Genomic DNA, 57,671 nt, shown 5'->3' on the forward strand with positions numbered 1-57,671 from the left:
CTGAAAGATAAAATCGCCCGGGAGCTGGCCGTCATCGTGCGCCAGCTCATGCAGACGTTCAGCGACCCGATGACCGCGCGCACACTGCTCCAGTCGCAGCAGAACTCCGACGAGGCACTCAGCATCAAGCGCGACGCTGACCCGACATTCGATTTTTGTGGCTATCTGGAGGCGCTGCCCGAGCCTGACGGTATGTACATGGGGAATGCGAATATCATCCCGCGACAGCCGCGCCTGTACCTGTATCACGCCTATCTGGTCTACATGGAGGCGCACGGCTACAAGAACACACTCAGCCTGACCATGTTCGGCAAAGGGCTGTCATCGATGCTGAAAGAGTACGGGCTGAATTACGCCAGGCGGCGAACAAATCAGGGGATGCAGACGAACCTTGCGCTCAGGGAGGAAAGCAACGCCGACTGGCTGCCCCGGTGCAACGAAACCACCGCGACATAACCTACCCGGACCGGCATCAGCCGGTCTTTTTTTATCTGAAATCCCGGAAAGTGAACAGTAAAGTGTTCACTGTTCACGGACTGTTCACTGCATATCGCATTGAAATTAAAGACAAATAATGGCGAGTGAACAGTGTGAACAGTTTTCCGTAAAAAAAGTTTTTTTTAGGTCCTTCATTCTTCCGGTTTGGATCCGTAGCACGGATCCAAACCGGAGATTATGTTTTGAAGTTATTAATCTTTCTTATCAATGTGTTGTCGTTTGAAGGGGGTTAAAAAATGATGGGGGCACAAATGGGGGCACTTTAATGAGATGTGGTAAATAAATTCTTTATATTTAACATGTTAAGTTGTGATTTGAGTCCGGCCTTCGCACTCACCCTCTAAACACCTCCTTCCTGTGCCACTCCACAAAACCTTCTTTTGGATAATTCTCGCGCATCATCGGTAGAGCAATCTCCTTCCCGTCGAAATCCCAGAATAGTCTGCCCACCATGCCGCTGCCATTTACTGCGGGTGACACCTGAACTCGCATACTCTCATCCAGCCCAATCGAACCTTTATCAAATGCTTTATGGTGGATTGCACACAGCGCCAGGCCGTTTGAAATCTCGCACGGGCCGCCGTGCTGTTTCCATTTAATATGGGCGGCCTCTAGGGCAACCGAAGTGCTGTCGTGGCGCATATTGAAGCCACAAATGGCGCATTCATAGTTATAGGCACGCAGAACCTGCTGGCGGAACAATGGGTCCCGCTGTTTGCGGATTTGCAGGATATCAAACCCCAGTTCATCCGCGATCTCTTCCTGGATGCTTTCGGTGAAGTGAGCCTCGAGAATTTGCTGTGCCAGGGTGTTAATGAGGTTGTTGCTCTTTTTCAGCAGGGCAAAATGTTGTTCATCAAAGCCTCCGGCAACGTTATGCGCCACCAGTTCTCCGGCAGGGGGCTGTTTGCTGCTGCCGGATGTTGAGCAATGCTCGGAGTTTTGTAGCTCCCAGAACCCATCTCCCTGTAAGCGCCAGAAGGGCATATCGGGGCGGTACTGCGCGCGCTGTGGCCCAAATCGCTCCAGCAGGCTATGCAACGGGTCGCGAACTTCCGACCCGTAGTCAAACAGGCGACCGTGACCCTGCTGATACCCCGCCAGCACATGAAGCAGCAGCAGAGGCTTGTGCGGAGCACGCTGCTCGCCTTTACGCCAGATGGTGATGTCGGCAATTGCCCGTTGCAGGGATTTACTGGAAGTCATTGATTTCATTTTCGGGTAAATAATTGCGATGATGCTCGCAAAATATCACTTAATCAAGCGTTGCTGTGTCTATTTCGGCCAACACTAAAAACAATATTCATTATCGAATTCGCAGATTAAATAAAACACTTTTTTCGCCATATTATTTTTAAGTTATTCATGCTTATTCATAGGGGGTGGTATAAAAATAAACCTTGCTTTAGTAAGTGTTATTTTTCTAACTATACGAAAAGAAAAGGTTATTTCCTGGGGTGTTATGCTGGTTTCTGCTTATTAATAAAAGCAATATCGGTAATTTGAAGTGTTGGGTTTATCATATTTTAAACATGCATTACATTCCCTTTATATTTTTGAATGTTTGGCAGAAATAGGACGCTCGGTTCCCAATACACAGAGCGAAATAGATATGGGTGAAGATAAAAATTATTCCCTTTGACGAAACGGTCTACGGATACACCACATCAAAAAAGGCGCCAGTGGGCGCCTTTATACCTGACCATCACCCCTCAGGCTTTGCGAGATGGATAAGCGTGTCGACACGCGCGGGGGAGAGCGGTTCGCGGGGCTGCGGCAGCGGCCAGCCGTACAGCCAGCGGGCGCTGGTGGCGCAGACTTTCCCCTGACAGGCCCCCATTCCACAGCGTGAGGCGAGCTTTGCCGCCTGCCAGCTTTCGGCGTTTTGCACGTCGCCACAACGAATATCCTCACAACGGCAGAGCAGCGTATCCGCGGTGGTCGCGGCTTTAAGCGACTCCGGCAGCGCAAACGTCGTATGCAACGCCTGGGCAAAACGCTGCCAGCGGGCGCGCGCGGAGATGGCGCTTTGGGCCTTTTGCGGACAATTTGCGGCGGCATAGCCGGCAATTTCTCCCTCGGCTAACGCCAGCTCGCTGCCGCCAAAGCCCGTGCATTCTCCTGCCGCATAGATATCCTGCACGCTGGTGCGTTGATCCGCATCGACCCAAATAGCCTGATTTTCTCTTTTGCAGCCAAAGATTGCGCCAGGTTCTATATTCGGTACCAGCCCATAGCCAATGGCCAGCCTGTCGCAGGCGATCTCCCGGGTTTGCCCCTGGTGGCGCACGGTCACTGACTGCAGACAGGTATCACCCTGCGCTTGGATGACCTGGCTTGCCGGATGATATCGGGCTGGAAAGAGCTCGCCGAACTGACGCAATTTTTCAGGCCAGCGCCATAGCCCGGTTGCGAAACGGGCCAGTGCGGTCATCGGGGCCTGTTCGATAATGGCGACAATATTCCCGCCAGCGCGTTTCACCGTACTGGCGACCGCCAGCAGAAGAGGACCGCTGCCTGCAATGACCACGCGTTCCCCCTTGAGTTGCAGGCCATGTTTTATCTGCGCCTGCAGGCCTCCGGCCCCCGTCACATTGGGTAGTGTCCAGCCGGGAAAAGGCAGCGAGAGTTCTCTGGCGCCGCAGCATAAAATCAGCCGCTGCCAGCGGATTTCGCCGCAGTCGTCTGCGGTTTCGAAGACTACGGAATGTGGGGTGGGGCGGGCAATTAGCCGGGCACCGCTCAGCAGCGTGATGTTGGAATGTTCAGCTACCGCCTGACGAAGCCGCCTGGCGTCCCGGGGGAGCGAGACCTGCGGCCCGTCGCGCCAGATTTGCCCGCCGGGGCGAGGATTGTCATCAAGGATTATCACTGATTTTCCACAGCGTGCGGCAGCCAGTGCCGCCGACAATCCGGCTGGCCCTGCGCCAAGGATCAGGATCTCACAGTCAACGCTTTGCATGATGGCTCCTTTCAATCACCATTTCGGGCTGGCATTCCGTCTGGCAGGCCGGCACCCGGTGTCCGTTCACCGTGACGCGGCACTCCTGGCACACCCCCATTCCGCAGAAGGGCGCGCGCAGTTGACCACTCACCGAACGACGGGTCACGCCGTTGCCCACCAGGGCCAGTGCTGCGGCAATACTCATTCCGACGGGAACCTCACAGGTCTGGCCGTCGATAATTATGTTCAGGGTCGTCATGCGATGGCCTCCTGCTTGTGCAGGCGAGCGGGAAGCCAGGCATCCGGGGACACCGCCGGGCGCTCGCCAAGGATCTGGGCGCAAAGTAACTCGGCGGTTGCTGGCGCGGTTGTGACGCCGAGTCCTTCATGTCCCAGCGCCAGCCAGATACCCGGACGCGCAGGATGTGGGCCAATCAGCGGGTTACCGTCAGCCGATGCCGCGCGAAAACCGCTCCAGCAACGGATGATATTTAGCGTCTCCAGAGAGGGTAAAAAATGGCGCGCGCGCGCCAGCATCTGTGCCAACAGGGGGAGATCAACCTCGCGGTCGGTGTTATCAAACTGGCGGGAGGAGCCAATCAGCAACTGTCCGGTGGGGCGTGGCTGAATGTTAAATGCCACTGAGGTGCCGCCTGCATGGGCGCTGGCACCGTATCCCAACTCTACCAGCTGGTGGCTGAGCAAGGGGCCGTAGCGGTCGGTGATCGCCAACTGACCTTTTTTGGGTCTGAGCCAGTTTTCACCCAGCAGCGTGTTGGCCCCCAGACCGCTGGCGATGACGATGGCGCGTGCGCGCAGTCGTTTGCCGCTGTGTAGAGTGACGTAAGGGGCATCAACAGAGAGGGCGCTATCCCGAAGGTGCGTTAAATCGGCATCGTTAATAAACCAGCGGGCGACGTTTGGGGCGTAAACTATCCCGTCGCCGGGGACCCACAGCCCGCCAGTGAGTCCGGCGGTGAGCAGCGGTTCGCGCGCGGCAAGCCGATCGCGGGTCTGCATTTCGCTGACAACCTGGTATTGTGCCATCCGTTGTTTCTTTTCTTCTGCCAGCGCAAGCTCTTGCGGCGTTTCCGCCAGCCACAGCGTGCCGCATCCGCGCCAGGCACAGCTTTCCGGCATCCGGGGCGTCAGTTTGCGCCAGTACGCCAGAGACCATGCAGAGAGTGCGAGCTCCGCAGGATCGTCATCCATGCACACCAGGTGACCCATACCCGCCGCCGTCGCGCCCGCATTGCCGTCATCGACCAGCGTGACTCGCTGCCCGCGAGCGGCCAGTTGCCAGGCGCAGGCGGCCCCAATAATCCCGGCACCGATGACGATGACGTCACTTTCGATCACAGCGAGATCCCCCAGCAGAACGGATCTTCAGGATTGAGGATCAGTCGGTTGTCACCACAGACCCATGCCTCCCCGCGGATTGTTGGGACGATCTTGTCGCCATGCGGCACGAAATGCGCCGTAAATTCGCTGCCGATGATGCTCGCCTGTCGCCATGATTCTCCGGATTTGAGTTTTCCGTCCTCTGCCAGACAGGCCAGCTTAGCGCTGGTGCCGGTGCCGCAGGGCGATCGATCCCAGGCTTTACCGGGGCAGAGTACAAAGCTGCGGCTGTCCGCGCGATCATCTTCTGCAAACAGTTCGATGTGATCGATAATGCCGTCATGTTCGCCACGGATGCCTGCACGATCTAACCCTTCACGGATTGCCCATGCGTACTCCGTCAATTCAGGGATCTTTTCCGGCGAGACCGCGAACGGATGATCGTTGACAAGGAAGAACCAGTTGCCGCCCCAGGCGATATCACCCGTTACCGTACCGTGGATGGTTTCAACCTGTACCTGCTTACGCCAGCGGTAGGCCGGCACGTTTTCGACCGAGACGCTGCCGTCTTCGTGCAGCGTGGCGGTCACATCGCCCACCGGCGTTTCAATAAGATGTTTACCGGGCTGAATGCGCCCAAGCCATGCCAGCGAGGCAATCAGCCCGATGGTGCCGTGACCGCACATGTTCAAAAAGCCGCAGTTGTTAAAGAAGATGACTCCCGCCGTGGCCTGTGGCGAAACTGGCTCACAGAGCAATGCACCGACCAGAACGTCGTTACCGCGCGGCTCAAGAATAATGGCTTTACGCCAGTCGTCGTAGTCGCGGGAAAAACGCTCCCGACGCTCGCTCATGTTCCCCATTCCCAGATCCGGAAAGCCGTCGATGACCAGGCGAGTGGGTTCACCGCCGGTGTGAGAATCAATCACTCTCAGTTCACTGTACTGTGCTGTCATAGGATCTCCGGGAAGTTAATATTTTGTTGCTAAATGCTGGCGCAAGCTTTGCGTCCCGGCTTGATCGCTTTCGTCACTGTAAATGACGAAATCAGCATAATGGCCGCTGTCATCGTTAAGGCGATATCATATTTATTTGTTATTAATCATTTTGTTAGTGGTGTGGTAAACCAAAAAAGGCAACCGCGCCAGTGGCTGGAAAAGGGGAAATTATAAATCTACGGCAGGATCGCAAAACGCAGTAAGGATGCTTGCTGAGTTAACAAAAAGTTAATAAATATTCAGATCACTAATCGGGAGGAAGCGTGATGTCCTGTGTGATTAATGATGTGCGGGCCCCGTCGCCGGTGCCTGAAGTGGCTGAACTTAGCCAGATATGTGAGGGGTTGGCGCGTCAGCGTCCGGACAATATCCAGACGTTGCTCCATGCGATGGCATTGATTGCGCCGCTGCTCAATGCCATTCCGAATGTGGTTTTTTTTATCAAAGATGTGCAGGCCCGCTATTTAATGGTCAATATGACCCTGGCACGACGCTGCGGGTTTAAGACGGTCGTTTCTCTGCTGGGTAAAACCTCTGCTGATGTTTTCCCTTCAGCGCTTGGGCTGGGCTATACCGAGCAGGATATGCGGGTGCTGCGCGAAGGGGTAACGCTGCGCGATCAGTTGGAAATGCATCTCTACAACGGTCGTGAACGCGGCTGGTGTTTGACCCAGAAGCTGGCGCTGCGGGATGCGCAGGGCCAGGTCATCGGTATGGCGGGGATTTCACACGATCTGCAGGAAGCGCAGGCGCGTCACCCGGCGTGGCAGCGGCTGGCGATCGTCGACGATCATATCCGCAACCATTATCACCGTCCCATCGCGATGGAGGAGTTAACCGCCCTGAGCGGCATGTCGGTGGCGCAAATTGAGCGCTACTGTAAGCGTATTTTTCATCTCACGCCGCGCCAGATGATCCACAAAGTTCGGCTGGAAAAAGCCACCGAACTGCTGGCGGGCGATACGCCGATTACCGATATTGCGTTGCAGTGCGGTTATACCGATCACAGCGCGTTTAGCCGCCAGTTTAAGGCGATGACGGGCTCTACGCCGCGTGATTTTCGCATTACGCTTGCCGGGTAAGACACACTCACTGTGCTAATTTCGTCATCAAAGAGGAAGAAAACCACCAAGCAGTCGGTCGCCTGAAACGTCAATCTGTCAGTGAATATTCACCATTCATTCACTTTAAATTAACAAATTGACGACAAGGAACCGAACATGAGCAAGAAAGCCATTCACTGGAGCGGTGTATTCCCGGCAGTCAGCACCCAGTTTCGTAGCGATTATTCCCTGGATCTGGATGCCACCCATACGGTGATGAAAAACCTGGTCAAGGATGGTGTTTCTGGCCTGGTGGTGTGCGGCAGCGTGGGGGAGAACACCTCTCTGACCACGCAGGAAAAGCTACAGATCATCGAAGTAGCGAAAGATGCTGCGGGCGGTCAGATCCCGGTTATTGCGGGGGTGGCCGAATTCACCACCGCGTTTGCACAGAAGATGGCGAAAGAGGCAGAGCGCGTGGGCGTCGACGGTATTATGGTGATGCCTGCGCTGGTGTATTCCTCAAAACCGCATGAAACAGCGGCCCACTTCCGCAGTGTGGCTACGGCTACCGACCTGCCTATCATGGTGTACAACAACCCGCCGATTTACAAAAACGACGTGACGCCGGACATCCTGGCGACGCTTGCCGACTGCGACAACATCGTCTGTTTCAAAGACTCCTCCGGCGATACCCGCCGTTTTATCGACCTGCGCAACTCCGTTGGCGACCGCTTTGTGCTGTTCGCTGGGCTGGATGATGTGGTGGTCGAGAGCATTGCCGTTGGGGCGGAAGGCTGGATCTCCGGAATGTCGAACGCCTTCCCGCGTGAAGGGGAGACGTTGTTCCGCCTGGCGAAACAACAGCGTTATGAGGAAGCGATGGCGCTTTACCGCTGGTTTATGCCGTTGCTGCATCTGGATGCGCGCCCGGATCTGGTGCAGTGCATCAAGCTCTGTGAAGAATTGCTGGGGCGTGGCAGCGCCATTACCCGTCCACCGCGTCTGGCGCTGGAAGGGGATACCCGTGCGCAAGTGGTGGCGATTGTTGAGAAGGCGCTGGCGACCCGTCCACAGCTGCCGGATGTTGGCCTTTAAGTAAAGGAGTGATGATGACGCTACCTCTCTCTGTTTCGGGTCAGCAGTTTATCGCCGGACGCCGCGTGGCAAGCGGTGAGGCGACGCTGCCAAGCCTGCGTGCCGCTGACGGCAAGCTGACCGGATACCATTTTTACCCGGCCTCTCGTGAGGAGGCCGCCGCCGCGGCGGAGGCGGCTGACCAGGCGTTTCCTGTCTATTCACAGACAGCGCCGGACGTGCGTGCCCGCTTTCTCGACACCCTTGCCGACGAGCTGGATTTGCTCGGCGAGGATTTTTTCGCCATAGCCCACCAGGAAACGGCACTGCCGCTGGCGCGGTTACAGGGAGAGCGCACCCGTACCAGTAATCAGCTGCGCATGTTTGCCGGGGTGCTACGTCGGGGCGATGCCTTTGGCGTACGTATTGATACCGCACTCCCTGACCGCCAGCCGCTGCCACGCCCGGACCTGCGTCAGTATCTGACCGCGCTTGGCCCGGTGGCGGTGTTCGGGGCCAGCAATTTTCCGCTGGCCTTTTCTACGGCAGGAGGCGATACCGCATCCGCGCTGGCGGCGGGTTGTCCGGTGGTGGTGAAAGCTCATCCCGGACATATGGCGACGGCGGAATTGACTGCCCAGGCGATTGTGCGTGCGGTCACGGCATCTGGCCTGCCTGCGGGCGTTTTTAACATGATTTTCGGCACCGATATTGGCGCGGATCTGGTTCGCCATCCGGCGATTCAGGCGGTGGGTTTTACCGGTTCGCTGCGCGGTGGCAAGGCGCTCTGGCAGCTGGCGCAGCAGCGTCCGCAGCCGATCCCCGTCTTTGCGGAAATGTCGGCTATTAACCCGCTGATTATTCTGCCGCAGGCTGTCGCCACGCGGGCAGAAACGCTGGCCAATGAGCTGGTGTCCTCTTTCACTTTGGGATGTGGACAGTTTTGTACCAAGCCGGGGCTGATCCTTGTCTTACGCGGCGAGGGTATGTCCCGTTTCACGCAGGCGCTGAAGGTCGCGGTTGACCAGGCACCGGCACAGATCATGCTGAATGCCCCGACGCTTGCCCATTATGAAGAGGGTGTCAGCGCGCTTGAGGCACATCCTCATATTCAGCGTTTGGCAGGGTCTGATGAATCGGTTATCGGCCGCGCGCAGGCCCGGTTGTATCAGGCTCCGGCTTCGCTGCTGCTGGAACAGGATCCACTGCTACAGCAGGAGGTGTTTGGCCCGCTGGCAGTGTTGGTCGAGGTGGACGATGAGGCGGAGTTGCAGTCCATTTTGCGCGTGATTCCGGGCCAACTGACGGCTACTGTGCACGCCGAATCTGATGATGGGCCGCTGGCACAGCGCCTGCTGCCAGCCCTCACTGAAAAAGCGGGACGCGTTTTGTTTAACGGTTATCCGACCGGGGTCGAGGTCTGTGATGCCATGGTGCACGGCGGTCCGTGGCCTGCCACCACCGATGCTCGCGGTACCTCGGTAGGGACGCAATCCATCGACCGTTTTTTACGCCCGGTATGCCTGCAAAATGTGCCTGCCGCGCTGCTTCCGCCTGCTGTCCAGGATGACAACCCTCTGAACCTGCTGCGCCTGATTAACGGGCAGTGGACCCGGGAAGCCATTTCCCCCTCTGTTGACTGAAGGGCATGACCATGACGATTCACTCTACGCACCAAACACAGGCCCGCGTTGCTGAGGTGGGTAAATTTAAAAAGCAGCTAACGCTGACCGACCTGACGTTTATTGGGCTTGGGGCTATCTTCGGTTCCGGCTGGCTGTTTGCCGCAAGCCATGTGGCATCGATTGCCGGACCTGCGGGCATTGCCTCGTGGGTCATCGGTGGGATTGCCGTTTTGCTGTTGGGGATTGTCTATTGTGAGCTGGGCGCGGCACTGCCTCGTGCCGGGGGGATTATCCGTTATCCGGTCTTTTCCCACGGTGAGTTGATGGGGTATCTGCTTGGATTTATTACGCTGATTGCGTTTTCAAGCCTCATCTCCATAGAGATTGTTGCCGCGCGGCAGTATGCGGCAGCATGGTTCCCGATGCTGACTCAAACTGGCTCAAGCGACCCAACGTTGCTGGGATGGATAGTGCAGTTTTTGCTGCTGTGTTTGTTCTTCGGGCTGAATTACTACAGTGTAAAAACGTTTGCCCGTTCCAATAACATCATCAGTATTCTGAAATTTTTGGTGCCGTTGGCGGTCGTTGTGACGCTCTTTACCTTTTTCAAACCTGAGAACCTGCACGTTCAGGGAATTGCACCCTTTGGTATGTCGGGCGTTGAGGCTGCGATTAGCGCCGGTGGGATCATCTTCGCCTACCTGGGGTTGACGCCAATTATTTCGGTGGCGAGTGAAGTAAAGAATCCGCAGCGTACCATCCCGGTGGCGCTGATTTTATCCGTGGTGCTGTCGACGATTATTTACGTGCTGTTGCAGTTGGCATTTCTTGGCAGTATTCCTACCGAAATGCTGGGTGGCGGCTGGGCGGAGATCAGCAAGCAATTTTCGCTGCCGTACCGGGATATCGCCATTACGCTCGGTATGGGCTGGCTGGCGTTTATGGTGGTGTGCGACGCGATTGTCTCCCCAAGTGGTACCGGCAATATCTACATGAACGCCACGCCGCGCGTGATTTATGGTTGGGCGAAAGCAGGCACCTTCTTTAAGACGTTTACCCACATCGATAAAGAGTCTGGCATTCCGCGTCCGGCGCTGTGGCTGACCTTTGCATTGTCTATCTTCTGGACATTACCGTTCCCGTCATGGGAACAGCTGATAAGCGTGGTGTCGGCGGCGCTGGTACTGAGCTACGCCATTGCCCCGGTCACGGCGGCGGGGCTACGTCGTAATGCACCGGATTTGCCGCGCCCATTCCGCGTGCGTGCCTTCGGGATTATCGGTCCGGTGTCGTTTGTGATTTCGGCGCTGATTGTATTCTGGTCTGGCTGGGGCACGCTGTCATGGCTGTTGGGACTGCAGATTGTGATGTTTGTCGTCTATGTGCTTTGCAAATCAAAAGTGCCGGTACACACCGTGAGTCTGGCGCAGCAGGTGAAATCGTCTCTGTGGCTTATCGCCTTCTACGCGCTGATTATGCTCTTCTCCTGGCTGGGCAGTTTTGGGGGCACAGGGGTGATTGGTCATCCGTGGGATACGGTGGTGGTAGCGGTGATGTCGCTGGGAATTTACTACTGGGGTGAGCGAACCTGTCTGCCGCGGGCTAACTTTACCGGTGATGAAGAAGAGTAAAGGAGTCGGTCATGGAGATGGTAAACCTCTCGTTAACAGAGGCTTATGCGCTGGCATATAAGGTGCTGCGCGGGAACGGATTCAGTGAAGCGCATGCCGTGGCGATCGCGACAAACGTGACCCACGGTGAGCGTGATGGCTGTGCCTCGCATGGTTTGTGGCGGTTGCTGGGGATTGTGGAGACGCGACGTAAAGGAAAGGTGTCACCTGACGCTGAGCCGGTTATCACCGATACCGCGCCGGCCATTGTGAAGGTGGACGCCGGTGGGGCATTTTCCCTGCTGGCATTCGAGCGCGCGCTTCCACTGCTGATAGAAAAGGCGCGCCACAGCGGTATTGCAGCCCTGGCGATTAACCGCTGTGTGCACTTTTCGGCGCTGTTTGCCGATGTTGAGCCGCTCACGGAGGCGGGGCTGGTGGCGCTGGCGACGACGCCCAGCCATGCGTGGGTTGCTCCCGCAGGCGGGACGCAGCCGCTTTTTGGCACTAACCCGATAGCATTTGGCTGGCCGCGTGAAGAAAAACCCCCGTTTATCTTCGACATGGCCACCAGTGCGGCGGCACGGGGAGAGATCCAACTCCATCAACGGGCGGGAAAAGCGGTGCCGGAAGGGTGGGGGATTGACGGTGACGGTCAGGCCACCACCGACGCGCAGGCGATCCTCGACGGTGCGATGTTGACGTTTGGCGGGCATAAAGGGTCTGCACTGGCGGCAATGGTGGAACTGCTTGCCGGACCGCTCATCGGCGATATGACCAGCGCGGAATCGCTGGCGTGGGATAAAGGGGCGGGCGGGTTGCCCTATGGTGGCGAGCTGATTCTGGCCCTGGACCCGGCCCGCTTTCTGGGACGGGAGGCTCCGCAGCATCTGGCACGTGCCGAGAGACTCTTTGCCGATATGCAGCGGCAAGGAGCGCGTTTGCCGGGCGAGCGTCGCTATCATTCCCGTATGCGTACAACTCGTGACGGTGTAGAAATAACCCATTCGCTGTTCAAGGATATATCCGCGTTAGTGAAATAATTATCGCGAGAACAGGAGGGATGATGTCCCTCCTGTTATACGTTTATATAAATAGTTACTGTGATTAGCGATGCGCAGGTGTTGGCGCACCTTCGTATCGCGCTAATAAAACCCCTGTAAATTCCCCCAGTGATCTTCGGTAAGTCCAGATGTAAATAAGATGAAATAAGCGCGAATTGCACGCTTTCGGAATAAATAGAAAACGCCTTCACCCCAATAAATCCGGTATTATTCATCGCATTTATTCATTATCTTTCACGCGCCTGAATATCCCCATGCTCCAGAAAACAACGCCTGTCGGCATCAGGCCAAAAATGCGATCTAACTCACTGAAGCAAATAGCAAACTCTGAAACAACGCTTAATTGTACACTTTGCTTTACACTTTTAGTGATGTGAATCACAAATATAAACCCGTGAAGTGATCCGACTCTCACAAATTGGGGTGTACTCATTGAGCAATACATTATGAGCACAGCCTGGAAAGTTAAGTTTTCAGTATTTTCCCTCTCCAGTGACATGCAACGGTGAAGGGCAAATCAACACGCAAAAAAAACTCGTTGAATATGAACGGGTAAAAAAATGACGTGTGATTTGCATCACTCATATTTACAGCTTTTTAAATTATTGCCAGTGATTAATGTTGACCGGGCTATTTCCATAATCAATCAAATCTTGCATAGTGCCTCCACATTATTTCTCCCCCTGGCTCAGGAGGCGAATAGTTATATTTCATCAGACTTTATTGATGAACCAGGTATGATTTACTTCACATTAATACGTACATGACCACTGTTACTGGAGAAACAAAATGAATTATCCGGCAGAACCCTTCCGTATTAAAAGCGTTGAAACTGTATCTATGATCCCGCGTGATGAGCGCCTTAAGAAAATGCAGGAAGCGGGTTACAATACTTTCCTGTTAAATTCGAAAGATATTTATATTGACCTGCTGACCGACAGTGGTACCAACGCAATGAGCGACAAGCAGTGGGCCGGAATGATGATGGGTGATGAAGCGTACGCGGGCAGCGAAAACTTCTATCATCTGGAAAGAACCGTGCAGGAACTGTTCGGCTTTAAACATATTGTTCCGACTCACCAGGGCCGCGGCGCAGAAAACTTATTATCACAACTGGCTATTAAACCAGGGCAATATGTTGCCGGGAATATGTATTTCACTACCACTCGTTATCACCAGGAAAAAAATGGTGCGGTGTTTGTCGATATCGTTCGTGACGAAGCGCACGATGCCGGTCTGAATATTGCGTTTAAAGGTGATATCGATCTTCAAAAATTACAAAAACTGATTGATGAAAAAGGCGCAGAGAATATTGCGTATATCTGCCTGGCGGTGACGGTTAACCTCGCGGGCGGGCAGCCGGTCTCGATGGCGAACATGCGTGCGGTGCGTGAACTGACGGCAGCGCACGGCATTAAAGTGTTCTACGACGCTACCCGCTGCGTAGAAAACGCCTACTTTATCAAAGAGCAAGAGCAGGGCTTTGAGAACAAGAGCATCGCCGAGATCGTGCATGAGATGTTCAGCTACGCCGACGGTTGTACCATGAGTGGTAAAAAAGACTGTCTGGTGAACATCGGCGGCTTCCTGTGCATGAACGATGACGAAATGTTCTCTTCTGCCAAAGAGTTAGTCGTGGTCTACGAAGGTATGCCATCTTACGGCGGCCTGGCCGGACGCGACATGGAAGCCATGGCGATTGGCCTGCGCGAAGCCATGCAGTATGAGTACATCGAGCACCGCGTGAAGCAGGTTCGCTACCTGGGTGATAAGCTGAAAGCTGCTGGTGTACCGATTGTTGAACCGGTGGGTGGTCACGCGGTATTCCTCGATGCGCGTCGCTTCTGCGAGCATCTGACGCAGGACGAGTTCCCGGCACAAAGTCTGGCCGCCAGCATCTATGTGGAAACCGGCGTACGTAGTATGGAGCGCGGAATTATCTCTGCGGGCCGTAATAACGTGACCGGTGAACACCACAGACCGAAACTGGAAACCGTGCGTCTGACTATTCCACGCCGTGTTTATACCTATGCACATATGGATGTCGTGGCTGACGGTATTATTAAACTTTACCAGCACAAAGAAGATATTCGCGGGCTGAAGTTTATTTACGAGCCGAAGCAGTTGCGTTTCTTTACTGCACGCTTTGATTACATCTAAAAAATAGTTATGGCCCCATCACGTGATGGGGCTTTTTTGTATTCCTTTTCCATGAACAGGAAGCCTTTGCGGTGCCCGTTACCGTGACATAATTAAAAAAAGTAAACCCTGACTCCGACATTTTTATTATCCGCATGATGTACAAATGACAGCTGTAATTATAACGAATAGTCTACAGGAACATTTATCATGGATATTAATGCCATTGAGCGACAGAGTAGTACCCCCGGACTGATTAGCGGAACCATGTTGGTTATCGCGACCGTAGTGGGTGGCGGGATGTTCTCCCTGCCGATTGCGATGGCCGGCGTATGGTTCCCCGGTGCGTCTGTTATTCTTCTGTTTATCGCCATCATGATGTTATTAACCGGTCTGATGCTGGTTGAAGTCAACCTGCATTATGGCGCCGGTGCCAGTTTTAATACCTTTACTCAGGATTTATTAGGCCGTAAGTGGAATATCGTTGTCGGTATCGCTTTCGGCTTTGTGCTGTATATTCTGACTTATGCCTATATTTCCGGATCGTCAGCGGTGATGGCGCAAACCGTGTTCAAATACAGCGGCGTGCGTTTTCCGGCGAATATCTCGGTGGTGATCGTCAGTATGCTGGTCGGCGCGATTGCCTGGTACAGCTCCTTGCTGGTCGGACGCATCACTACCGTGTTGATTATCGGTAAGTTTATCGCGTTCTTTGCTACTTTCTCCGGGCTGGTTGGTCATATTGAAGTGGCGAAACTTGTCGACAGCGTGGCGGTGGCGCTGCCCAACTCACAGTACCTGCCTTACATTCTGATGACGCTGCCGTTCTGTATTATCTCGTTTGGTTTTCACGGTAACGTGCCGAGCCTGGTCAAGCTGTATGGCAAGAGTGGGGTCTCGAATATCACGCGTTCGATTATCATCGGTACGCTGTTTGCCTTGCTGCTGTACATCTTCTGGCTGGGCGTCACGATGGGTAACATCAGCCGTTCCGCGTTCCCGCCAATTATCGCCAAAGGCGGCAATATCGACGTGTTTGTTGAAGCCATCAGCGAGCTGTTCACCAGCCGGTATATGGATCTGATCCTGACCTTCTTCGGCAACTTCGCAGTAGCCAGTTCTCTGCTGGCGGCGACGCTTGGCTTGTTCGATTACATCGCCGACCTGTTTCACTTCCCGGATGACGGCATGGGCCGACTGAAAACCGCGCTGGTGACCTACTTCCCGCCAGCCGCCGTGTGCTTCTTCTTCCCGAACGGTTTTGTGCACGCGATTGGCTATGCCGGTCTGGCCTTTACCATCTGGAGCGTGATCCTGCCGCCGTTCCTGGTGAAAGCCGCGCGGAAACGTTTTCCGACCGCCAGCTATACCGCGCCCTGTAATAACACCGTGCTTAACCTGGTGATTGTCTGTGGGGCGGTTGTCTATCTGACGGTTGTTCTGGACGTATTTGGTCTGCTGCCAACGTTTCGTTAGACGGAGTCAAAATGAAAAACGTGTTGTCTGTTCAGTCGTCAGTCGTTTATGGCTATGCCGGAAATAAAGCCGCTGTGTTGCCGATGCAGCTTTCGGGGATCGATGTCTGGCCGTTTTACACCGTACAGTTTTCCAACCACACCCAGTACGGGATGTGGCAGGGCATGGCGATGCCGCACGGCGAGCTGAGCGCCATCATCAGCGGGCTGGATGACCTGCAAAAGCTGGCGCAATGCGACGCCGTGCTGTCCGGGTATCTCGGGGATAAACGTCATTGTGAAGAGGTGAAGCACGCGGTCACCACCATTCGTCAGCGTAATCCGCAGGCGCTCTATTTTTGCGATCCGGTGATGGGCGATCCGCAAAAAGGCTGCATTGTCGCGCAGGGCGTAGAGTCCTTTTTTGTCGATGATGCCATTCAACTGGCCGACATCATGGGACCGAATCTCTATGAGCTGGGCGTGCTGACGGGCAGACAACTGCGTGGTTTTGACGAGGTGGTGGAAGCTGCGCAGCAGCTGGTGTCGTGGGGTGTGAAGAAGGTGCTGGTGAAGCATCTCGGCGACTGTTCGCGGGACAAACAGGCGTTTGAAATGCTGCTGGTGACGCCGGAACAGACGTTACACATTGCCCGGCCGCTGTATACCTTTGCCAAAATGCCGGTGGGCGTTGGGGATCTGATTTGCAGCGTGATGCTGGCCTCACTGCTCAATGGTTATGAGGACAAGCAGGCGCTGGAGCGGACCACCAGTGTCGTCGATGCGGTGATGCGACTGACGAAAGAGCATGATTCGTATGAACTGCGACTGATAGATGCGCGTCACCAGATAATGGATCCGCAAATTCGCTATCGGGCAGCGGTACTGTAGCGCCACGAGGGGGCTCTATGTTTCTGACATTGCTGCGGCTTCAGCATCCTCTGGTCTACCGTTTCGCGTGGCTTCGTCTGTGGGTGGCGGTGTTAAGAGCATGCGGTCTGCGTAAGAGGAAGGGGTGAGTATTTTACGCTGCTGTTGCTGCCGGATGCGGCTCGCGCCTTATCCGGCCTACAAATGAGCGTGAAACGCAGGCCTACAAATGAGTGTGAAATGTAGGCCTGATAAGCGAAGCGCCATCAGGCATAAGTGCCTGGTATTACACGCGGAAGTAGCGTGGTGGAATCAACGCGGAAAAGGCGTCGAACTTCTTCACCATCTTTTTCCAGAACAACATAACAACAATCCTCGATTTGAAACATCGGCGCTATTTTAGTCAGCGCCGACAAATCGTAAAGCCTGTCGCCTTGTTCCGTTCCTGGGACGGTGTAAACCTTTTTGGTCACTGTGTCGTCAAATACGATTGCCGCGAATTTGACGGGGTTGACAATGGCTTACGCCATAAACCAGTAATAAAAGAGACCGACTTTCAGGCCGAGGATCACAATGTAGGCGCAGCAGTATTTCATGGTGCCAGACATAATCTGGTTGGCCTGACCGTCCATTTTGGTGGCAGAAACCGCGATGGCGATGCTTTGCGGCGAAATCATTTTCCCCCCCGTAGCGCCAGAGGTATTGGCCGCCGCCAGCCAGTTAGGATCGATATGCAACTTGCTGGCAGCAATGGTTTGCAGCTTGCCGAACAGAATGTTCGAGTTAGTATCGCTGCCGGTAACGAACGTGCCCAGCGCGCCAATCACCGGGGCGAGGAAGACGTACGAACTGCCGGTCAGATCGACAATCGACTGCGCCAGCGTGGAGATAATCCCGCTGAGGTCCATCACCGTGGCCAGCGCGACGATCGCCATAATTGCGACGATAGAGTTTTTAAGCTGGAAAATGGTTTTGATAAATACTTCCAGCATCCCGCGTGCGGACGCCCCCTGAATAAAACCGCCGATAATGGTCGCAAAGATGATCAGCATCCCTGGTGTGGTCACCCATTCAACTTTCAGTGCCATCGTTTTACCGTCAGCCAACGTGAAATGCAGCACCGAAGCCAGTTGGGACGCCGCGCCTTTTATTGTCGGGAACAGCGGCGAACACAGCAGGATAAACACAAAAATAAACAGATAGATAGAGCCAACCCGGAACAGCACTTTTGCCGAGCGCGGCGTGGTTTCGCGGGTATGGCTGACCTCAATGCGCCACTCTGGATCGGTTTTCCCTTTGCGCAGGCGACTGACCATCGCCACGGCAAACAGGCTGACCAGGCTACCGGCAAAAGCGGGTAATTCCGCGCCAAGATGGATGGCGACAAAATATTGCGGAACCAGCGTGGAAATGCCGCAAATCAACGTGATCAAAAATACGCCACGAATGGCTTTCAGGCCGCCGCCAATAATGCAGACAATCACAAACGGCAGCAGAATATTAAACAGCGCAAGCTGCAAAATAATGGTTCCGCCTAAGGTATAAACCGGCAGATTCACCTGTTCTGCCAGAATAGAAACCGGGATCCCGACTGCGCCGAATGCGGTGGGAACGGTATTCGCCACGAGAGAAGCAATCGCTGCTTTCAGCGGGTTGAATCCCAGCGCAATAAGAATGCCGATCGGAATAGCGACCGCCGTGCCATAGCCCGCTGCGGCTTCAAGAAATCCACCAAAGCACCATGAAATCAGCAACACCTGAATACGCTTATCTTCGCTAATGCTGGCGAGAATATCGCGCAAAATATTCAGCGCTTTGGTCGCCTGCATGACGTTATAACTGAAGATAGCGCCGAGGATCACAATCACAATCGGCCATAACCCCTTCAGTGCGCCATAGCCTATCGCGGCTTTCAGATTTTGTACGGGCATTTCCCAGAATATTGCCGATAATGCAGCGGTGAATACCAAAGAAATCAGTACGGAATAATGGATGGGCATTTTTAATTTCAGTATTAAAAATACCATAAGTAGTAAAGGAGAGAGTGCCAGGGCAAACATAAAATATTCGTTCATTGCTATTCCTGATTGGTTCATTAAACCTGATTTATATTTATGGCGGGAAGACTACATTGCCGTGCAAATAAAATATGTAAACTGAATCGCTTCAGTGAATAAAGTAATTATGATTTATGGTTTTGTAACTATTGTAATCTTTTAATTAAAATTCAATGCCAGATAAATATACTTAAGAGCAAGGTAAATACCCATAAGTGGTTATTTAATAACATTTTTAATAATGGTAGTGACGAAGGTAGTAATCATTCGAAACTATTTTATAAGGTGTTAATAACACTGTTGTTTTCAATATAAAAATGTGAGCAAGTCCGAAATAAATAAACATGGGTATTGCATATGCATGTTGATTAGGGGATTATTCGGTTTTGTCATACAAATGAAAATACAGACATTTGCGATTGTCCTGATATAAGAAGAGGAGAGTCGCTATCAAAGGAAAACGATCCGTGCATCATAATGAACCCAGACATTAGTAAAACAAGCAAATACAAAAACTGGGCGTGAAATACAGCTGAATCTTTGCTTGATATCGCGATATCAAGCGCAATAAACAGAAATGAAGCAATGGAGTAGTTATTGTGAATGTAAATTTCTTTGTTACCTGCATTGGTGACGCACTGAAATCACGGATGGCACGAGACTCCGTATTGCTGCTGGAAAAACTGGGTTGTCGCGTGAATTTCCCCGAGAAGCAAGGGTGTTGCGGTCAGCCAGCCATCAACAGCGGATACATCAAAGAGGCGATCCCCGGGATGAAAAACCTGATCGCCGCGCTGGAAGACAACGACGATCCGATTATCTCCCCGGCAGGCTCCTGCACCTACGCGGTAAAAAGCTACCCGACGTATCTGGCCGATGAACCGGAATGGGCGCTGCGTGCTGAAAAAGTTTCCGCGCGTATGCAGGATCTCACCTCCTTTATCGTCAACAAACTGGGTGTGGTGGACGTTGGTGCCAGCCTGCAGGGCCGTGCTGTGTATCATCCTTCCTGTAGCTTGACCCGCAAACTGGGAGTGAAGGAAGAGCCGCTTACGCTGCTGAAAAACGTGCGCGGACTGGAGCTGTTGACGTTTGCCGATCAGGATACCTGTTGCGGCTTTGGCGGGACGTTCTCGGTCAAGATGGCCGAGATATCCGGTGAGATGGTGAAAGAGAAAGTCTTACATCTGATGGATGCAAAGCCGGAATATTTGATTGGCGCAGACGTTAGCTGCCTGCTGAACATTGGCGGCCGACTGCAACGGGAAGGCCAGCCGGTCAAAGTGATGCATATTGCTGAAGTGCTGATGAGCCGCTGAGGGGAAAGAGATGTCGATAAAAACCAGCGATGTAGAATTTAAACTGCGTATTCGTCAGCAGATAGAAGATCCGATCATGCGCAAAGCCGTGGCTAATGCGCAGGAGCGTATCGGCGCGAATCGGCAAAAAATGGTCGATGAGTTAGGCCACTGGGAAGACTGGCGCGATCGTGCCAGCCAGATCCGCGATCACGTTCTGAGCAACCTCGACGCTTACCTGTACCAACTCTCCGAGAAAGTGACGGAAAACGGCGGACACGTCTATTTCGCCAAAACCAAAGAAGACGCCACTCGCTACATTTTGCAGGTCGCGCAGAGTAAAAATGCGAAGAAGGTGGTGAAGTCCAAGTCGATGGTGACCGAAGAAATCGGCGTCAACCACGTGCTGCAGGATGCCGGAATCCAGGTGATCGAAACCGATCTCGGGGAATATATTCTGCAGTTGGATCAGGATCCGCCTTCGCACGTCGTGGTCCCGGCGATTCATAAAGATCGCTACCAGATCCGCCGCGTGCTGAACGAACGTCTGGGATACGACGGCCCGGAAACCCCGGAAGCTATGACCTTGTTCATTCGTCAGAAGATCCGCGAGGATTTCCTCAGTGCCGAAATCGGTATTACTGGCTGTAACTTTGCCGTGGCGGAAACCGGCTCGGTGTGTCTGGTGACCAACGAAGGCAACGCGCGCATGTGCACCACGCTGCCGAAAACGCACATTGCGGTGATGGGCATGGAGCGTATCGCGCCGACCTTTGCCGAGGTGGATGTGCTGATCACCATGCTGGCGCGCAGCGCCGTGGGCGCACGTCTGACGGGCTACAACACCTGGCTGACCGGCCCGCGTGAGGCGGACAACGTTGACGGACCGGAAGAGTTCCATCTGGTGATTGTCGATAACGGTCGCTCGCAGGTGCTGGGTTCAGAGTTTCGCGATGTGCTGCGCTGCATCCGCTGCGGAGCCTGTATGAACACCTGTCCGGCGTACCGCCATATCGGTGGACACGGCTATGGCTCTATCTATCCTGGACCTATTGGCGCGGTGATTTCTCCGCTGCTCGGCGGCTATAAAGATTTTAAAGACCTGCCGTACGCCTGTTCTTTATGCTCGGCCTGTGACAGCGTCTGCCCGGTGCGTATTCCGCTTTCAAAACTGATCCTGCGTCATCGCCGGGTGATGGCCGAGGAGGGCATTACGCCGAAAGCCGAGCGACGGGCGATCAAAATGTTCGCCTATGCCAATAGCCATCCGGGGCTGTGGAAAGTCGGGATGATGGCGGGCGCGCATGCGGCGAGCTGGTTTATCAATGGCGGCAAAACCCCGCTCAAGGTTGGCGCGATTGGTGACTGGATGGAGGCGCGCGATCTGCCTGATGCTGACGGCGAGAGCTTCCGTAGCTGGTTTAAGAAACATCAGGCGCAGGAGAAAAAGAATGGATAACCGTACCGCGTTTTTAAACACCATCACCCAGGCGCTGGGTCGCCCGCTGCGCTTCGAGCCGCAAGCAGATGCCGCGCCGGTTAACAACTATGCCAACGAGCGCCTGACCGAGCTTAGCCCCGAGCAGCGCTGCTCTGCGTTTATCCAGTTTGCCAGCGAAGTGATGCTGGCCCGCTGCGAACTGACCAACGAGGACCAGGCCGCAGGCGCGGCGCTGCGCCTGTGCGAAGAATTGGGTCAGCAGCCGGTGGTGCTGAGCGGCGACAGCCGGCTGGTGGAGCTGGGCATCACCGAACGCTTGCAGCAGGAATGCCACGCCGTGGTCTGGGATCCGGCGCGTGGTAGCGAAAATATTACCCAGGCCGAGCAGGCGAAAGTGGGCGTGGTGTATGCCGAGTATGGCCTGACCGAGTCCGGCGGCGTGGTACTGTTTTCCGCACCAGAGCGCGGGCGCTCCCTGAGCCTGTTGCCGGAGTCCTCTATTTTCGTGCTGCGTAAAAGCACCATCCTGCCGCGCGTGGCGCAGCTGGCAGAAAAACTGCATCAGAAAGCACAGGCCGGTGAGCGTATGCCATCGTGCATTAATATCATCAGTGGACCCAGCTCGACGGCGGATATTGAGCTTATCAAGGTGGTTGGGGTGCATGGCCCGGTGAAAGCGGTGTATCTGATTATTGAGGATTGTTGAGGCAGGATGGAAAACCGCTCTGGCGCTATAGGCCAGAGCGGTATCGACGTTATGCAATCATGCTGATGATCAACACGATAATCAGGCCAACCACGGAGTTTACCAGCTCCAGCAGACCCCAGGTTTTCAGCGTATCCTTCACCGACAGGTCAAAGTAGCCTTTGAACAGCCAGAACGAAGCATCGTTGATATGGGTCAGGGTGTTGGAGCCGGCCGCTGTTGCCAGCACCAGCAACGCCGGGTCGACGCCCACCAGTTGACCGGTTGCCGGGTCGAGGATCGCTGCGCTAATAATCCCCGCCGCCGTCATGGCTGAGACCACGCCCTGACCCGTTGCCAGACGAATCAGCACGGTTATCAACCACGCCATGATGTAGGGAGAAATATTGCCGTGCGACATCAGCATGCCGATGGTATCGCCGATGCCGGTATCGATAATGGTTTGCTTCAGTACGCCGCCCGCGCCGATGATCAGGATCACCATGGCGATGCTTTTCACCGCGTTTTCAAAGGCGTTCATTACCCACTGCATGTCGTGACCGCGCGCGGTACCAAACAGCACGAAGGCGACAACCATGGCGATAAACATTGCAATCGGCGAGGAGCCTAAGAAGTTGACCACTTCCCACGCCTGCGTCCCTTTCACCAGCCAGATGTTGGCGATGGTGGTGGAGATCATGATGATCGCCGGGATCAGCGGCACCAGAATAGACACGCCGAAGGACGGCAGGTTGTTCTGGTCAACCGGTACGTCGGCCTTCATGAATGAAGGCGTTGGACGATCGAGGTTGCCGAGGAATTTCGGCAGGATAAGTCCGGCGCAGATCACGCTCGGAATGGTCACCAGGATACCGTAGATGTAAACCATGCCCATGTCAGCGCCGTAGGCGTTAACCAGCGCGACCGGACCTGGCTGCGGTGGGAACAGTGAGTGAGCGGTGGTGGCGGCGGCAACCGCAGGAATCGCCAACTTAAGGAACGGGATCTTCGCTTCCGCGGCAATGACGATCACCAGCGGTGCCAGCATAATAAACGCCACTTCATAGAACATCGCCAGGCCGAAGATCAGACCAATAATGATCACCGACAGCTGCACGTAACGTAGACCGAGTCGCGCCAGCAGCGTATGGGCAATCTGATGCGCCGCCCCGGAATCAACCATCAGCTTACCGATGACGGCCCCGAATACCACGATAATCGCCAGCTCACCCAGCGTGCTGCCAAAACCGGATTTCATGGTATGCAGCAGTTCCATTAAATCCATTCCCGCCAGCATACCGACCGAGAGTGCCGCCAGCAGCAGAGCGACCATCGAGTTTATTTTGAATCTTAAATTGAGCACCAGCATCAGGCCGATGCCGAATACAACCCACAGAATATTGAGAACGTGCATATAACGTCTACCTTACTTTGGTTGAACTATTATGATTTTGGTTGAGATGTTACATATATTGGTCAACCTATGATGCGATGGATGTCACATTGCGTTACATGTTTACATTAATACTGGGTTGTATGGCCGTTAATTAGCGGTATGGTCAGCAGATATCGTGATTTGGTTAACCAATTTATCGCTTCAGGTTGACATGTAATACCAAAAGGAGGAATTTATGTGCCATATCGTCGAGTCCATAACGTAAACGAGGAATAAAACATGGAACAGACATGGCGCTGGTATGGTCCTAACGATCCGGTCACCTTAGCGGATGTGCGTCAGGCGGGTGCAACGGGCGTTGTCACTGCCTTGCACCATATCCCGAACGGGGAAGTGTGGACGGTTGATGAGATCCTAAAACGCAAAGCCATTATTGAGCAGGCGGGCCTGGTATGGTCGGTCGTCGAAAGCGTACCGATCCACGAAGACATTAAAACCCGTTCCGGCAACTATCAGCAGTGGATTGCCAACTACCAGCAAAGCCTGCGTAACCTGGCCGAGTGCGGCATTCGTACCGTGTGCTACAACTTTATGCCGGTTCTCGACTGGACCCGTACCGATCTGGAATACGTCCTGCCGGACGGCTCTAAAGCGCTGCGTTTCGATCAAATTGAATTTGCCGCCTTTGAGCTGCATATCCTCAAACGCCCGGGCGCGGAAGCGGACTACACCGCCGAAGAGATTGCGCAGGCGCATGAACGCTTCACCACCATGAGCGAAGAAGACAAAGCACGTCTGACCCGCAATATCATCGCCGGTTTGCCGGGCGCGGAAGAGGGCTACACGCTCGACCAGTTCCGCCAGCATCTTGAGCGCTATAAGGATATCGATAAAGCTGCGCTGCGTGAGAATTTTGCCGTCTTCCTGAAGGCGATTATTCCGGTAGCAGAAGAGGTCGGTGTGCGCATGGCGGTACACCCGGACGATCCGCCGCGCCCAATCCTTGGCCTGCCACGCATTGTTTCCACCGTGGAAGACATGCAGTGGATGGTCGATACGGTCAACAGCATGGCGAACGGTTTCACCATGTGTACCGGCTCCTACGGCGTTCGTGCGGATAACGACCTGGTCGACATGATCAAACAGTTTGGCCCGCGCATCTACTTCACCCATTTGCGCTCCACGCTGCGTGAAGATAACCCGAAAACCTTCCATGAAGCGGCGCATCTAAATGGCGACGTTGACATGTACGAAGTGGTGAAAGCGATCGTTGAGGAAGAACAGCGCCGTAAAGCCGAGGGCAAAGAGGATCTGATCCCTATGCGCCCGGACCACGGTCACCAGATGCTTGACGACCTGAAAAAGAAAACCAACCCAGGTTACTCCGCGATTGGTCGCCTGAAAGGCCTGGCGGAAGTGCGTGGCGTTGAGATGGCTATCCAGCGCGCTTTCTTTAGCCGCTAAAGCAGTGTTGCCGGTCGCCTGTCTGGCCGGCTTTTTTCTTTTCTCTCCGTTGGTCTTTCCGACGGGATCTGGAGTTCACAATGACAACGACAATTGCCAATAGCAACCTGCCGGTTGCACGCCCTGCATGGGACAGCTCTCGTCTGCAATCCCGCATTGTTCACCTGGGATGCGGCGCTTTTCACCGCGCGCATCAGGCGCTGTACACCCACCATCTGCTGGAAACCACCGACAGCGACTGGGGTATCTGTGAAGTTAACCTGATGCCGGGTAATGACTGCATACTGATTGAAAACCTGCGCAAGCAGCAATTGCTGTATACCGTGGCGGAAAAAGGCGCGGACAACACCGTGCTGAAAGTGATCGGCTCGATGAAAGAAGCGCTGCACCCAGAGCTTGACGGCTGTGATGGTATTTTACAGGCAATGGCACGCCCGCAGACGGCAATTGTCTCGCTGACGGTCACGGAAAAAGGCTACTGCACCGATGCTGCCAGCGGCCAGTTAGATCTCAATAACCCGCTGATTAAACACGATCTGGCAAATCCAGCCGCGCCGAAATCGGCGATTGGTTACATCGTACAGGCGCTGCATCTGCGTCGTGAGCAGGGGCTGGCGGCCTTTACCGTGATGTCCTGCGATAACGTGCGTGAAAATGGGCATGTGGCGAAAGTCGCGGTGCTGGGCCTGGCGCAGGCGCGTGACCCGCAGCTGGCGCAGTGGATTGAAGCAAACGCCACTTTCCCGTGCACCATGGTAGACCGCATTGTTCCGGCGGCAACGCCAGAAACGTTGCAGGAGATTGCCGACCAGTTGGGCGTTTACGATCCGTGCGCTATCGCCTGCGAACCGTTCCGCCAGTGGGTGATTGAAGACAACTTTGTTAACGGTCGCCCTGACTGGGACAAAGTCGGCGCACAGTTTGTTGCCGACGTAGTACCGTTTGAAATGATGAAACTGCGCATGCTCAACGGCAGCCACTCTTTCCTCGCTTATCTGGGCTATCTCGGCGGTTATGAAACCATCGCTGACACCATGACCAATCCAGCATACCGCAAAGCGGCGTTTGCGCTGATGATGCAGGAGCAAGCGCCGACGCTTTCGATGCCGGAAGGTACCGATCTCAACGCCTACGCGACGCTGCTGATCGAGCGTTTCAGCAACCCGTCTCTGCGCCACCGTACCTGGCAGATTGCGATGGACGGCAGCCAGAAGCTGCCGCAGCGCCTGCTGGATCCGGTGCGTCTGCATCTGCAAAACGGCAGCGGCTGGCGTCATCTGGCACTGGGCATCGCGGGCTGGATGCGCTACACCCACGGTGTGGATGAACAGGGGCAGGTCATTGATGTTGTCGACCCAATGCAGGCCGAATTCCAGCGCATTAACCAACAGTTCCAGGGAGCCGAACGCGTGACGGCGCTGCTGGGGTTGAGCGGCATTTTTGGTCATGATCTGGCGGAAAACGCCGACTTTGTTGCGACGGTTACCGCGGCGTATCAACAGCTGTGTGAACACGGCGCACGCGAGTGCGTTGCAGCGTTAAGCGCTGACGCATAACCTCCCAGGTATGACGGGTCAATCAAAATACTAATTTGGTTGACCCGTTTTCTGTTTTTGGCTTCCCGCAAATGCTATAGTTCAGGCGAAAAAACGTTATTGGTAGGCCGGATAAGGTGTGCGCAGTCATCCAGCCTCCGGATTCTGAATTGACGCATCTGACGGACATAACACGATGAAATCAAACACTTCTCAGCAAAGACCCTACCAGGAAGTGGGTGCAATGATCCGCGATCTGATTGTCCAGACGCCGTACCAGCCTGGTGAGCGCTTGCCGCCGGAGCGTGAAATCGCCGAGAGACTCAATGTCACTCGCACGGTGGTGCGCGAAGCGTTAATCATGCTGGAAATTAAAGGTCTGGTGGACGTGCGTCGTGGCGCCGGGATCTACGTGCTCGACAATGCAGAAGCTCAGACCATCGACAGTTCGGATGTGAATCATTGCAATGATGCAGGCCCGTTTGAGCTGCTCCAGGCGCGACAGCTGCTGGAAAGCAACATCGCCGAATTTGCCGCGCTGCAGGCCACCCGCGAAGATATCGTCAAAATGCGCCAGGCGTTGCAGCTGGAAGAGCGGGAGCTGGCCTCCAGCGAACCGAACGGTTCTGAAAGCGGTGACATGCAGTTCCATCTCGCTATCGCCGAGGCCACGCATAACAGCATGCTGGTGGAGCTGTTTCGCCAGTCATGGCAGTGGCGCGAGAACAACCCGATGTGGATCCAGCTTCATAGCCATCTCGATGATACCCACTATCGTAAAGAGTGGATGGGCGACCATAAACAGATCCTGGCGGCGTTAATCAAAAAGGATGCCCGCGCGGCCAAGCTGGCGATGTGGCAGCATCTGGAAAACGTCAAACAGCGCCTGCTGGAGTTTTCAAATGTTGATGACATCGACTTCGATGGCTATCTGTTTGACTCCTGGCCGCTGGATAAAGTTAACGCTTGATTTTACCACCTCTCATGCGGGCTGTTCCGGCCCGCTCGGCATTGCATAGCAACCTTTCTTTTCACGTCTTAAACCTCATGTAAAAAATGGTTTCCATAGTCTTCAGTGATCATTTTTTTCGCCGCCCTGTGTGATGTAAATTGATTTTCATCAATTAAAAACAACTTATTTTTGCTTGCGAAAAAATGCGCTATTTACCTTATTTTTACCTTTTCGTGCGTATTTTTAGACAAAACTGGTCTGTATTAAGTGAGAATCAAAGTGATTTCCGCTGCGGTTAGGGCAGGGCCGCCTGGCATAGCAGCGCATAAAAACACGTGGTTTGCGTAAAAGTAGACATTAATAACGATATGTAACCTATTGGCAGCAATGATGTTTTGAATTCATGCCATTTTACATGTGAATGATTCATGCCTTTTTAATCAAATGAATAAAAACGAATATGTGTAAAGCTAACATTACACATTATTCTATAATCAAGTTATCTTTCATTTGAAATAGTGTTCCAGTTTTTCTTTGTTTATTAACAGTTTCATTACTATTGTGACTGTATTTTGCCGTTGACATGTTTTTACACTGACTGCATATTTCATCGCCATAAGCGTGTTTGCGTTCAGGAGATGACTATGCCCTCTCGAGATTACCCTGATATCCGAAAAGCCAGGGGAACCCGATCAAAAGATATGGTTCTATTAAGTGCCCGTGTCGATACTTCTCTATGGGAATATGTTCGGACGCTGGCATTTGAAACCCGTAAAAGTAAACAAGACATTATTGCCGAGGCATTAATGTTGCATCGCTCTATTAATGAGAGCACAAGCGAAGAATCTAAGTAATTACTCTCTGTTCGGGTTTTATTTAAAACCCAAAATTGAAATAGGTCTTGCCACTTCATTATTGCCTTTATTGGTATATTTTTTCGGTGTGTTATTGGTGTTTCCCCTTATCTGGAGGGGACTTTTTTATGTGGGCATTCCGCCTTCATAACAAAGTTGATAGCAAAATTCACAATTAAAAGTGAGTAATAACATGAAAAAGTCAGTAGTGGCATTAGCTGTAATAGCATTAGGGGTAACCTCCGTTCATGCAGCGGAAATTTATAATAAAGATGGCAACAAACTGGATCTGTACGGCAAAGTCAAAGCGGTCCATTCCTGGAGTGACGGCACTAATGCCGATGGTACCTACGCGCGTCTGGGTTTTCGCGGTGAGACACAAATCAACGATCAACTGACCGGTTATGGCCAATTTGAGAGTCAGTTTGATGCCTCTAAAGCAGAAGGTTCTCAGAATGGCGTTAACACACGTCTGGCGTTTGCTGGCCTGGATTACGGCCATGACGTTAGCTTTGACTACGGTCGTAACTACGGTATCGCTTACGACGTGGGAGCTTACACTGACACTCTCTCAGAGTTCGGCGGTGACTCCTTTGAAAATACTGACCGCTTCCTTACTACACGCACTTCTGGCGTTGCAACACTCCGCACCAAAAATCTGTTTGGTGCCGTTGATGGCTTGAGCCTGGGCGCGCAATATCAGGGTCAGGATGATTCCGATAAGGATCCGACGAAACAGCACGGCAATGGCTACGGTTTCTCCCTGGGCTACGACAATATCGCTGATTCCGGCGTATCTGCCATTGCAGCCTACACCAACAGTTCTGTGACTGCTCAGCAGAAACAAAATGGTTGGGATGGCGAAAACGCAGAATTCTGGGGTGCTGGCCTGAAATATGATGCAAACGCTATCTACGTTGCGACCATGTACGGCGAATCCCACAACCTGATTCAGGATGCGGACAAAGCGCAGCACTTTGAAGCGATGGCGGCCTATGTGTTTGATTTTGGTCTGCGTCCGAACGTGGCTTACGTTCATGCGCGTGATAACAACAACACTGATCTGACCGAATACGTTGCGCTGGGCACAGACTACTACTTCAACAAAAACATGGTTGCTGATGTGGGTTACAAAATTAACCTGCTCGATGGCAAAGACGGCGACAATCAGGTTGTTGCGGGTCTGACCTATCAGTTCTAAGTAGTTATACTAGTACGAAAAAGGCGTCTTGGTTAAGACGCCTTTTTTACATCTGTTGGAGTTTAAACCGGCTGACTTTCTTTCATCTGTACACCGCTAAACAGCCATTGCCAGATGCCCACTTTTACCCATGCGACCACGCAGAGGATCAGATAAAAAAGCGGATTATGGGTAATGGTAACGCGCATGACTTCCATTAAATCCACATGCAAATTTCCGGCAATTGCCATATTGATAACAAAAATAGAGGCTACCGCGCTGGCCAGTAAAATAAGTATGGCATGTAACTTTGTTATCTCTGGTAACTTGCCAGAGGCCCATTGCCATAAGAATGTTGTTGATAACAGGAAGATAATAAACAATCCCAGTGCGCCAAACAGGCCAAAGTCTTTATAATCCTTTAGCGTGCCAATTAAACCCGCCAAAATAATTAACCCCAGTAGTATTTTTTTAAACCACGACATGTGCCTTTCCCGAAGATGGTGTTGATGTTGAATTAATATGTCCATTTTTACGCATTTTAAATTGAGTTTATAAATGAACAGCCGGGAATTATAAATTGTCTGGCGGGTAATTGCCGATTATTTGCGATTTATTAAATGCTGACATTTAATTGCGGACTAATCCGAATATATCTTCTTTAGACGTTAGCCGGTTATACCCTTTTTGGCGAGGCGAAACGCTGTTTGTATAATTGCGTGAGGCTGATAAGTGCCGCAATAAACAACGCGACCGCGCCGCACACCGTGGCGTTAACGATCGCCTGTGCGCCGCTTCCCAGCAGGCTGGTTAATAGCGGACCAAGTATTTGCCCAATGCCGTAAGTCAGAGTGACCAGGCCCAGCAGATTAATATTGCGCGGTACGCTTAGTTGACGGGCAAGCGGCATCACCAGTGAGGTGGTTCCCATAAACGTTGCGCCGAACCCCATGCTGCTTATCACCAGCAGCGGCAAGGAGCCGCTGGCGAGCGTCATGACCACGCAGGCGCTTTGAATCAGCAAATTCGCCGTCAGGCATTGCAATACTCCCCAGCGTCGGGCGGCCCACAGCCAGGCGAAACACCCCGGAATTATCGATATGCCGACCAGCGACCAGAGATGGGCAGTCAACAGCGGCGAACCGGCACTTTTCGCCATTAGCGGCAGGTAGGTGGCGACAATGATGTAGCCAAATCCGGCCAGCCCGTACAGTAGAGCCAGCAGCCACCAGGACATAGGCTGATGCTCTGTTTTTACCGGGGCCGCAGCGGGGAGCACGTGATCGCGAGATGGCAGGAGTATAACCAGTAGCACAAAGAACAGAGCCGAGGCTGCCGCTGCGCCCAGCCAGAGCGTGTGCGATGAAAGCGCAAAATGCAGACCGCTAATGACATATTCATTGCCCAGCAAAATACCTGCACCAACGCCGGAGAACAACGCCGCGATCACGAAGGGATGCCGGGTATGATGCAGAACGATCATTGAGCCAAAGATCATCATACCGGCACTGGCGACGCCCGCCAGAAAGCGGATCAGCATCACCAGCGCGGGCTGCGTAAAGCTGGCCATCGCCAGTATCAGTCCTGCGGTAGCGAGCGCGGACGTTAGCAACATCGGGCGTAAGCGAGAGGGAAGATGGAAGAGCCCGAAGGAGAAGAGCAGGCTTCCCGCCAGATACCCGGCGTAGTTGGCGCTGGCAATCCAGGAGAGTTGGTCAAATGTAAATTGACCTTCCGACAGCAGCACCGGCAGCATTGGCGTATACAGAAAGCGCCCAATTCCCATACCCAGTGTTAAGACCAGCATGCCAAAAAGCGCGACGCTGATGGCATGACGATTTGAATCTGGGCTTCCCTGGGACATACGGACTCTCATTTCGCGCTGTTAGCTGATAATTGTTATATTACATGTGTAAATGATAATGAAAAGTAAAATAAAAATAAGTCCCCTGGCACGTTCAGGAAGGAGGAAAAGTGGCAAGGCAGCGCCAGTCTCCGTTTTCAAGATGGTAGATAGATTCGGTATGACCCGGAATTATCCACTCATCCTCCTTGCCAGCAACACAGTCGATGTAAATGCACAGCCCGCAGCCACCGCGTAGCTCGCGGGGAATATCTGCCACCCGAAAGCACATACCCGCAGCCTGTAGCGCTTTACGCGTTTTGATGACGCCGAGGGTAGTATGAAACAAGAACAGTGTTTCCTTCACTCACGTTTCCCCTGACGCTGACCAATTAACGCGGCCCCAATCGCCCCAGCAAACTGCGCGTCGGGATGCGTGTGTACGGGAATACCAATGTGGCCTTCAAGCATACGAGCAAAGGCGTGACAGTGGCTTACTCCCCCGGTAAATAACAGTGGAGCCTGCCCTGAAAGCCGTCCGATGAAATTCGCGCTGCGTCGGGCCATCGCGTTGATCACACCCGCTAAAATGGTCTCCGGCGCGACACCCGCAGAGCGCAGGCTGATAACCTCTGACTCGGCAAAAACCGTGCACATGCTGGTGATGGCATGTGGTTCGACGCCAGCGGTAATCGCATCTAACTGCTCTACGCTGGCGCCGAGCGTGCGTGAGATGACTTCCAGAAATCGTCCGGTCCCAGCCGCACATTTGTCGTTCATCAAGAAATCGCTGAGGTTACCATCATCATCTAGCTGGATGACTTTACTGTCCTGACCGCCGATATCAATCACTGTGCGGGTACCGGGAGCCAGCAAGCGTGCCCCCAGTCCGTGGCAGGAAATTTCAGTGACCTGTTTGTCAGCATAATCCACGAGCTGCCGTCCGTAGCCAGTGAGGGTTAAAAATGGTCTAACGTCCAGCCCCGCCTGCAGCGTTTCCCATGCCTGCGCGATTGCTTCGGCAGGGCGAAAAGGTGTTGGGCAGAGAAAGCGACGTCTGATGACGTTACTTTCCAGCAAAATACCTTTAGTCGCTGTGGAGCCGGAATCTATCCCTATTGAGTATGTCATCCCTGTTCCTCACAACATTTCAATGAACGCGGCGACACGAGTGCTAAGCTGGCCGATATCCGCGCTGGAGTAGTCAGTTTCAATGGCGATGTAGGGAATGTTGTGCTGTTGGCGGACGTGGCGTTTGATGGCGAGTGATTCAACGGCGTAAGTGTGGCAAGCCTGTAAAATGACATCGACGACGCCGTCAGCCTGGTACTCTTCAACCATTTGGCTGAGCATTTTCAGACGTTGATCGTTAGGGGAAATACATGAGCAGCCGATGGCGAGGTATTTATCGGTCAGCGCGTCGTAGACGTCGCCAGTTTCCTCCACGCACTGTTCAGTGGCTTTCGCCCCGGTGCAGTTTTCATAGCCCACCACCCAACCGCCGTTTTCTTCAATGGCACGAACCACTTTTTCTGCCGCGCCGCCGATGGGGCAGCCGGTTATCAGTATGCGTGGACGCGACGCCAGACGTTTCCCGGCCTGCCATTCCTGATGTACCCGCTCGGCCATGCTATTAAGCTCGTCGATCAGTGCTGCTTTATCAAAGCGGAAGGTTGCACCGTAGACGACTTGCAGAATGTCACTGCCGCTGAGTGCGGGTGGGTTGAGCTGACCAACGCGGTAGAAGTTTGCCAGTGCACGACGTTCCTGGTTTTTTAGAATAACAGCTTCACGTAGCGCAGTTTCGGTAATCGGGGTGCCAAAACGGGCTTCGATAACCTGCTGCAAACGCAGGATCTCGGCTTTCCACAGCGCCCGTGAAGCCGCATCACTGGTGCTGTTGGGCAGTTGCATCACATGTACCGCTTTAAATTCAGCCATGTACTCGTACATCTTCTTTTTACCATCGCAGGTCGTTTCGCCCACCACCAGGTCAGAGAAGTAGAAGTACGGACATTTATCCGTTTTACCAAACCCGTAGCTGCTTTTGATCAGCGGACACAGGTTACGTGGCAGATCTTTTTCGGCCTCTTCAATGGTTTCATCAGAGGTTGAGCATAGCGAAACGACGACCGCACCTGCCGCCATCGCTATCTCCTGTGGCATAAAGGTGCAATAGGTTCCAACGAGCGGGATACCCTGCTCTTTAAGATCCATTACGGTGAGAAAACCTTTCTGACGGGCGTCGGAGAATTGATTAAAAATGGCGGGTAAATCGGTGATTAGCGACATGATTTTCCTTCCCCGTAACACGGGAGACAGTAAAAAGACGTCGCATTATAACCCTGCAATTTATCTGGCTTTATTGATGTACAACAATTGCGCGCTTACAGATTACGGCTGTAGACCCGTGAGACTTCCCCCCACGGATGATAGCCCGGCCCGTCAAAGTAAAACCCCGCTTTCTCGTATAAACCTTCCAGGTCAGTACACAAATGAAGCTGCATAAAGCCTAACTGTCTGGCCTGCTGCGCAATATGTTCAATCAGGCGAAACGCCAGACCGTGACCACGATAGCGAGGATCGATATAGAGTGCGCATAGCCACGGCCACAGTTCGCCGCGACTGATAAAATCATTAGTGATCAATCCGGCGCAGCCAACAATGCTGTCGCCGTCCTGCATCCAGTACCACTGCGGTAGCGGGTTCTTTGCGCCAATACAACGATGCAGTGCATCCTCGTAAACTCTCATGGAGTCTTCTGAGGCCCATTGTTGCTGAAAGTAAGCGGTGACCTCGTGCAGTTTTTCCGGTGTTTCGCGCAGGGAAAAAATGCGGATGTTCATCGTCATTGAATTTTTCTCCTTAAAAATTCGCCAGCGTCAGCAGGGAAGGAATTTGCGACAACAGATATAACACCAGCCCAATAGAACCGCCAACCAACGTGCCGTTGACGCGGATAAACTGCAAATCTTTACCGATGTTCAGCTCGATTTGCTGCGACATATCGCGTGCATCCCAGCTTTTCACCGTGTCGCTAATGTGGCGCGTCAGGAAGGTGGCGAACTCTGGCGCTACTTTATGTGCGGCCTGCTCCAGATGCCCATTCAGTGAGGCGCGCAGGGCGCTGTCGGCTACCAACGTTTCGCCGAACCACTGCCCGGCGCTGGCGATGCGCTGCTTCACGCGGGAATCATCGGCGTTAATGTCGGTTTTCACCCACTGACGCAGGTCTGCCCACAGCTCGCCAAGATAACGGTTGAAGGCTTCATCTTCTTTCAGATAGCTTTTCAGGCTTTCGGCCCGCACGGCCATCTCCGGATCGTGTTTGAGCTTATCGATGAGCTTAAACGTGGCGCGATCGAAGGCATGGCGGATCTGATGTGCGCGATCGTGGCTGATGTCATCCAGCAAGGAGTTAACGGCATCAGACACCAGCTCGGCGCTGTGCTCGCCCAGCCATTCTGTTGGCAGGATCTTCGCTTTCAGTGGATGTTCGGTTTCCAGCCAGTGCACGACCTGTCTGGCGATAAACGCTCGCGAGCTGTCGCGCTGGAGCAGGGCGATCAGTTGGGCAATCAGCGTGTCGAGCAGCACCTGATGGCGATTGTTTTTGGTCATGCTTTCCAGCATCAGCGCGCTGGTACCGGAGAGATCGACTTTGTCGATGGCCTTGTGCACCGCCCGCTTGATCAGCCTTTGAATGCGCGAGTCGTCGGTCAGTTCGAGAAAACCACTCATGATCTGCAGCAGATGCTGGCCAATACGCTGGGCGTTTTCCGGCTGGCTGAACCAGTTGCCGATCAACAGCGCCGGTTCATGGCGGCGGATCAGCGCGACCAGCGACTGGGTATCGAGAAATTTTTCCTGCACAAATTGCCCGAGATTTTCGCCGATCCGATCCTTATTGCGCGGGATAATCGCCGTGTGCTGCGAGATAAACGGGATCGGCACCCGGCGAAAAAGCGCCACCACGGCAAACCAGTCCGCCAGCGCGCCCACCATCGCCGCTTCGGCGATCGCTTTGATCCCCAGTACCCAAAAGTTAGGCGGCAGAAACAGCGTGATGACGAAGGTGGCAGCGGCAATCAGCAGCAATGAGAGTGCCAGTCGCTTGGCGCGTTTGAGTTCAGCAATTTTATTCATAGGCTTAAGGATAGAGCCAGACGGGGGGATCGCGCAAAAAATGTGGAGCGCCTCCCATTTTCAGGTGGGCTGGGCTTACTCCGGGATCCAGTTGTCCCAGGCGGGCAAGGGGCCGAGTTCCGCCACCAGAAAATCGATAAACGATCGCACCTTAGGATTGCTGTACTTGCTGGGAAAGTACAGCGCATACAGGGCGTGAGTTTCACAGGTGATAGTGCCGTCGAGCATCAGCGGCGTTATCTCTTCTTTTTGAATATGATCGCCAATCAGATAGGTGGGCAAATACGCCACTCCCTGATCTTCTAACACTGACTTCAGCAATACCAGACTGCTGTTGGCCTGGATCGGCATATGCAGTTTCAACTGATGCAGACGATCCTGTTCATCCGCCACCTTCAGCACCGGTGTGAGGCCGGGATAAACCAGACAATCATGATCCACCAGATCGCTTCGACGCTGGGGCATGCCTTTTTTGGCGAGGTAGCCGGGTGAGGCACAGTACGCCCAGCGAACAGGCACCAGCTTGCGCATCGCATAGTTTTGCGGCGGTGCGGTGGAGATGCGCAGGGCGATGTCGAAATCTGTTTCGTTCAGATTCACAAAGTTATCGTTGAGATCGATATACAGATTTACATCCGGGAACTGGGAGCGATATTTATCCACCAGGTTCACCAGCCGGGAATAACCAAACGCAATTGAGCAGGTTATGCGTAATTCACCCTGCGGGCTGTGGTAATAACCGGAAGTGGTATTCAGCGTTTCATCGAATTCTTTCAAAAGCTTATTAGCGCGGTTGAAGAGATATTGCCCGGCGTCGGTCAGGGTAATACTGCGGGTGGTGCGTTTAATTAATGTCGTGCCCAGCGTGTCTTCCATCGCGGCCAGACTTTTGCTGACCGCAGACGGCGATACGTTGAGTTGCGCCGCGGCTTCTGACAATCCTCCGCAGTCGACGATTTTAGTAAAAAACTCCAGATGCTTGAGTGAAATCGGCGTACTCATAGTTTCCTTTAATTCACAAGTGATTTGCAAAAACGGTACGAATAGGCCGTTACATTCGCGTTTTAAACATGCAACTATTGAATCACAGGAAACAACTTGCTGGCAAAATGAAAAAATAACAACTTAGGTGAGTTACGTCACAAAATAAAAGGAGGCGAAACGGAAACTCATCACATTGTGAATTTAATCTCATTAATTATTATTCCAAAGGTACCGATTATGTGGTCACGACTCGAACCCTACAAATCGTCGATTATTTTATTAGTTGCTCTGGTGATTGGCGGCTTATTAGGTATTTATGCCCCATCGTTTGCAAGTAAACTCCAGCCAATAGGTCAGATATTCTTAAACCTGCTATTTATGATTATTGTGCCGCTGGTGGGTATCAGCGTCATGTCTTCGATCGCCAGTATGACCGACCTGAAAAGGCTGGGACGCATTATGGCGATTATCTTTATTGTTTCGATCGCCATGGCCTTTATTCCAGCCGCCGGGATCGTCGCGCTGGCGCTCTGGTATAACCCGGCGCAGGGCGTCACTATCGATCTCTCGCAGTCGGTACAGGCGGGCAGCGGTAAGATGGATTTTGTCAGTATGATCACCACCAGCGACTTTATCGGACTGTTTTCTAAGTCCAATATTCTGGCGCTGATCGTAATGGCGATCATCGCCGGTGTCGCAATTGGCCAGTCGGATCAGGCCGGTAAACGTATTGCGTCGCTGCTGGAAGACGCCAATACCGTGATCATGAAGATCGTTTCGATCATTATGAAGGTCGCGCCGATTGGTCTGGGCTGCTACTTCGCCGCCACCATGGCCAGTCAGGACTCTGCACTACTGTTAACCTTTGCCCGCGCCATCGGCCTGTTTATGGTTGCCACGCTGGTCTACTTTGTCTTTGGCTCGATTCTCTATTCGTATATTGGCGGCGGTATTCCGGCGATCAAAGCCTTTTGGCGTAACGCGATTGAACCGTCTGCGACTGCGCTGGGTACCTGCTCTTCACTGGGGACGCTCCCGGTGACGCTGCGTGCCGGTAAGGCGATGGGGATTAACCCGGAAATCGTTGATGTCTCCATTCCGCTGCTGGTTAACCTCAACAAGGGCGGCGTGGCGATGATTGCCGCGCTAAAAATTGTCTTTATCTATTCCGTGCTGGGCATGGAATTCACCACCGAAACCTTCTTCCTGACGATGCTGATTGCGGTGCTCTCCGCCATTATCGTTGGTGGCGTGCCGGGCGGGGCGTTCCTCGGTGAAATCTTTATCGTCACAACGCTCGGCCTGCCGATGGAAGCAATCCCTATGCTGGTGGTGCTGGGCACCATTACCGATGCGCCGGCCACACTGATTAACGTTATCCATGATTTGAATGCGGCGCAGATTGTTGAACGGTTCGCTGGAAAAAAGCAGACCAACACTGAAATAAACTCTACTGCTGCGGTGGTATAGGTTTCACACGGATTAAGAACAGGAGATGTTATGAAAGACGCAATGAAGCTTGAAACGCACCTGGTTGTTGCTGGTCGCGACAAACGCTATACCCAGGGAGCGGTGAATCCGGTTATCCAACGCGCCTCTTCACTGGTATTTGATACCGTGAAGGACAAGAAATTTGCCACCGCCAATCGCGCGAACGGCGAGCTGTTTTATGGTCGTCGCGGAACCTATACCCACTTTGCTTTCCAGAAGGCAATGAGCGAACTGGAGGGCGGCGTTGGCTGCGCGCTGTACCCATGTGGTGCTGCGGCGGTGACCAATGCGATTCTGGCGTTTGTTCAGGGTGGCGATCATATTCTGATGACGGGGGCGGCCTATGAACCAACCCAGGATTTTTGCAATAAGATCCTGAGTAAATTCAACGTGGAAACAACGTATTACGATCCGCTGATTGGTGCAGGTATCGTCGATCTTCTGCGTCCGGAAACAAAGGTTGTATTCCTTGAGTCACCAAGTTCTATCACCATGGAAGTCCAGGACGTGCCGGGGATGGTGAAGGCTATCCGCGCGGTGAATCCGGAGATTGTCATTATGATCGACAACACCTGGGCGGCGGGCGTGCTGTTCAAAGCGCTGGATTATGGCGTGGATATTTCCATTCAGGCGGGAACGAAGTACACCATCGGCCATTCGGACGCCATGCTGGGCACGGCGGTGTCGAACGCCCGTTGTTGGGATCGTTTACGTGAGAACTCCTATCTGATGGGGCAAACGCTGGATGCCGATACGGCCTACAACGGCAGCCGCGGATTGCGCACCCTGGCGGTACGCCTTAAGCAGCATCAGGAGAGCAGCATCCATATTGCCCGCTGGCTGTCGGCAAGGCCGGAAGTGGCACGGGTGAATCATCCGGCATTACCGGAATGTCCGGGCCATGAGTATTTTCAGCGTGATTTTATCGGAAGCTCAGGCTTGTTCTCGTTTGTGCTGAAAAAGAGACTGACCGACGAACAGATGGCGAATTTCCTCGATAACTTCTCGCTGTTCCATATGGCCTATTCGTGGGGCGGATTTGAGTCGCTCATTCTGGCGAACCAGCCGGAAGAGCTGAACAGCATTCGCCCGGCCGGAGAAGTAGATTTCAGCGGCACGCTGGTCAGGGTGCATATCGGCCTTGAGGATATCGACGACCTGATTGCCGATCTAGACGCGGGATTTGCACGCATTGCGTAAGGTGAGGTGAGCGTAGCCGGATGGCGCTGATGCTTATCCGGCCTACGTAACCCAGTAGGCCGGATAAAACGCCTGTACGACATTCGCGATGAAGCTATATTCACAATCAAATTAACTCATAAGTGGTCATTTAAGATCATTTTTTATCAAAAGTAATCTTTGTCACAATTTTCAGCATCCCTCCTGGGTAGCATAGCCACTGGTTTTAAGTGTTATGGCATATAAGGGATGATGAGTTATGAAGCTGAAAGATTTATTCTCAAAGACACCGACGGAACGCCGCCATTATGGTGTTGCCGTGTTAGTCGGTATCGTTTCTGGCGTACTTTCTGCATTTGTTAAGTGGGGAGCCGAAGTTCCGCTTCCACCCAGGACATTTTCTCTGGGAAGAAATGAGTTTAATCCTCCGTACCTTTTTCTCCGAGACTATTTAGGGATTGACCCCACGCAAACGGTCTATACCTTTTCTGAACATGTGATTAATCCGGTTATGGTCACGCACATCATATTTTCATTAGTGTTTGCAGTCGGATATTGCGTTGCCGCTGAAATTTTTCCAAAAGTTAAACTTTGGCAGGGGGTACTGGCAGGTTTAATCGTGACGGTGGCAGTTCATGGCATCTTCATTCCCGCCCTTCATCTTTCGCCGCCCTTGTCTCAGCTACCATTTGATGAATATGTGTCGGAAATTATTGGACATATTTTCTGGTTTTGGGTCATTGAAATGATTCGTCGTGACCTGCGTAATCGGATCACGCATGAACCCGATGCGGAAGTTCCGTTATCTCTCGTCAGATGATTAAAAGTTGATGCACTATGATGGATTGCCCCCGACCGCTAAACACAAAACCACTGTTCGCGAATGGGGGCGGTTCATAGGAGGTTAACTCTCTGTGACTAATGCGGTGGCCTCATGCTGACGTACGCGCTTTAGTAAGCCTGCCAGCGTGAACACGACGGCAATACCAGCCACCACCGCCAGCAGATGAAACGAAATCCTGCCGCCGTTGAACCATAACCAACGCCCAATTTCGACAGAAACCGCCATCACCGTCAGGATCACCATATTCAACGACGCCGAAACCGTACCCTTCGGTAAGTTGTTGGAAAATAGTGTAAAGCGGAATAACGTTGGGAAGATCATTCCAATGCCAAACGCATACAGGCTGGTCCCCAGCACTGACCACAACCACACGTGCGGCCACAGTAAATTGCCAGCAATCAATACCGCCAGCCCGCTCAACTGAATGGGAACCGCTCGCCAGATAAAGCGTGGCCGGGTCGGATCCTTCACGAAGCGGACGACCACCATATTGGCGACGATCACCGCGCCAAATACCGGGGCCTGTGCCCAGGCAAACTCCGATGTGGTCATGCCGCCAGCATCGATCAGAATAACCGGTGAGACCGCCACCCAGCTCATCATCGGGATATAGCTTAACGACAGCGTGGCTGCGCCAAACAGGAACACCCGGTTACGGAAAACGTCGCGGAAATCACGCACTACGCCGCGGGCACTGAACGGCACCGCGCCGCGCTGGACGGTTTCCGGCATGGCTAACATTAACCCAATCAGGGCGATAAACCCCATGACGGCAATGATGGCAAACAGGATCTTCCAGTGTACAAAGTGCATCAGCGCGGCCCCGGAGAGCGGGCCGATAACCGGTGCAACCAACACAATGGAAGTGATTATCGCCATTAACTTAATGGCCTTCGTTTGCCCAAACGCCTCCTGCACCGTGACATAGCCAACGGTCGCGATAAAGCAGATGCTGGTGCCCTGCACAAATCGGGCTACCAGAAACTGCGTCATTGAGGTAGTGAACAGCGTGGCAGCGCAGGCGAGGGTAAAGATTAACGCCCCCGCAATCAGCACGGGTCGACGGCCAATTCGGTCGGAAAGCGGCCCCAGCAGCCATTGCAGCGCCATGCCGCCCGCCAGATAGAGGCTCACCGCAGCGGGTGCCAGGCTAACATCGGCGTTGAAATCACGTACCACATTGATGATGCCAGGCTGGATCAGGTCCGTCGACAAATAGGCGGCGAAGTCATATAAAATCAACGCGACAGGAAAAAATAGCGTTGTGGCGCGTTGGGAGAAAAACGCGAGAATCCGTTGCATAAAACAGCTCCTTGTCGGGAAAAAACCCTCAACGGGAATAGCGAAATTCAATACCGTCTTTGAGACGTCAGACCGATGACAGAAAAAAGCAGACTGCAAATGTACTGAATTTCATGTAATCAAAAACGCTGTCTGCGCGAAGCGCAAACAGAAGATACGCTCACTGACGCGGGGTCAGAAAACGTAACGATTACAGGTAACAATCAGCACATCGCACCTCAGGAAGAGTAAGTTGAACGGGTAATAACCATCCGCAGTTTAATGCGGATTGGATATTAATTAAACGAGTTTATCCGGTTTCTGTGCAGAAAATCGCCCTGTAAATCAGACTACGATGCTCTGCAAAAACCGCAGTGCGATGGCACAACCGAAGATAATCAATACACCGCCAGCGATACGTTCTACCCATAATATCCCTCTGGATAACCGTCGCTGGATCTGCGGTAAACCGATGAACATCACGATCAGCAGATCCCAGCACAGCACTACGCTGGTCATCCAGATCCCGCTCATGGTTTGTTGCAGCAGCGTCACCGACGGGCCGAACAGGGCGGTCATTAGCGCCAGATAGAACAGCGCATTTTTTGGGTTGAGCAGTGACGAACCCAATCCCAGCAGTAGCTGTTTGCCAAATCCTGGACAGGTAGACTCAGCGTCTGCTCCGGTCAGCGTTTGCGGGCGGCTGCGTACCAGCAGGCTGCCAATCCACAATAAATAAAGCGCGCCCAGCAGCTCAATAACCGTAAACAACAGGGGAAGCTGGCGCAGGATCCCCCAACCGATAATTGCCAGCAGGATATACAACCCGTTGCCGAAAGCGATCCCCACGCACAACCCGGCGCTGCCGCGCATCCGGTATCGTGCGGCGTAACCGACCAGTAAAAAGAAGTCCGGCCCGGGGCTAAGCAATGCGACGAAATGCGCCAGCGCCAGCGCGGGAAAAGCAGAAGGAAAAAGTACAGAAAGCAGCGACATAGCGACCTCAGAGAATGAATCTGAGATCACCGTACGCCTGACGCAGCGCTAATTATTGTCTGATATTGATCGTCCCAACGCGTACTGGCGCGGTGTGGCGGCGGTGTAGCGAACAAAGGTGCGATGGAAATGGCTCTGGTCGGCAAACCCGCTCTGGTAGCCGACATCGGCAATTTCGTCCCCGGCCCGTAGCCGCTGGCGAGCATAGTCAATCCGTATGATGTTCAGATAACTTCCTGGCGTCAGCCCGGTGTCTTGCTTAAAGGTACGGATCAGCGTCTCTTTACGCATATGACACTCATGTGCCAGCTCATCGAGCGAGGGCGGCGCGAGCAGGCTGGACTGCAACCGTTCGCGCAGATACTGGCTGGTTGCGCTTAGGTTGTCTTGTGTGACCGACTGCAACGGCAGCGTGTGCAGCAATGCTTGTGCGGCATCCGTTAATTGCGCGGTTTGGCGTTGCGGCATGAGCGTCACAAGGTGCATATAACGCTGGAATAATTGCGCATCGCGGATGACGGGAGCAGGCGTGCAAAGCCGCTGATTGGTGTTCTGTGCAGGCAGATTAGCAAGACACCACTGGGTATCAAGATAAAGCATATGATAGCTGCGAAACTGTCCGTTAACAGGATTACAGCTGTGAGGTGCCAGCGGCGGTATCACAATCAGATCGCCCACCTGCAGATGGTATTCCTCGCCATCGCACAGACAGCACGTTTCCCCCTCGAGAATTGCCCCAATCGAGAGCTGAGAGTGGTGATGCCGCTTATAGGCCTGCTGGCTCTGCCAGGTGCTGCGCAGTTCCAGCCACGGCAACTGCTCATCACGCCAGAACGATTGTGGAATATCTCGGGTATGCGTCACATCGTGTCCTCCCTGAAAGTGATGATTTGTTATAGCACAGGCCGAGTGGTGAAAAAGTGGGAATGCGCATTGAGATGGTGATTCTGCGTGACGTGTTCCAGACAAATGCAGACGTTACATAAGGGCGTTGTTATCCCGGAAATCGCCTCGCAAAGAGAGAAAGTTGCAGGTGAGGATGTGGTTTTCCGGCGCTACAGTCATGGCATCTTATTTTCAGGTGAAGGATCGCCATGAGCAAAGCTTCAACTTCAACACCACATGATGCGGTTTTTAAAACGTTTTTGCGCCATCCTGAGACCGCTCGGGATTTCCTACAAATACATCTTCCCGCTTCGCTGCGCGAGCTTTGCGATCTTCAGACGCTTAAACTCGAGTCAGACAGTTTTATCGAAGAGAATTTACGTGCGTACTATTCCGATGTGCTGTGGTCGGTGAAAACGACGGATGGGGATGGATATATTTATGTGGTGATTGAACACCAAAGCACACCGGATGCGCATATGGCATTCAGACTGATGCGCTATGCGGTAGCGGCCATGCAGAAACATTTAGATGCCGGGCATCAGCAGTTGCCGCTGGTGGTGCCGATGCTGTTTTATCACGGCGCTAAAAGCCCGTACCCTTATTCGCTGTGCTGGCTGGATGAGTTTGCCAACCCGAAGCTGGCTCGTCAGCTGTATGCTGCGGCGTTTCCGCTGGTGGATATTACGGTTATTCCGGATGACGAAATTGTGCAGCATCGACGTATGGCGCTGCTGGAGTTAATCCAAAAACATATCCGTCAACGCGATCTTATGGGATTGGTCGAGCAAATTGTTTCCCTGCTACTTACCGGACTGACTAATGACAGCCAGATAAAGACGCTGTTTAATTATATTTTACGAACTGGCGATGCACCTCGATTCAGTGAGTTTATTCGCGGGGTTGCCGAACGTTCACCGCAGCACAAGGAGCATTTGATGACGATCGCAGACAGATTACATGAGGCAGGACTACAAAAAGGCAGGCTGGAAGGGCTTCGAGAGGGGCGACGTGATGAGGCACTGCGTATTGCCCGCACCATGCTGGCAGATGGCATCGATATCAGCACGGTACAAAAAATCACCCGACTTTCCGCTGAAGATATTCAGGGTTTAAGCCATTAGATATAGCTTAAACTGCCTAATTGCCTGCCCGGAAGCGCCGGGCAGCTCGATCTACTCTATTGCCGTTTTTACCGCCTCTCCGAGCTTCTGCATTACTTCCCGATGCTTATCGTTTGGCGGCAATGCGCAGTTGATGCGCACACAGTTGCGATACTTCCCCGATGCGGAGAACAGAGAACCCGGTGCAACCTGGATTTTGAGGCGACAGAGCTGCTTAGCGACACAGACCATATCGACCTGGAGCGGCAGCTCGACCCACAGCATAAAGCCGCCTTTCGGTCGGGTGACGCAGATCCCGCAGGGGAAGTATTCCCGTACCCAGCAGGTGTAGATCTCCATATTGCGCTGATAAATCTGGCGCATACGACGAATATGTCGATGATAATGTCCTTCGCGCACAAAGGAAGCCGCTGCCAGTTGCGTAGCGGGAACGTTAGTTCCAATGACGGCGTACTTCATGTGCAGCAGTTTGTTGTAATAACGACCGGGCACCACCCAACCCACGCGCAGACCGGGGGCGACGGATTTGGTAAACGAACTGCAGAGTATTACCCGACCATCGCTGTCCCAGGAGTGGATCGTGCGCGGGCGTGGGTACTCCGTTGCCAGTTCGCCATACACATCGTCTTCAAAAATAACGATGTCGTGGCGCTGGGCGAGGGCGAGCACTGCCCGCTTACGCGCATCCGGCATAATGAATCCGAGAGGGTTGTTGCAGTTGGGAACCAGCAGCACACCTTTGATCGGCCACTGATCCAGCGCCAGCTCCAGCGCTTCAACACTGATCCCGGTATCCGGATCGGTTGGGATCTCAATAACTTTGATCCCTAAGCCGCGCAGTAGCTGCATCGTGCCGTAGTAGGCCGGTGATTCAACGGCGACAATATCGCCAGGCTGGCAAACCGTTAGCAGCGCCAGCGACATTCCGCTCTGACTGCCGCTGGTGATCACAATATCGTCTGCATTGACCACCGAACCGCCGTCCAGCATCAGCCGTGCAATCTGTTGACGCAATTCCCGGCAGCCAGGTAATTCATCGTAACCCAGCACCGCCTTGAGATTATGCTGCGCCACGCGGCTTAGCTCGCGCCACAGCGGCTTCAGGCTGGGTTGATTGATATCTGGCACGCCACTGCTAAAAGGGATTATCGATTTATCCGCATGACCTGCCAGCATGTCCAGCACCTGATCCCACTGGGTTATCTCGACCGGACGCTGTACCGGACGCGACATTGGCGGCACCGGCGGCTGCGCTTTTTGCGGTGCGACAAAATAACCGGAACGCGGCTGTGGTGTGATCAGCTGTAGTTGTTCCAGCGTCTGATATGCCTGCTGGACGGTGCTGATACTGACCCCATGTTCCTGACTCAAGCTACGCACCGAAGGCAATTTTTCGCCATGGCGATACAGCCCCTGCTCAATGCGTTCGGCCAGCAGATTGGCCAGATGTTGGTAACGCGTCATGCTGTATCCCTCATGGGTACCATACAGATTAAAAAACCAGTACAGAATGGCGTGAAAAAAGCGATGCAGAACTCTTTTTAACCAATCTGTATGTTAAATAAAAGTACTTTTTGAGTCTGTATTGTTTTGGGCCAGATCCGTGAAGATAAAGCCTCTGGCAAGGCGGGGAGGCAAGGTATGGAATTTCACGAGAATAAAGCAAAACAGCCGTTTATTGGGTTTGTACTGATCTGGCGGGCATACAAGGCGTGGCGGCTGCGAGCGCAAACGCGGCGCGTATTGCAACAGATGAGTGATGAGCGGTTGCGGGACGTCGGGCTGCGACGCGATCAGGTGGAGTGATTTTCTTTCATCGACAGAGGCTGGGGATTATCGCCCCTCCTCTTTTATATTCACGATATTTATCAATTCATGCTTCTGGTTAGTCCGTTTCTTGATACTTATCCTGATAAGTATTATTTTCTCTTCAGCGATGAGAGGAAAGTAAGATGACTGAAGATGAACTGTTTGCCCGCCGCCCGATGGGGATGCGCATGGCAATGGTGGTGCGCCAGTGGCGGGCCATTATTGATGCTGCCATCACCGATACTGGCCTGACGCAGTCCAGCTGGACGGTACTGATGCAACTGTATCAACTGGGAGACAACGTCTCAGTCAGTGAACTGGCACAAATGCAGGGCATCGAACTGCCGCCGCTGATGCGCACCCTCTCGCAGCTGGAAAAGCAGGGCTATCTGCTGCGCTCCACATCGCCCTATGACAAACGCATCCGCCTGCTGGCGCTGACCGCGCAAGGCCGCGCAAGGCTGGATGAACTCAACCGGGTGATAGAGACATACCAACATCGCGTCACCTGCACCATCCCTGAGGCGGAACTCGCTTCCTTCAGCGCCACGCTCAATCAAATCGCCTGCAATCTGCGGACAATCCGCGAAGAAGATAACAAGATCTAAAAAACTATGATGACCCCAGAACAAAAATTTGCCCGTTGGGTAAGGGTGAGTATTGCCGCTTTCCTGGTAATATTCGCCTGGTTTATCGTTGCCGATATCTGGATCCCGCTGACGCCGGACTCCACGGTGATGCGCGTGGTAACGCCTGTTTCCTCACGCGTTTCCGGCTACGTCTCGCAGGTGCATGTACACAATAATAGCCAGGTGAAGAAGGGCGATTTGCTGTACGAACTGGATCCGACGCCATTTATCAATAAGGTCGAGGCTGCGCAAATTGCCCTTGAGCAGGCGAAGCTGAGTAACCAACAACTGGATGCGCAGATCGTCTCTGCCCGCGCCAACCTGCGCACCGCGCAATTCAACGCCCGCAACGATAAGACCACCTTAGACCGCTATCAGCGCCTGAGCGCCATGCAGAACGTGTCGCAATCCGATCTCGACAAGGTGCGTACCGCCTGGCAAACCAGCGAGCAGTCGGTGGCGGCGCTGAATGCCAGTATTCAGAACCTGCTGATCCAGCGCGGAGAGCGCGATGACAAACGTAACGTAACGCTGCAAAAATATCGTAACACGCTGGAAGAGGCGCAGCTGAACCTCGGCTGGAGCAAAGTATATGCCCAGACCGACGGTATAGTGAGTAACCTTCAGCTTAGCCCCGGACTTTACGCCACCGCCGCCACGCCGCTACTGGCGCTGGTCAGTCATCAGACCGATATCGTGGCCGACTTTCGCGAGAAAAGCCTGCGCCACACTCGCGTGGATACCGATGCCGCCGTGGTGTTCGACGCCATGCCGGGCAAGGTTTTCTCTGCCCGCGTCACCAGCAGTGATGCCGGTATTCTGGCGGGCCAGGAACAGGTTAACGGCCAGCTGTCGCAGCCGGAACAGTCCACCCGCTGGGTGCGCGATGCCCAGCGTATGCGTATTCACGTAGCGCTGAACGAACCGCTCGACACGCCGTTACCGACCGGGGCGCGCGCCACGGTACAGCTGTATAACAGCGAGGGCGTGTTCGCTCGCACTTTTGCCGGGGCGCAGATCCACCTCGTTAGCTGGCTGCATTATGTCTATTAACACACTGGCCCACGTCTTTACGCCGCACGGGAATATTGTCTACACCGCCAATGATTTTCGCCAGACCCTGCGTATCTCCGTTGCCGGGACAATCGCGCTGAGTATTTCGACCTTCTACAACGTGCAGTACGGCGTGTTCTTTGTGGTTTATCCGCTGATGCTGCTGTCGCTGGTACCGGTATTCAACCGCCATGTGGCAACACAGTTCGTGTTCAGCGCGGCGGTGAACTGCGTTGAAATGGTGCTGATCGTCGGTTATCTTTCACAGTGGCCGCTGGTTATGACACTGGTGGTGTTCGGCCTGTATGTAATGCGTTTTCGTTTTATGAGCAAAGGACCGCTGTTTCTGCTCGGTTCGATGGGCGTGGTGTGCCAGAGTACGATGCTCAACTTTATGAGCTATCCCACCACCAACTGGCATACGCTGATGTTCTCCAATATGGAAGCCTGCGTCATGGCGGTGGCGCTGAGCGCGCTGCTGCATTATCTGATCCCGGACGTGGAACCCCGCCAGCCACCGCCGCGCATTGAGAAAGATGCCGCCCGGGTGCGCCATGAATCGCTGCTTTCCGGCACGGTGGCGACGATGATTTTTGTGGTCTTCCAGATCTGCGATTTGAGTGATTCGCTGTCGGCGCTGATGGCCGGCATTTTGATCCTGTTTCCGATGCACTACCGCGGCGCGGTGATCAGCTCGATTTGGCGCGTGGTCGGCGTGGTGCTGGCCTGCCTGTATATTCTGCTGGTGCAGCTGCTTATCTATGATTTCAGCAACCATATGCTGCTGATGATGCCGCTGATTGGCCTCGGGCTGGCGTTCAGTGCCCGCCTGCACGTAATGGAAAAAGTCGGGGCAGGCGTGGGGTTTGCCAGTATCACTACCATCGGCATTATGTTTGGCCAGAACCTGCACCCGGATCAGGACCTGGTATTCAGCGATCTGTACCGTATCACCTCCGTCACCGTCGCGCTGGTGGTAACGCTCACCATGGTATTTCTGGTGCACCGGGTTTTGAACTGCTTTGCCGCGACGCGGTTTGTTATTACCGAATGAGTGGGGGCAAGTGCCGGATGGCGGCTGCGCCTTATCCAGCCTACGGGAAAGTGCCATTTGTAGGCCCGGTAAGCGTAGCGCCACCGGGCGTTTTCAAATTGCCTGCTATTTCACCGTTCTCAAATTATTCAGAATACAATTTATTTGTTCGAGAAATAAAAATATATAAATTATAAATATTCTGAATTTTAATAATTGTGACCTTATAAATAAATATATTTTTACGATTAAATATGATGGGTGTGATTATTATATTTTAAAGGGTATAAATCCATATGACATGGGAATATAAAGTATCGACAGGTATACTGAGCCATAACGGTGAGTTAATTGCTTATTGCTACAGTGGTGCCGGTGAATCAAAGGATAAACCGAACTGTGAACACATACGTAACAAGGGCCCCATTCCTCGAGGTATTTATTTTATTGCAGGATGGAATAATCACAAAAGCCCCTCCGCTATCATCCTTGAACCTATTGCAGGGACCAATACTTTTGGCAGAGATCATTTCGAAATTCATGGCGATAAAAAAGGGCAGCCACCGGGAACGGCATCTGCAGGGTGTATCATTATGAATGGACAAGATAAGCGCCAAACCATTTACGATTCGGGTGATACAATTTTGGTGGTAAGATAATGAAATTTATTATTATCTTCTTTCTATTTATGCTTTCGGGTGCCTCCTGCGCTGCAGAGCATACTGCACCTCAGCTTCTGCAGATGATAAATGAAAAAGGAGCAAATGCTGTTGTACACACACTTTATCATGACAATGAATCAGAATGGTGGAACCATATCATTCCTGAAATTAGCAAAGGTAATAATGGCTGGTTAACGGTGGCAAGTGCTTTGGAACCTGGAGTTGATGCCAGTACTGCGGAAGATTTGCAGGGGGCGGTATCTGAAGCCATTCCACATAATCCAGCCGGTGTTCTGGCTATTCTCAACGATAAGAGACCATTGTTGACTATTGAGCAGATATGTGCATTTTCCTCTTTCCCTGAGTCAGAAGACGAAATGAATAAGCTATTTGTTAACTCCATCAGGGAAATGTATAAGATCAAAACGGCAGAAGGGAAACGGTGTATTGCGGTCATGATAAATACTGTCGAAAATTCTGTTCCATTTAATAAGGCAATGTAAATGGCGAGACCTGAGTTATCGCTTAAAGGCTTGAACAAACGGCTCCTCAGAAACTGTGGGGCTGATGACAAATCAGCGCCTGATGGCGCTTCGCTTATCAGGCCTACATGAGATCTACACAACGTGTTGATATTACAATACATGTAGTCCGGGTAAGACGTAGCCACCACCCGGCACAAACGCGAATCTATACTTTAGCGCCGTCTGGCATCTGAGAATTTATCCCTGCTTGCGCGGCTTCGCCGAAATCACGTTGATAAACTCCTGCACCTGCTGTTGCTTACGCGCGGACAGCTTGCACACCCGACGCAGCGACTGCAATAACGCGGGTTCTTCCGGCTCCGGCAGCTTTGTCGTCAGCACAATGCAGCCAGGCATCACTTTGACATCGAATTTGCAGCCAGTGGTAAAACCGGCGGCTTCCAGCCACTGGCCTTTCATAATAATTGCCGGAACATGCGTGTAATCCGGATAACGACTCGCATAAGTGACGGTACCCAGACGATTATTTGTTGGGGAGACTTCTGGATCGGTGAATTCTGCAATAGAATGCGGGGTAGTCATGGTCTCTATTCCTTTTCAATAGGGATTGTGATTAGCGAGGCGCTCGTGTTGCAGCACGGGCGTCTTGCGAAAAATAACACCTGTAAATCTAACCAGTAAATAAAAATAAAGCCAGCTAAAAATAGACAATAATAAACGCGTAACTGGAAATATAAATACGGGAATTAAATCGAAGGGAAATATAAAGTAGGCCGGATAAGCAAAGCGCCATCCGGCCATAAAATTAGTGCAGTGTAGTTATATGGTGCTGCTTAAAATTCTCCGCCTGCGACAGCACGCCCATATACACATCATCATTCGCCACCGGCGGGAACTTGTGTTTGTGCAGCAGTAGGATCAGCTCCACCTTCAGCTTCGCCTTAATATCATCACGCTTGCTCCAGTCCGGATACTTCGAGGTGTTATCGACCACCGCCTTCATCTCTTTCGCCAGCGCCAGCATCTTGTCTTCTTCATAGGTGAACTGATACTTATCGCGCATATGCGCCAGGATGTCGTAAAAGGCTTTCTCTTCGATATCAATCCCCATCTCGGCATAGGTGCCCATCTCGGTTTTAATATCGTAGATAATATCGGTCATCTCCTGGCTAAAGGTATCAAACTCTTCGCCGTTGAGGACGTCATCTTCCCGGCGCTCGTTATATTTATCCATAATCGACTGGAAACGACGGGTGAAGTTGATCCCCTGAAGCTGGTTGATCTGTTTAAAATCGCTGATGGCTTTTTCCAGCAGCTTTTGCAGCAACTGGATTTTAGTGGCCGGCAGTTTGATCTTATTAATGCGCGCCAGATAATCGTCGTCGAAAATATCGATCGACTCCGCTTTCTTATCGCCCAGGAAAAACAGCTCTTCCACGCCGTCGGCTTTCAGCGCTTCGGCGATCATCTCGCGCACGCGGGCGTTCATCTGCGTGACGTCCGGCGCGTCGCCTTTGGTCAGTTTGAAGACGATAGAGCGCACGGCAATATAAAAATGGATATGGTCGCGCTCGGCCTGCGACAGCGCCTCGCTGCCGCAGCAGACGTCATAGGCCGCTTTCAGCCGCTTCACCAGCCCCATAAAGCGGCGTTCCAGCTTCTGGGTGCGCATGACAAATTCTGCCGCGAAGTTCAGGCAGGCCAGCTGCGCCTGCGGCTCGCCGCTGAAATAGGCGCGGCTGTCGAATTCATGGAAAACTTCAGCCAGTAGCGCGAGATGGTTTTTCACCTCGATCACCGACTGCTGAATATCTTCAAAGTTGGTGGCGTCGATGCGCGAATACATCGCCAGCGCCTGGTTCATCTGGCGTTTAATGCCGATATAGTCGACGACTAACCCTTTGCTTTTGCCTTCCAGCTTGCGGTTAACGCGGGAGATGGTCTGGATCAGGTTATGCTTTTGCAGCGGCTTATCGATATAAATGGTGTCCAGCTCCGGCACGTCAAAACCGGTCAGCCACATGTCCACCACGATGGCGATTTTGAAATTCGACTTCGCGTTTTTGAACTGTTTATCCAGCTCTTTGCGGTACTCTTTACTGCCCAGCAGCTCGTACAGTTTCGCGTCATCGTCTTTACCGCGCGTCATCACCATCTTGACCATTTCGGACGGCGGCAGCTCTTTCTCCTCCTGCTCAGTCAGCTCAACCCCATCCGGAGCCTGCTTAACCTCAAACCACGCGGGACGAAAGTCTTTCAACTGACGGTAGAAATCCCAGGCAATCTCGCGGCTGGCGCAGACAAACATCGCTTTGCCTTTCACCGTTGAGCCTTCGGCGACACGTTTTTCATAGTGCTGCGCAAAGTCTTCTGCCAGCGCTTTCAGGCGATCTTCATCGCCAAGAATGGCGTTCATGGTGGCGCTGGCTTTTTTGCTCTCGTCGATTTGCCACTCGTTGGTACCGGCGTCGGCGCACTCTGCGTAGTACTTTTCCACCTCTTCCAGCTTGCGGGCATCAAGGATCACTTTCGCGGCGCGGCCTTCGTAGACGATGCGCACGGTGATCTCATCCTGCACGGATTCGGTCATGGTGTAGCTGTCGATGATGTTGCCAAAGACTTCCATCGTGGCGTCGATAGGCGTGCCGGTAAAACCGACGTAGGTGGCCTGCGGCAGCGAGTCGTGCAGATATTTGGCGAAACCGTAGGTTTTGCGCACCCTGCCGCTTTCTTTATCGACGATCACTTTCTGATCGAGGTTGACCTGGCTGCGGTGCGCTTCATCGGAAATACAGATGATATTGCTGCGCCCGGAGAGCAGTTCAGTGTCTTCGGTAAATTTATGGATAGTGGTCAGGAAGACGCCGCCGCTGTTGCGACCGGCCAGCTTCTCCCGCAGATCGTCGCGGCTGGTGACGGGCACCACGGTGTCGTCACCGATATAGTTTTTGGCATTGCACATCTGCGCCGAGAGCTGATCGTCCAGATCGGTGCGATCGGTGATCAGCACGATCGTCGGGCTGGCGAACTCGACGCTTTTCATCAGCAGACGGGTTAAGAACTGCATGGTGTAGCTCTTGCCGCAGCCGGTCGCGCCAAAGTAGGTGCCGCCCTTGCCGTCGCCGAAAGGTTTACGCGCCCGTTCGATGCTGTAGTACAGCTTGCGCGCCGCATAGTACTGCGGGTAGCGGCAGCAGATTTTTACTTCGTGTTTGGCTTTATCCGGGAAGCAGATAAAGTTTTTGATCACGTCCAGCAAGCGGACCGGGTGAAACAGCCCCTGAATCATCGAGTGCAGGGAAGGGATGCCGTCCTGCTCGCGGTTTTCATTGCCGGTGACTTTGCGCCAGGAGTAGAAATATTCGTACGGCGCAAACAGGTTGCCCATGCGGTTATTGACGCCGTCGCTGATAATGCACAGCGCGTTATAGACAAACAGCTGCGGAATATCGCGGCGATAGCGGGTGCAGAGCTGTTTATACGCATCGCCAATATTGGCTTCCTGCTCGCGCACCGCGCTTTTAAATTCAAACACCACTAACGGCAGGCCGTTGATATACAGGATGGCATCCGGAATACGCGGCTGGTTTTCTTTACCGGTGATGGTCATCTGATTGACGATTTTTACCCGGTTCAGCGGCTGGGTAAGATGATAACTTGCCGGCGTTTCTGCGGCCTGTCGCAGCGGAACCTCTTCGGTATTGAACAGTTCACGCAGCGCGGCGGGCAGGTGCCGGGTGTCGAGCAGTTCGATATAGAGATCTTTCTGCTGGCGATCGTCGCGTTTAAACAGGAAACCGTTGGCCAGCCAGGCGCAGAAGGTTTTATTGCTTTCATAGAGATCGGAGGCGGGCAGGGTGGTGAACTGTTTGATCAGCCGCTGGATCTCTTCTTCGGTGATGCCGTCGGCCTGATAGCGCGCGGCGAGATAGTGACGAAGATCGTCTTCGATAATCACCTGATCGAGGCTGGAACGCGGCACATTATCGCCGATCAGGTGCTGATAGCCCTGATCCTGTAACAGTTCAATTATCGCCTGTTCTAACTTCGCTTCACTGAATGAGAGATGCATATCTCGCTCCGGCCCTGGCTGGTTTTCTGGTAAGGGTTCCTGTAACAGAGAAAACCTTAACAGAAAGCCCCTGATTTTTCAGGGGCAAAATGCGTTATGCGGGTTCGGTTTGGTCGATTAAATCTGGCAGATCCTCCAGGGAGAGCTCGCCGGAGATGAGCTTGGGGAGCAGGGTGTCTCGGAGGGCGGTTAGGTTTTGGATTTGTTTTTGGAATTCGTGAACTCGCTTATGTAAAGGCATAGAAAATAATTCAAATTTTTCAATTAAAATTTTAGGTGGAAGCAAGTAATCCAGGTTGTGAATATGATTACGGTTTAATGTTGGAACAGCTGAGCCGCCATTAAATGAAGAGAAATCTATCATTTTAAGTAACTCATATCCGTAACATGGTGTGGCATGCTTTAGTTCTTTCACCCACAACGTTGTATTCAGAGGCCAAAAGTCTTCAAGAATTAGGAAAACATTACCTAATACACCAGAGCGGCCAGTAACAATCCCTGGGGCTTTCACCATTGCGATGTCATGTGTGCCATTATAGCCACTAGCAGCTATTATTGGGTGTAAGCCGATATTTCTTTGGGTAGAAGGAAGATCAAATCCTCTTTGTAAAATAAGTAAGTCCTGAAGTTTTCCGACTTCCCAACCTTTTGGTACCCAGCCCAACTCTGTTTCTTCAAATTCAGCCGGGAACAGTGCACGAATATCCGCCGGAAGTGGTTTGAAATCTGCACTATTGCGTACTTTTTGACGCAGTTCGGTGCGAGATTGCAGTGCTTCCGGGATTGGGTTTCCCGCATCCAGCGCGTTATCAATCACCGGGTCGAAATCCACAAACCAGGATTTGAACAGGGTTTGAGACATTTGTTCTAGGGTTTGGTTTATGGATGTATTTATTACTATTTTTTTATCGAGATTTCTTAATTTTTCTATTATTGAGTCTTGCACTTCTGGCAAAGGTGCTACTACTTCAATATTCGATAGATCATTTATGGTTATTTGACTTTGAGCAGAACCGCTATCAAGATAACGTAATGTATTTTGTTTAAATAGATAATAAAAATATTCTTTTCTTATTATTTTGTCATCCAAATCTATCTTAATTGATAAATTTGTTAAATAACAATCTTGATTTGCTATTTTTACATCACCAGTTCCGCCGACTCCTCGAGCGACAACAATTAAATCACCAACTGATAGGTTTTTCTCCGGGTAGCTATCAGTATATTTATACCCGGAAAAAACGACATATTTACCTAAGCCAATAAGTTCTTTTTTTGGCATTTTACCATAAGAAAAAGTTGCTATATCACCTAGACGATATTTTATCCACTTACTCCCCATAACCCAGCGCCTCCAGGTTCTGGCGAATCGCTTTATCCAGTTCTTCCGCCTGCTTCATCTGCGCAAACAACGTCTGCGACAACTCGCGCATTTTGGTTTCAAACGCCACGCCGTCGTCTTCCTGCTCGGCGGCACCGACGTAGCGGCCCGGGGTCAGCACGTAGTCGTTAGCTTTCATCTCTGCAATAGTCGCGACCTTGCAGAACCCTGCCAGGTCTTCGTATTGCGCCAGCTTGCTGTCGCCGCGCTTCACGCGCTCGGCCAGCTCTTCCGGCGTGCTGCGCCAGGCGTGGTAGGTATCGGCGATGGTGGCGATATCGTCCGCCGTCAGCTCTTTGGTGGTGCGGTTCATCATGGTGCCGAGATTACGCGCATCGATAAACAGCGTCTCGCCCTGACGGTTGCGATAGCCCTTGGCCGGATCGGCTGCCTTTGATTTGGTCATAAACCACAGGCATACCGGGATCTGCGTGGTGTAGAACAGTTGGCCGGGCAGGGCGATCATGCAGTCGATCAGATCGTTTTCGATCATCTGCGCGCGGATCTCGCCTTCGCCGCTGGTGTTGGAACTCATCGAGCCGTTCGCCAGCACAAAACCGGCGGTGCCGTTGGCCGACAGCTTGGAGAGCATATGCAGAATCCAGCCGTAGTTGGCGTTACCGGTCGGCGGCGTACGGTAACCGGCAAAGCGCGGGTCTTTGGTCAGCTCGGCGTCGTTGCGCCAGTCTTTCAGGTTAAACGGCGGGTTGGCCAGAATATAGTCGGCTTTCAGGTCCGGGTGCTGATCGCTGAAGAAGGTGTCCGCCGGGCGTTCGCCAAGGTTGGCGGAAAGGCCACGAATGGCAAGGTTCATCTTCGCCAGCTTGTAGGTGGTGGCCGTCAGCTCCTGGCCGTACAGGGCGATATCACGGCTTTTCCCCTGATGGCTTTCGACAAACTTCACCGACTGCACAAACATCCCCGCCGAACCACAGCACGGGTCATAAATTTTGCCCTGGAACGGTTCCAGCATTTCGGTCAGCAGCGTGACCACGCATTTTGGCGTATAGAACTCGCCGCCGCCTTTACCTTCGGTAGCAGCAAATTTGCCGAGGAAGTATTCGTACACGCGGCCGACCAGGTCTTCTTTCGACAGCGCTTCGACGTCGGTTTCGTGGGCCAGCGTTTCGATGTTATCAATGGTGTCGATAAGCGACGCCAGTTTCTTGGTTTCCAGGTTCTGACGGCTGAAGTAGTTGTCCGGCAGCGCGCCTTTCAGCGACGGGTTGCGCTTCTCAATGGTGGAGAGCGCGGTATCAATGCGCACGGCAATATCATCCTGCTTGGCGTGCTGTTTGATGAACGACCAGCGCGCCTCTTCCGGCAGATAGAAGATGTTGTCCTGCTGATAGAAGACTTCCATTTCGAGGAAATCACCCTGGCCTTCATCTTTCATCTTCTGACGGCGGGCTTCAAACTTATCGCTGATAAATTTGAGGAACACGAGGCTCAACACCACGTGTTTGTACTCGGAGGATTCTACGCTGCCGCGAAGCTGGTTCGCGGTATCCCATAATGTGTCTTCAAAGCCTTTCTTTGCTTTGGCTTTTTTCGTTGGTGCTTTGGCCATGATGAACTCAATCAGGAAAAATTTGGGAGCTATTGTAACGGTAAAAGCGGTGAAGTTCGCCCTTTAGTCGATTTCCAGTTCGTCGAACAACTGCAAATCCACATCCAGCAGCTCAACCGCATTGCTGCGTCGAATGCCGACGTTATTTTCAATCAACAGCTCCAGCAGGCGATCGCCGTCGATTAACGTAATCGGCGCGGCACCCGGAAACAACGCTGCTTCCGCGCATTTGGCAGCAAATTTCCCGGTAGTGATCAGCGTGCCGCGAATGGCTTTGTGATAGGGCAGAGCGCCGCGCAGCTGATCGATATACGGACGGGTAATGGTATTTTGCATCCGCTTCACCTGTACGACTTCGGTGATGGTGGTGATGCCCACCTGAACCTGACCAATCACGTCCACGCCTTTATCGCCGGAGGCTTTGGTCACTTCAACCTGCTCGTAGCCCATCGCTTCCAGCAATTGCCCAACCAGATGCTCAAACTTGTACGGATTCATGGTGCTGATTTGCTCGCGCAGCAGTTCTTTTTGCTGTTCGTTATAGCGCTTCACGGCGTCCAAAAGTTCTTTACGCGGATCGCTTTTTCGGGCCGGCAGCGCTTTGCCAAGCCAGGCTCGCCCGGCATCGGTGATGCGATAGCTCATACCTTCGCGGTTAACCATTTCGCGGTCGATCAGG

Annotated in this window: 51 protein-coding genes (1 of these 51 running past the window's edge); 27 read left to right on the forward strand and 24 right to left on the reverse strand. The window is 52.9% G+C overall.

Annotated elements, in window-relative coordinates; genetic code table 11:
- Positions 1-456: winged helix-turn-helix domain-containing protein (locus tag OGX96_RS01200; RefSeq protein ID WP_286582039.1), on the forward strand; the 456-nt coding region annotated here is incomplete at its 5' end.
- A gap of 375 nt (positions 457-831) precedes the next feature.
- Here the strand turns inward: OGX96_RS01200 and OGX96_RS01205 are convergent.
- From OGX96_RS01205 to OGX96_RS01225, 5 genes are all read right to left on the reverse strand, one after another.
- The gene (locus tag OGX96_RS01205) at positions 832-1,704 is read right to left on the reverse strand and encodes a phosphorothioated DNA-binding restriction endonuclease (protein WP_286582041.1); all 873 of its coding nucleotides are present in this window, start codon (positions 1,702-1,704) and stop codon (positions 832-834) included.
- 499 nt (positions 1,705-2,203) lie between these two features.
- Entirely contained in the window at positions 2,204-3,460 is a 1,257-nt protein-coding gene (locus tag OGX96_RS01210) for an NAD(P)/FAD-dependent oxidoreductase (protein ID WP_286582043.1), read from the reverse strand.
- The gene (locus OGX96_RS01215) at positions 3,447-3,701 is read right to left on the reverse strand and encodes a (2Fe-2S)-binding protein (RefSeq protein ID WP_286582045.1); all 255 of its coding nucleotides are present in this window, start codon (positions 3,699-3,701) and stop codon (positions 3,447-3,449) included. Before OGX96_RS01215 ends, OGX96_RS01210 begins: the two co-directional genes overlap by 14 nt.
- Positions 3,698-4,801, reverse strand: a complete 1,104-nt coding sequence (locus OGX96_RS01220) for an NAD(P)/FAD-dependent oxidoreductase (protein ID WP_286582047.1) — start codon at positions 4,799-4,801, stop codon at positions 3,698-3,700. The genes OGX96_RS01215 and OGX96_RS01220 overlap by 4 nt, the downstream gene beginning before the upstream one ends.
- Complete coding sequence (locus OGX96_RS01225) at positions 4,798-5,739, reverse strand: 4-hydroxyproline epimerase (RefSeq protein WP_286582048.1); 942 nt, start codon at positions 5,737-5,739, stop codon at positions 4,798-4,800. The genes OGX96_RS01220 and OGX96_RS01225 overlap by 4 nt, the downstream gene beginning before the upstream one ends.
- Positions 5,740-6,047: 308 nt before the next feature.
- Here OGX96_RS01225 and OGX96_RS01230 point away from each other — a divergent pair, with 308 nt between their 5' ends.
- The 8 genes from OGX96_RS01230 to pdxY all read left to right on the forward strand — a co-directional run bounded on the left by OGX96_RS01230 (position 6,048) and on the right by pdxY (position 16,684).
- Positions 6,048-6,863: an AraC family transcriptional regulator gene (locus OGX96_RS01230; RefSeq protein ID WP_008786078.1), complete on the forward strand. Its 816-nt coding sequence runs from the start codon at positions 6,048-6,050 to the stop codon at positions 6,861-6,863.
- A gap of 138 nt (positions 6,864-7,001) precedes the next feature.
- Positions 7,002-7,922, forward strand: a complete 921-nt coding sequence (locus tag OGX96_RS01235) for a dihydrodipicolinate synthase family protein (RefSeq protein WP_003830108.1) — start codon at positions 7,002-7,004, stop codon at positions 7,920-7,922.
- Between the two features lie 14 nt (positions 7,923-7,936).
- Positions 7,937-9,544, forward strand: coding sequence for an aldehyde dehydrogenase (NADP(+)) (locus OGX96_RS01240; RefSeq protein ID WP_286582193.1), 1,608 nt, complete (start codon positions 7,937-7,939; stop codon positions 9,542-9,544).
- An 11-nt stretch (positions 9,545-9,555) separates the two neighbouring features.
- Complete coding sequence (locus OGX96_RS01245; protein WP_286573911.1) at positions 9,556-11,157, forward strand: APC family permease; 1,602 nt, start codon at positions 9,556-9,558, stop codon at positions 11,155-11,157.
- An 11-nt stretch (positions 11,158-11,168) separates the two neighbouring features.
- Positions 11,169-12,179, forward strand: a complete 1,011-nt coding sequence (locus OGX96_RS01250; RefSeq protein ID WP_128612191.1) for an Ldh family oxidoreductase — start codon at positions 11,169-11,171, stop codon at positions 12,177-12,179.
- 810 nt (positions 12,180-12,989) lie between these two features.
- Positions 12,990-14,360: a tyrosine phenol-lyase gene (locus OGX96_RS01255; RefSeq protein WP_008786082.1), complete on the forward strand. Its 1,371-nt coding sequence runs from the start codon at positions 12,990-12,992 to the stop codon at positions 14,358-14,360.
- A gap of 189 nt (positions 14,361-14,549) precedes the next feature.
- Complete coding sequence (locus OGX96_RS01260) at positions 14,550-15,815, forward strand: aromatic amino acid transporter (RefSeq protein ID WP_032942280.1); 1,266 nt, start codon at positions 14,550-14,552, stop codon at positions 15,813-15,815.
- A gap of 11 nt (positions 15,816-15,826) precedes the next feature.
- On the forward strand, positions 15,827-16,684 hold the full coding sequence (pdxY, locus tag OGX96_RS01265) for a pyridoxal kinase PdxY (protein WP_060682807.1): 858 nt from the start codon (positions 15,827-15,829) through the stop codon (positions 16,682-16,684).
- Positions 16,685-17,184: 500 nt separating this feature from the next.
- On the opposite strand, the gene OGX96_RS01270 is transcribed toward pdxY, so the two are convergent.
- On the reverse strand, positions 17,185-18,738 hold the full coding sequence (locus OGX96_RS01270; RefSeq protein ID WP_286582051.1) for an L-lactate permease: 1,554 nt from the start codon (positions 18,736-18,738) through the stop codon (positions 17,185-17,187).
- Positions 18,739-19,319: 581 nt separating this feature from the next.
- Here OGX96_RS01270 and OGX96_RS01275 point away from each other — a divergent pair.
- The 3 genes from OGX96_RS01275 to OGX96_RS01285 are packed head-to-tail and all read left to right on the forward strand — an operon-like array spanning position 19,320 to position 22,165.
- Positions 19,320-20,039 (forward strand): (Fe-S)-binding protein, encoded by a 720-nt coding sequence (locus tag OGX96_RS01275; protein WP_001102107.1) that lies wholly within the window; start codon positions 19,320-19,322, stop codon positions 20,037-20,039.
- Between the two features lie 10 nt (positions 20,040-20,049).
- Positions 20,050-21,477 (forward strand): LutB/LldF family L-lactate oxidation iron-sulfur protein, encoded by a 1,428-nt coding sequence (locus tag OGX96_RS01280; protein WP_286582053.1) that lies wholly within the window; start codon positions 20,050-20,052, stop codon positions 21,475-21,477.
- On the forward strand, positions 21,470-22,165 hold the full coding sequence (locus OGX96_RS01285; protein WP_286582055.1) for a LutC/YkgG family protein: 696 nt from the start codon (positions 21,470-21,472) through the stop codon (positions 22,163-22,165). Before OGX96_RS01280 ends, OGX96_RS01285 begins: the two co-directional genes overlap by 8 nt.
- Positions 22,166-22,214: 49 nt before the next feature.
- Here the strand turns inward: OGX96_RS01285 and gntP are convergent, their stop codons facing one another.
- The gene (gntP, locus tag OGX96_RS01290; protein WP_003033260.1) at positions 22,215-23,558 is read right to left on the reverse strand and encodes a gluconate permease GntP; all 1,344 of its coding nucleotides are present in this window, start codon (positions 23,556-23,558) and stop codon (positions 22,215-22,217) included.
- A 261-nt stretch (positions 23,559-23,819) separates the two neighbouring features.
- Here gntP and uxuA point away from each other — a divergent pair, with 261 nt between their 5' ends.
- The 5 genes from uxuA (at position 23,820) to OGX96_RS01315 (ending at position 29,546) form a co-directional block, all read left to right on the forward strand.
- Positions 23,820-25,004, forward strand: a complete 1,185-nt coding sequence (gene uxuA, locus OGX96_RS01295; protein WP_003830090.1) for a mannonate dehydratase — start codon at positions 23,820-23,822, stop codon at positions 25,002-25,004.
- 80 nt (positions 25,005-25,084) lie between these two features.
- Positions 25,085-26,560 (forward strand): fructuronate reductase, encoded by a 1,476-nt coding sequence (locus OGX96_RS01300; protein WP_048236203.1) that lies wholly within the window; start codon positions 25,085-25,087, stop codon positions 26,558-26,560.
- A gap of 175 nt (positions 26,561-26,735) precedes the next feature.
- Positions 26,736-27,509, forward strand: coding sequence for a Uxu operon transcriptional regulator (uxuR, locus tag OGX96_RS01305; protein WP_008786090.1), 774 nt, complete (start codon positions 26,736-26,738; stop codon positions 27,507-27,509).
- A 626-nt stretch (positions 27,510-28,135) separates the two neighbouring features.
- Positions 28,136-28,345, forward strand: coding sequence for a hypothetical protein (locus OGX96_RS01310; protein ID WP_003830087.1), 210 nt, complete (start codon positions 28,136-28,138; stop codon positions 28,343-28,345).
- A 193-nt stretch (positions 28,346-28,538) separates the two neighbouring features.
- A complete protein-coding gene (locus OGX96_RS01315; RefSeq protein WP_286582057.1) occupies positions 28,539-29,546 on the forward strand; it encodes a porin in 1,008 nt (335 codons plus the stop codon).
- A gap of 62 nt (positions 29,547-29,608) precedes the next feature.
- Here OGX96_RS01315 and OGX96_RS01320 read toward each other — a convergent pair whose 3' ends face one another.
- The 8 genes from OGX96_RS01320 to OGX96_RS01355 all read right to left on the reverse strand — a co-directional run bounded on the left by OGX96_RS01320 (position 29,609) and on the right by OGX96_RS01355 (position 36,516).
- The gene (locus OGX96_RS01320) at positions 29,609-30,010 is read right to left on the reverse strand and encodes a hypothetical protein (protein ID WP_032942287.1); all 402 of its coding nucleotides are present in this window, start codon (positions 30,008-30,010) and stop codon (positions 29,609-29,611) included.
- A 191-nt stretch (positions 30,011-30,201) separates the two neighbouring features.
- Positions 30,202-31,389, reverse strand: a complete 1,188-nt coding sequence (locus OGX96_RS01325; protein WP_174770742.1) for an MFS transporter — start codon at positions 31,387-31,389, stop codon at positions 30,202-30,204.
- Between the two features lie 94 nt (positions 31,390-31,483).
- Complete coding sequence (locus OGX96_RS01330) at positions 31,484-31,735, reverse strand: putative Se/S carrier protein (protein WP_008786094.1); 252 nt, start codon at positions 31,733-31,735, stop codon at positions 31,484-31,486.
- Complete coding sequence (gene yjiL / locus OGX96_RS01335) at positions 31,732-32,499, reverse strand: putative 2-hydroxyacyl-CoA dehydratase activator YjiL (protein WP_008786095.1); 768 nt, start codon at positions 32,497-32,499, stop codon at positions 31,732-31,734. Before yjiL ends, OGX96_RS01330 begins: the two co-directional genes overlap by 4 nt.
- 9 nt (positions 32,500-32,508) lie before the next feature.
- On the reverse strand, positions 32,509-33,660 hold the full coding sequence (locus OGX96_RS01340) for a double-cubane-cluster-containing anaerobic reductase (RefSeq protein WP_286582061.1): 1,152 nt from the start codon (positions 33,658-33,660) through the stop codon (positions 32,509-32,511).
- A gap of 95 nt (positions 33,661-33,755) precedes the next feature.
- Positions 33,756-34,220: a GNAT family N-acetyltransferase gene (locus OGX96_RS01345; RefSeq protein WP_103285813.1), complete on the reverse strand. Its 465-nt coding sequence runs from the start codon at positions 34,218-34,220 to the stop codon at positions 33,756-33,758.
- Between the two features lie 13 nt (positions 34,221-34,233).
- Entirely contained in the window at positions 34,234-35,514 is a 1,281-nt protein-coding gene (locus OGX96_RS01350; protein ID WP_003830070.1) for a DUF445 domain-containing protein, read from the reverse strand.
- A 75-nt stretch (positions 35,515-35,589) separates the two neighbouring features.
- Positions 35,590-36,516 carry a LysR family transcriptional regulator gene (locus tag OGX96_RS01355; RefSeq protein ID WP_003845596.1) on the reverse strand — a complete coding sequence of 309 codons (927 nt, stop codon included), beginning with the start codon at positions 36,514-36,516 and terminating at the stop codon, positions 35,590-35,592.
- 219 nt (positions 36,517-36,735) lie between these two features.
- On the opposite strand from OGX96_RS01355, the gene OGX96_RS01360 reads away from it, so the two are divergent.
- The 3 genes from OGX96_RS01360 to OGX96_RS01370 all read left to right on the forward strand — a co-directional run bounded on the left by OGX96_RS01360 (position 36,736) and on the right by OGX96_RS01370 (position 39,988).
- Entirely contained in the window at positions 36,736-37,968 is a 1,233-nt protein-coding gene (locus tag OGX96_RS01360) for a dicarboxylate/amino acid:cation symporter (RefSeq protein ID WP_125363512.1), read from the forward strand.
- Positions 37,969-37,998: 30 nt separating this feature from the next.
- Positions 37,999-39,189: a cystathionine beta-lyase gene (gene metC, locus OGX96_RS01365; RefSeq protein ID WP_032942294.1), complete on the forward strand. Its 1,191-nt coding sequence runs from the start codon at positions 37,999-38,001 to the stop codon at positions 39,187-39,189.
- Between the two features lie 238 nt (positions 39,190-39,427).
- Positions 39,428-39,988 carry a YagU family protein gene (locus tag OGX96_RS01370; protein WP_198802627.1) on the forward strand — a complete coding sequence of 187 codons (561 nt, stop codon included), beginning with the start codon at positions 39,428-39,430 and terminating at the stop codon, positions 39,986-39,988.
- A gap of 84 nt (positions 39,989-40,072) precedes the next feature.
- On the opposite strand, the gene mdtM is transcribed toward OGX96_RS01370, so the two are convergent.
- The 3 genes from mdtM to OGX96_RS01385 all read right to left on the reverse strand — a co-directional run bounded on the left by mdtM (position 40,073) and on the right by OGX96_RS01385 (position 43,153).
- Entirely contained in the window at positions 40,073-41,314 is a 1,242-nt protein-coding gene (mdtM, locus tag OGX96_RS01375; RefSeq protein ID WP_198802629.1) for a multidrug efflux MFS transporter MdtM, read from the reverse strand.
- Positions 41,315-41,638: 324 nt separating this feature from the next.
- Positions 41,639-42,289, reverse strand: a complete 651-nt coding sequence (locus OGX96_RS01380) for a LysE family translocator (protein ID WP_198802631.1) — start codon at positions 42,287-42,289, stop codon at positions 41,639-41,641.
- Positions 42,290-42,337: 48 nt separating this feature from the next.
- Complete coding sequence (locus tag OGX96_RS01385) at positions 42,338-43,153, reverse strand: helix-turn-helix transcriptional regulator (RefSeq protein ID WP_198802633.1); 816 nt, start codon at positions 43,151-43,153, stop codon at positions 42,338-42,340.
- Positions 43,154-43,383: 230 nt separating this feature from the next.
- Between OGX96_RS01385 and OGX96_RS01390 the strand changes: the two genes are divergently transcribed.
- Positions 43,384-44,298, forward strand: a complete 915-nt coding sequence (locus OGX96_RS01390) for an Rpn family recombination-promoting nuclease/putative transposase (RefSeq protein ID WP_198802635.1) — start codon at positions 43,384-43,386, stop codon at positions 44,296-44,298.
- A 51-nt stretch (positions 44,299-44,349) separates the two neighbouring features.
- On the opposite strand, the gene OGX96_RS01395 is transcribed toward OGX96_RS01390, so the two are convergent.
- Positions 44,350-45,762, reverse strand: a complete 1,413-nt coding sequence (locus OGX96_RS01395; RefSeq protein ID WP_198802637.1) for an aminotransferase-like domain-containing protein — start codon at positions 45,760-45,762, stop codon at positions 44,350-44,352.
- A 177-nt stretch (positions 45,763-45,939) separates the two neighbouring features.
- On the opposite strand from OGX96_RS01395, the gene OGX96_RS01400 reads away from it, so the two are divergent.
- From OGX96_RS01400 to OGX96_RS01425, 6 genes are all read left to right on the forward strand, one after another.
- Positions 45,940-46,104 carry a DUF1127 domain-containing protein gene (locus OGX96_RS01400; RefSeq protein ID WP_008786105.1) on the forward strand — a complete coding sequence of 55 codons (165 nt, stop codon included), beginning with the start codon at positions 45,940-45,942 and terminating at the stop codon, positions 46,102-46,104.
- A 146-nt stretch (positions 46,105-46,250) separates the two neighbouring features.
- Positions 46,251-46,715 carry a MarR family winged helix-turn-helix transcriptional regulator gene (locus tag OGX96_RS01405; protein WP_008786106.1) on the forward strand — a complete coding sequence of 155 codons (465 nt, stop codon included), beginning with the start codon at positions 46,251-46,253 and terminating at the stop codon, positions 46,713-46,715.
- Between the two features lie 6 nt (positions 46,716-46,721).
- Positions 46,722-47,789 (forward strand): HlyD family secretion protein, encoded by a 1,068-nt coding sequence (locus OGX96_RS01410; RefSeq protein ID WP_198802639.1) that lies wholly within the window; start codon positions 46,722-46,724, stop codon positions 47,787-47,789.
- On the forward strand, positions 47,779-48,843 hold the full coding sequence (locus OGX96_RS01415) for a DUF2955 domain-containing protein (RefSeq protein WP_079934421.1): 1,065 nt from the start codon (positions 47,779-47,781) through the stop codon (positions 48,841-48,843). Before OGX96_RS01410 ends, OGX96_RS01415 begins: the two co-directional genes overlap by 11 nt.
- Before the next feature lie 275 nt (positions 48,844-49,118).
- Positions 49,119-49,481 carry a tlde1 domain-containing protein gene (locus OGX96_RS01420; protein WP_087857426.1) on the forward strand — a complete coding sequence of 121 codons (363 nt, stop codon included), beginning with the start codon at positions 49,119-49,121 and terminating at the stop codon, positions 49,479-49,481.
- On the forward strand, positions 49,481-49,987 hold the full coding sequence (locus OGX96_RS01425; protein WP_198802641.1) for a hypothetical protein: 507 nt from the start codon (positions 49,481-49,483) through the stop codon (positions 49,985-49,987). Before OGX96_RS01420 ends, OGX96_RS01425 begins: the two co-directional genes overlap by 1 nt.
- A gap of 219 nt (positions 49,988-50,206) precedes the next feature.
- Here OGX96_RS01425 and symE read toward each other — a convergent pair whose 3' ends face one another.
- The 5 genes from symE to OGX96_RS01450 form a co-directional block, all read right to left on the reverse strand.
- The gene (gene symE / locus OGX96_RS01430) at positions 50,207-50,551 is read right to left on the reverse strand and encodes an endoribonuclease SymE (RefSeq protein WP_198802643.1); all 345 of its coding nucleotides are present in this window, start codon (positions 50,549-50,551) and stop codon (positions 50,207-50,209) included.
- A gap of 223 nt (positions 50,552-50,774) precedes the next feature.
- Positions 50,775-54,041, reverse strand: a complete 3,267-nt coding sequence (locus tag OGX96_RS01435) for a type I restriction endonuclease subunit R (RefSeq protein ID WP_286582070.1) — start codon at positions 54,039-54,041, stop codon at positions 50,775-50,777.
- Between the two features lie 94 nt (positions 54,042-54,135).
- Complete coding sequence (locus OGX96_RS01440; RefSeq protein ID WP_198802647.1) at positions 54,136-55,383, reverse strand: restriction endonuclease subunit S; 1,248 nt, start codon at positions 55,381-55,383, stop codon at positions 54,136-54,138.
- Positions 55,373-56,992 (reverse strand): type I restriction-modification system subunit M, encoded by a 1,620-nt coding sequence (locus OGX96_RS01445; protein ID WP_198802649.1) that lies wholly within the window; start codon positions 56,990-56,992, stop codon positions 55,373-55,375. The genes OGX96_RS01440 and OGX96_RS01445 overlap by 11 nt, the downstream gene beginning before the upstream one ends.
- A 63-nt stretch (positions 56,993-57,055) precedes the next feature.
- A protein-coding gene (locus tag OGX96_RS01450; protein ID WP_198802651.1) for a restriction endonuclease crosses the window boundary here: on the reverse strand, positions 57,056-57,671 show its 3' portion. It continues 551 nt past the right edge of the window; 616 of the gene's 1,167 nt are visible here — the last part of the coding sequence; its start codon lies off the right edge, out of view — the gene reads right to left on this strand; it ends in the stop codon at positions 57,056-57,058.

This window comes from Citrobacter sp. Cpo100 (assembly GCF_030332595.1).
GTDB classification, from domain to species: domain Bacteria; phylum Pseudomonadota; class Gammaproteobacteria; order Enterobacterales; family Enterobacteriaceae; genus Citrobacter; species Citrobacter portucalensis.

Bases quoted from the DNA above. Each gene is read 5' to 3' on its own strand.
- OGX96_RS01215 (WP_286582045.1), bottom strand. From the start codon at position 3,701: ATGACGACCCTGAACATAATTATCGACGGCCAGACCTGTGAGGTTCCC.
- symE (WP_198802643.1), bottom strand. From the start codon at position 50,551: ATGACTACCCCGCATTCTATTGCAGAATTCACCGATCCAGAAGTCTCC.
- OGX96_RS01205 (WP_286582041.1), bottom strand. From the start codon at position 1,704: ATGACTTCCAGTAAATCCCTGCAACGGGCAATTGCCGACATCACCATC.
- OGX96_RS01435 (WP_286582070.1), bottom strand. From the start codon at position 54,041: ATGCATCTCTCATTCAGTGAAGCGAAGTTAGAACAGGCGATAATTGAA.
- metC (WP_032942294.1), top strand. From the start codon at position 37,999: ATGAAAGACGCAATGAAGCTTGAAACGCACCTGGTTGTTGCTGGTCGC.
- OGX96_RS01235 (WP_003830108.1), top strand. From the start codon at position 7,002: ATGAGCAAGAAAGCCATTCACTGGAGCGGTGTATTCCCGGCAGTCAGC.
- OGX96_RS01320 (WP_032942287.1), bottom strand. From the start codon at position 30,010: ATGTCGTGGTTTAAAAAAATACTACTGGGGTTAATTATTTTGGCGGGT.
- OGX96_RS01210 (WP_286582043.1), bottom strand. From the start codon at position 3,460: ATGCAAAGCGTTGACTGTGAGATCCTGATCCTTGGCGCAGGGCCAGCC.
- OGX96_RS01390 (WP_198802635.1), top strand. From the start codon at position 43,384: ATGAGCAAAGCTTCAACTTCAACACCACATGATGCGGTTTTTAAAACG.
- OGX96_RS01260 (WP_032942280.1), top strand. From the start codon at position 14,550: ATGGATATTAATGCCATTGAGCGACAGAGTAGTACCCCCGGACTGATT.
- OGX96_RS01345 (WP_103285813.1), bottom strand. From the start codon at position 34,220: ATGACGATGAACATCCGCATTTTTTCCCTGCGCGAAACACCGGAAAAA.
- OGX96_RS01285 (WP_286582055.1), top strand. From the start codon at position 21,470: ATGGATAACCGTACCGCGTTTTTAAACACCATCACCCAGGCGCTGGGT.
- OGX96_RS01420 (WP_087857426.1), top strand. From the start codon at position 49,119: ATGACATGGGAATATAAAGTATCGACAGGTATACTGAGCCATAACGGT.
- OGX96_RS01360 (WP_125363512.1), top strand. From the start codon at position 36,736: ATGTGGTCACGACTCGAACCCTACAAATCGTCGATTATTTTATTAGTT.
- OGX96_RS01355 (WP_003845596.1), bottom strand. From the start codon at position 36,516: ATGAGTACGCCGATTTCACTCAAGCATCTGGAGTTTTTTACTAAAATC.
- OGX96_RS01395 (WP_198802637.1), bottom strand. From the start codon at position 45,762: ATGACGCGTTACCAACATCTGGCCAATCTGCTGGCCGAACGCATTGAG.
- OGX96_RS01410 (WP_198802639.1), top strand. From the start codon at position 46,722: ATGATGACCCCAGAACAAAAATTTGCCCGTTGGGTAAGGGTGAGTATT.
- OGX96_RS01350 (WP_003830070.1), bottom strand. From the start codon at position 35,514: ATGAATAAAATTGCTGAACTCAAACGCGCCAAGCGACTGGCACTCTCA.
- OGX96_RS01425 (WP_198802641.1), top strand. From the start codon at position 49,481: ATGAAATTTATTATTATCTTCTTTCTATTTATGCTTTCGGGTGCCTCC.
- OGX96_RS01400 (WP_008786105.1), top strand. From the start codon at position 45,940: ATGGAATTTCACGAGAATAAAGCAAAACAGCCGTTTATTGGGTTTGTA.
- uxuA (WP_003830090.1), top strand. From the start codon at position 23,820: ATGGAACAGACATGGCGCTGGTATGGTCCTAACGATCCGGTCACCTTA.
- OGX96_RS01225 (WP_286582048.1), bottom strand. From the start codon at position 5,739: ATGACAGCACAGTACAGTGAACTGAGAGTGATTGATTCTCACACCGGC.
- OGX96_RS01445 (WP_198802649.1), bottom strand. From the start codon at position 56,992: ATGGCCAAAGCACCAACGAAAAAAGCCAAAGCAAAGAAAGGCTTTGAA.
- pdxY (WP_060682807.1), top strand. From the start codon at position 15,827: ATGAAAAACGTGTTGTCTGTTCAGTCGTCAGTCGTTTATGGCTATGCC.
- OGX96_RS01440 (WP_198802647.1), bottom strand. From the start codon at position 55,383: ATGGGGAGTAAGTGGATAAAATATCGTCTAGGTGATATAGCAACTTTT.
- OGX96_RS01340 (WP_286582061.1), bottom strand. From the start codon at position 33,660: ATGTCGCTAATCACCGATTTACCCGCCATTTTTAATCAATTCTCCGAC.
- OGX96_RS01325 (WP_174770742.1), bottom strand. From the start codon at position 31,389: ATGTCCCAGGGAAGCCCAGATTCAAATCGTCATGCCATCAGCGTCGCG.
- OGX96_RS01240 (WP_286582193.1), top strand. From the start codon at position 7,937: ATGACGCTACCTCTCTCTGTTTCGGGTCAGCAGTTTATCGCCGGACGC.
- OGX96_RS01380 (WP_198802631.1), bottom strand. From the start codon at position 42,289: ATGTCGCTGCTTTCTGTACTTTTTCCTTCTGCTTTTCCCGCGCTGGCG.
- OGX96_RS01415 (WP_079934421.1), top strand. From the start codon at position 47,779: ATGTCTATTAACACACTGGCCCACGTCTTTACGCCGCACGGGAATATT.
- OGX96_RS01245 (WP_286573911.1), top strand. From the start codon at position 9,556: ATGACGATTCACTCTACGCACCAAACACAGGCCCGCGTTGCTGAGGTG.
- yjiL (WP_008786095.1), bottom strand. From the start codon at position 32,499: ATGACATACTCAATAGGGATAGATTCCGGCTCCACAGCGACTAAAGGT.
- OGX96_RS01300 (WP_048236203.1), top strand. From the start codon at position 25,085: ATGACAACGACAATTGCCAATAGCAACCTGCCGGTTGCACGCCCTGCA.
- mdtM (WP_198802629.1), bottom strand. From the start codon at position 41,314: ATGCAACGGATTCTCGCGTTTTTCTCCCAACGCGCCACAACGCTATTT.
- OGX96_RS01370 (WP_198802627.1), top strand. From the start codon at position 39,428: ATGAAGCTGAAAGATTTATTCTCAAAGACACCGACGGAACGCCGCCAT.
- gntP (WP_003033260.1), bottom strand. From the start codon at position 23,558: ATGCACGTTCTCAATATTCTGTGGGTTGTATTCGGCATCGGCCTGATG.
- OGX96_RS01270 (WP_286582051.1), bottom strand. From the start codon at position 18,738: ATGAACGAATATTTTATGTTTGCCCTGGCACTCTCTCCTTTACTACTT.
- OGX96_RS01255 (WP_008786082.1), top strand. From the start codon at position 12,990: ATGAATTATCCGGCAGAACCCTTCCGTATTAAAAGCGTTGAAACTGTA.
- OGX96_RS01405 (WP_008786106.1), top strand. From the start codon at position 46,251: ATGACTGAAGATGAACTGTTTGCCCGCCGCCCGATGGGGATGCGCATG.
- OGX96_RS01315 (WP_286582057.1), top strand. From the start codon at position 28,539: ATGAAAAAGTCAGTAGTGGCATTAGCTGTAATAGCATTAGGGGTAACC.
- OGX96_RS01230 (WP_008786078.1), top strand. From the start codon at position 6,048: ATGTCCTGTGTGATTAATGATGTGCGGGCCCCGTCGCCGGTGCCTGAA.
- uxuR (WP_008786090.1), top strand. From the start codon at position 26,736: ATGAAATCAAACACTTCTCAGCAAAGACCCTACCAGGAAGTGGGTGCA.
- OGX96_RS01280 (WP_286582053.1), top strand. From the start codon at position 20,050: ATGTCGATAAAAACCAGCGATGTAGAATTTAAACTGCGTATTCGTCAG.
- OGX96_RS01250 (WP_128612191.1), top strand. From the start codon at position 11,169: ATGGAGATGGTAAACCTCTCGTTAACAGAGGCTTATGCGCTGGCATAT.
- OGX96_RS01310 (WP_003830087.1), top strand. From the start codon at position 28,136: ATGCCCTCTCGAGATTACCCTGATATCCGAAAAGCCAGGGGAACCCGA.